We start from the raw sequence: 57,671 nt of genomic DNA, 5'->3' as shown, positions 1-57,671 counted from the left end.
ATTTTGTGACCACGGGAAACATTGCGCGAAACCACCGAATACACTCAATGAATCCCGAAAATATTACTATGATAGCCAAGTAAACATCTTGATGATTAAAATCAATAATTTGATTAATTTGAAATTATTCCATGTTCGTCAAATTTTATTCAGATTACAGGCAAGCCAACTTCCTGCAAAATTCGTACCCCTGCCGAGGTGCGTTCGACCGGCAAGATCGTTGGCAATCCAACTGCTCATTGTGGCTTCACGCCAATGGTCAGGCAGCCAAATATCCGCCCCATGCGCCGTGTTGCGCCGAATTGCCGGAATTCTTATACTGTCCAATGTACGGGCTATTGGGAATTCGAGGCTTCAGGCCCCTGAAACAGACGGGTCCGAATGGGTCGATGATGAGTTAAATCTACGCTCGGCTTGGCGGGAGTGCGATTTGGGCGAAGGAATTACAACAACGCAGCATGTCGACAGCGCGAAGAAATAGCATGTCCTTTCTGCTGTTCCTTCGTGGATTCGCCATTGCCATGATCGTATTCGCGATAGCGAATTACGCGATCACGCAATCGGTGTGGACCACAGTCGTCAACACCGTCATCTGCGCCGTGCTGATCCAGGTCGGTTATTTTGTGGCGGTGCTGTTCATGGTCTGGCGCCATGGTGCCTCGGGAAAGCATGCCGGCAACGCTTCCAGCGACGAGCCGGCCCTGACGGAAGGCGGCAAGCCGAAAGGCAAGGCCTCGCCCTTGTCCGGCGTCGGGCGCTCGCGCCTGCCCTGATCGCCGGCGCTGCCCCGGTATCCTCGCCCCCCGTCATCAAATCGCCTTGTGAGACTGTGAATGGGCATGCGCCAGCCGTCACCTCGGCCGGCGGGCTGGGGGCGTGTGAAGGCTGCGGAGACGCGGCCGATCTTGAATGCTGCAAGCAGGAGCCCGACATGGCAACTTCCACCGTCTGCGTCATCATCGCCGCCAGAAACGCCCAGACGACGATCGCGCGCGCGGTCACTTCCGCCTTGCGCGAGATGCGTGTCAGCGAGGTCGTCGTGGTGGATGACGGCTCGGGCGACGCCACGGCCGAAGCATCTCTCGCCGCTGATGACGGCAGCGGGCGTCTCCACATCATCCGGCTCGACCACAACCAGGGCCCGGCCCATGCCAGGAACCGGGCTATCGCCGATTCACGCGCCCCGCTCATCGCCATACTGGATGCCGATGACTTCTTTTTGCCTGGCCGCTTCGACACCATGCTCGACGGACAGGACTGGGACTTCGTCGCGGACAATATCGTCTTCATCGACGAGCGCAGCGCATCTCACACCGAGCCGCAGGTGCCTCGCTTCGAGGCCGCGCCACGCTTCCTCGATATCGAGAGCTTCGTCGATGGCAATATTTCCCGGCGCGGCGCCTCGCGCGGTGAAATCGGTTTCCTCAAACCCGTGATGCGGCGCGCCTTCCTCGACCTGCATGGCCTGCGTTATCAGGAGGGCCTGCGCCTTGGTGAGGATTACGACCTCTATGCGCGGGCGCTGCTCAACGGGGCGCGTTACAAAATCGTGCATGGGTGCGGCTATGGCGCGGTGGTACGCGCCGATTCGCTGAGCGGCCGCCACCGCACGGAAGATCTGAAACGCCTCTATGAAGCCGACCGCGACATGCTGGCTTCGGCAACCGTTCCGGATGCCGCGCGCGCGGCGCTGATGCGCCATGAACGCCATGTGCGCGGCCGCTACGAACTGCGTCATTTCCTCGACCGCAAGGCCGGGAGCGGCCTGCTACGCGCCAGCCTCGGCGCGTTGACACGCCCCTCCACCCTGCCGGCAATCGTCGGCGGCGTGGCCGCCGACAAGCTGGAGGCGTTCCGGGGCAAACAGGGCGAGCGGGCCGCATCAGGCCCGATGCCTCATCGCTACCTGCTTCCAGCGCGCATTGTGGCTCAGAAATAGTCTCTGTGTATGTCCGCGAGCACTTCGCGAAACTGGTCCTTTTTCCCGGCAAGCACCTGGTCGGCGCTAAGCTGCGGTTCGGCCTTGCGCGCCTGTCGCAGCGCCAGGATGGACGGGGCGGCCATCAGCTTCTTGGCCGCGGAACGCAGCGCCGAGACAGGCTCTTCCGGCCGTTCCATGAGCATGGTTTCCGATGTGCCCGGCCCACAAGGGGCTTCGGGCGCGTGTACGCGCCCCTTGAAGCTGATGCCCCAGAAGCGGGCGCCTTTCGTAATCGCCTCGGCACGCGAGGAAATCGGAACCAGTCTCGGCTCGTAGCGAACGCCGAGCGATGCCGCCCAGTCCTGCCACTTGAAACTGTTGATGCTCTGCGAGGTCGTCACCGCGACCCAGGGCACGCGGAACGCATCGGCCAGGATGGCGGCATGCATCGATTCGGCCACCACCAGTTCGGCTTGCGCGATTTTGCCGATCACGCTTTTCGCCTCACCGCAGGGGTCAACATAGGACAGGCCGGCTTCCCGGCACACCATCGGCCAGATACCGCCGACCGTCGATTCCCAATGCGGCACGAAGATCGCGCCGCCGTTTTTCGGCAGATTCCGGAATTCCGGCATTTCGGCCACCATCACGGCCGGGTCCACGATGCCGAGCCGTTCGGCCAGCCCAATCTTGCGCGCCGTCAACGGTCCGCGCACGGCGCGTACGTCCCATTCCTCGGCATCGGCAAGATTTGGCGCGCTGCCATAGCCGAAGCCACTGCCGACGACGAGTTTCTTTACGCGCGGAGGCAACAGTGCCTCGTTGAGCACGGTGCCGACCCCCACCAGAAGGGTTTCAGGGTGGACGTCGCGCAGGCCGGGCAGCAGAAAATCCCAGAGCCACAGGTTGAGGTCGTCGCCGAAATTGCCGTGCGCGGATTCCCAGTAGAAGGGATGCATGACGTTCCTCCTCCTATTTGGCGATCTTGCCGACGGCGAGTTGAACGGCGCTGCGCAATATCTTCGGATCGCGCCACGCCCATTGCGCAAGCTGCTTCAGTTGCGGCGCCTTATGCGCCTTCACCAGCCGCGCCTGCCCCCAGAGCGCCTGGTTGCGCGCGGTCTGCTTGTAGGACTCGATCGAGGCCCTGTCCTCGGCGCGGTGGGGGAAACGGCTTTCCAGATGATCCAGCGCCACCCAGGTGTTGAACTGCTGCTTCAGGAACAGCGGCGAATCACTGTCCATGCCGTGGAATATGTTGATGCCCTCGCCACGCACGGCGCCGTTTTCTTCTGACAGCACGGTTCGGGTGGCGTTGCGCACACAATCGTAGAAGAAAAGCACGTCTTCGGCCGCGAGCCTGAGGGCCGCCTCGAAGCGGATGTTGCGCACCAGCTTCGTGCCGATGACCATGCAGGACAGGTGCAGAAAGCTCCAGTTTCTTAGCATAGTGCCGGCAAGATCGGGAAGCTCGACGATGGGTGGATCGTCGCTTAGGCGCACCATGTCTGTGGTGCCCGCGAGGTCGGCGACGCCGAAGTGATAGTAGAATTCCTCGCCACCTCCGATCGAAGCCCAGTAACAGTCCGCATCAAAAAGTGACATGGCCGCCACGGCGTTCTTCAGATGGTCGGGCATCCACTCGTCGTCGGAATCGAGGAAGGCGGCATAGGGGTTATCCGCCGGCACATGGTCCAACCCCATGTTGCGTGCCCCACCGGGGCCGGCATTCGGTTGTTTTATAACGGTAATTCGCGCTCGCTCTTCCAGGGAAAATTCCTGCAGGTCGTTGTCGGCAGGCAATGGCGAGGCGTCGTCGACGACGATCACATCGAAATCCGGATGGGTTTGCGCAAGGACGGATCGCAGCGCGCGGGCCAGGATTCCGGGCTCTCGCTGGTAGTAGGGAATGATGACAGTGCACTTCGTCATTTTTTCGCGCCTTCAGGAGTCTAGGTGACCGCTCGGGTCCCGGTGAATTCCGGTCGGTGCCCCCCGCAGGGCTCGCTGACGAACTGAGTCCGATCTCGAAAGGAACGGCGCTCGTCCATGCCAACGACAGTTAACCTGAGAACCGTGACAAACAGCGTCGGCTGGAGCGTGCTTTCCAAGACCAGCACATTCGGGCTGAAATTTGTCACCGTCCCGATCCTTGCGCGCATCCTCAGCCCGCAGGAGTTCGGAGTGGTCGCCGTCGCCCAGACGGTGGTGATGTTCCTCACCATGATCGGCAGCGCCGGGCTTTCGGCTTCGCTCATCCTCGAACGGGAGGAGGACGCCGAGACGGTGCATTCCGTCTTCTGGGTCAATCTCGTGGTCGCGGCGGCGATGGCTGCCTGTATCTACATCTGGGCCTTGCCCTTCGCCGGGTGGCTTGGCGCACAGGAGGCCGCCTATCTGCTCAAGGTGATGGCCCTGCTGGTGCCACTGCAATTGTGCGGCGATGTCGCCTATTCCTTGTTGGCGCGGCGCATGGAATTCCGGAAGGACGCCGGCTGGAGTGTCTTTTCCGAATCGGTCGGAGCGATAACGGCCGTCGGTCTCGCCTTGCTCGGTTTCGGCGTATGGTCTCTCGTGGCACAGCTATTCGTGTCGGCGATCGTGCGGCTGGGCGGACTCTTCCACGCCACCGGCTACCGGCCGAGATTAGTCTTGTCTCTGGCCAAGGTTGGCGCGCTCACCCGCTACAGCCTCGGCATCATGGGCTCGGAAATCTTCAACTTCATCACCTTCCAGTCGCCGCTGGTGGTGGTGTCACGGCATCTGGGGCTTGCCGATGCCGGCGCCTATTCGGCTGCCAACCGCTTTTCCAGCATCCCCAATCAGGTGCTGCTGGCGGGGCTGATGGGCGTGCTGTTCCCGGTCTTCAGCCATATGAACGACGATCCGCGCCGCCGCACCGACGCCCTGATGCTGAGCACGCAGGTCACGACCGTGGCGCTGGCACCGATGATGTTCGGCCTCTGGGCGGTGGCGGAACCGGGAATGTTCCTGATCTTTGGCCCGCAATGGGTCCACGCCTGGCCCGTGCTCGGCCTGCTCGCCGTCTCGAAAGGCATCATGTCGCCCTGCAGCACCTATATCCCCTTCCTCAAAGGGGCGGGCCGATCCGACGTGCTGTGGTGGGTGGCGATGCTGCGCGCCGCACTCGTCTATGGCCTTGTCAGCTACGGCGCCGTCACCGGCGGCCTCCATGCCGCCATGATATGGCTGTGCGTGGCCAATGCGATCACGCTGGTCTTCTATTCATGGGCTGTCTTCCGCACCAGCGGCACGGCATTCCTTTCCAGCTTCTATGTGACGACGCGCCCAATGGTTGCCTCCATCATCATGGCTGTCGCGGTGCGCTACATGCTCGAGCATGTGAAGGCCGACCTGCCGGGCGGCCTTTGGTGGAACGCGCTGTCGCAGGCGGCGGTGGGCGCCGCCGCAGGCGCGGTCATTTACGGCCTGCTGCTTGTCCTGACCGAACGCGAGCTCCTCAGGAAACTGTTCGAACTCATGCAGCAGCGAAACGCGATGCCCGCAAGCGAAAACCGACAGGAAACCTGATCGAAAGGAACTGCATGTCCAACATCCTCGTCGCCGGCGGCGCCGGTTACATCGGTTCGCATACCTGCCTGGACCTTGCCGAACGCGGCTTCACGCCGGTCGTCTATGACAATCTCTCCAACGGCCATGCCGAGTTCGTCCAATGGGGACCGCTCGAACACGGCGACATACGCGACCGGGAACGGCTGGCCGCAGTGCTGAAGGCCTACCGGCCCGCGGCGATCGTGCATTTTGCAGCCCTCATAGAAGTGGGCGAATCGGTGCGGGCGCCCGCTGCCTTCTTCGACAACAATGTGGCGGGAACGCTGAGCCTGCTGCTGGCGGCACGGGAGGCCGGTGTCGACAAGCTCGTCTTTTCGTCCACCTGCGCGACCTATGGCCAGCCTCGGAGCCTGCCCATGGACGAGACGCATCCGCAGGACCCGATCAATCCCTATGGGCGCAGCAAGCTCATCGTCGAGCAGATGTTGGCGGACCTCGACCGCCATCAGGGGTTCCGCTCGGTGGTGCTGCGCTACTTCAATGCCGCCGGCGCGGACCCGGAAGGGCGCATCGGCGAGCGGCATACGCCCGAAACGCATGCTGTTCCGCTGGCGATCGAGGCAGCACTCGGCCAGCGCGCCGGGTTCAGCATATTCGGGACCGATTACGACACGCGTGACGGCACCTGCATCCGCGACTTCGTCCATGTTGCGGACCTGGCCGACGCGCATGGGCGGGCGGTGGAATATCTGCTCGATGGCGGCGAAAGCACGGCACTGAATCTCGGCACCGGGCATGGCACGACCGTGCAGGAGCTGCTGGCCACGGTCCAACGCATTTCCGGACGACCATTCGCGATGCGTTATGAGGCGCGCAGGCCCGGCGACGCGCCGGCGCTGGTCGCCGAAAACGCCAGGGCCGGCGCCGTGCTCGGATGGAAGCCTCACCACGATCTCGATTCGATCGTACGCACAGCATGGAACTGGCACGCGCAAACCGGCACCGCAGCTGCCGCGGCGGAATAGAGGCGATCAAGGAGGGGACTTTGTCATGGCATGGTTCAAAATCCGCACAGCCGGGCCGTTCCGGGTCCGGAGCAAGCAACGGGACGACGAGACCGATGTGCAGCGCATCGCCAAATTATGCGGCTTTCTTGATGATTTCCGCACCGCCATCACGCGCGAGCGCGACGGGCTGCGTGCGCGTCATGAAAGCACGATGGAGCGCGCGGCCTTCTCCCAGCAGTCACTCGAAAACGACCGCCCGGACCCGGCCATGTCATTGATCGTGGATGAACTGACGGATGCGATGATGCGCTATGAAGCGCGTCTCCGAACTCTGGAGCGGCAACTGGCTTTCGTGACCGAAATGCGCGACTGGGCGGATCGGTTTCCCCTTGAAAACGGGGCAATCTGCGATTGCAGGCAAACTGCCGGCAGCGAACACATTAACCCGCGCTCATAAAAAGTTATCGGGCCTTCCCCGGAAATCCGGCTGCGTGCCACATTACCATCCCCCTACCCGTCCTATGTGCGTTGCAACATTCGCTCGAAATTGAAGCTGGCCCCTGACGGGTCTGCACAGAAAGTAGGACGGTCTCGATGTTGAAAATCCAGGTGCAGAACTCCGCACTCTACCTTTTGTCAGGCGCGCTGGCCCTGTCAGCGGCGATATTGCCGGCACAGGCGCAAAATGCGGGACAGGCATCCGGCAAGTCCTTCGTGGATGATTTCGATAAACTCGACAGGCAGCGCTGGTACATTTCCGACGGCTGGTCGAACGGCGACCATCAGAACTGCACATGGTCGGCCAAGCAGGTGAGCGTCGAGGACGGCAAGCTGAAACTCGGCTTCGCCAAGCAGGACTACAAGGAGCGCAATCATGTCTGCGGCGAGGTGCAGACGAAGGAGCGCTACGGCTACGGCACCTTCGAGGTGCGCATGAAGGCGGTGGCCGGTTCCGGTCTCAACACCGGCTTCTTCAGCTATATCGGTCCCGTGGACAAACAGCCTCACGACGAGATCGATTTCGAAGTGCTCGGCAAGGACCCTTCGAAGGTGCAGGTCAACCAGTATGTCAACGCCAAGAGCGTCGGCAGTGCCAAGCTGGCAGAGGTGCCCGGCGGCGCGGACAAGGATTTCCACGACTACGCCTTTGTGTGGGAGAAGGACCGGATCGCATGGTATGTTGACGGGGTTCTCGTCGATGAGGCCACCGATCCCGACAAGCTGCCCAGCCACGCCTCCAAGATATTTCTGAGCCTGTGGGGCAGCGACACGCTGACCTCGTGGATGGGCGCCTTCGAAGATCCGGGCGCGCCCGTCACCGCCGAGGTGGAACGCGTTTCCTATACCGCCCCGGACGATCCTTGCCAGTTCCCCGAATCCATCGTCTGCAAACTGAAACAGGGTACGCAATGAAGACCGTCACCTGTCTGCATACGCTGAAGGGCCGACGAATCTATCGTCGGTGAACAATGCCATGCTGCATGTTTTGTACCTGGTCCATGATCTTTGCGACCCGGCGGTGGGTCGACGCGTCTCCATGTTGCAGGCTGGCGGCGCGCGGGTCACGCTGGCTGGATTCCGGCGGCGCGAAACCGTGCCGGGTTTCGACGGCATCGTGCCGATCGATCTTGGCGTGACGGAAAACCGCGCCTTCGGTCAACGCCTGCTTGCGGTGGCGAAGGCGGCGCTGACGCTCGGCACGAAACTGAAGAGCATCGACCGCCCCGACATTGTCATCGGCCGCAATCTCGAAATGCTGGCGCTCGCCAACAGGGCGCGCGCCATGTTCGGCGCCGACATCCCGATCGTCTATGAATGCCTGGATATTCACCGCCTGCTGCTGGGGCCGGGTGGGGTTGCAAGGTCGATGCGGGGTGCAGAGAGATTTTTCGGTCGCAACGCCGCGCTTCTCCTGACCAGTTCGCCAGCCTTCGTCCGCGATTATTTTGAAGCCTATGGCCAGTCGCACGCACCGGTGCTCCTGCTCCAGAACAAGATGCTGCAGCTTTCCGGCGCTGACGCCGCATTCCACCCGACGCCGTCGCCCCCGGAAGGCGAACCGTGGCGCATTGGATGGTTTGGCGCGCTGCGCTGCACCAAGTCGCTGAAACTGCTGGCTGAATTCACACGCGCCATGGACGGCCGTTTCGAGGTGGTGTTGCGCGGCAGGCCCGCCCATGTCGAATTCGACGATTTCGACGGGTTCGTCGGGTCCGAGCCGCATATGCGCTTCGAGGGTGCTTATCGGAACCCGCAGGATCTGCCCGCCATCTATGGCGAGGTGCATTTTTCCTGGGCCATCGACTTCTTCGAAGAGGGCATGAATTCGAACTGGCTGCTGCCCAACCGACTCTATGAAGGCTGCCGCTTCGGCGCGGTGCCGCTGGCAATGAAGGGCACCGAAACCGCCCGCTTCCTCGCCGAGCGTCGTATCGGCCTGCTGCTCGATGAACCGCGAGCGGACAGGCTCACCGCCCTGCTTGCCGTCATCAGCCCGCAAGAGTTTGAAGCGATGCGCGAGGCGATTGCCGCGCAGGATAATCACACCTGGGTCTGCGGCCTTGCCGAGTGTCGTGGGCTGGTCGAGCGCCTCGGCCATATTGCAGGCGGCGGATACCGGGACGTGCTGGTGGAGGTCGCGGCATGAGTGAAGAAATTCTCGAAAGGCCCGAAAGCCGGATAAAACCCGCAGCCGCAGCCAGTTGCATGATCGTGATCCCCTGCCTCAACGAGGTCAATCACATTGGCGATCTGATCGACCAGCTTCTTGAGCCCGCAGAGCGGCTCGGCATGAAGATCGTGGTGGCCGACGGCGGCAGCACCGACGGCACGCGCGCGACGGTGCGCGAGATCGCTTCGGCGCAACCGCGTGTCGTGTTGCTCGACAATGAGCGCCGGCTGCAAAGCGCCGCCATCAATCTCGCCGTGGCCGCATTCGGCCATGAGGTCGACTATTTCATCCGTATCGATGCCCATGGGGGCTATCCGGACAGCTATTGTGAGTTGCTTCTGGAGGAGGCGCGCGAGACAGCGGCGGATTCGGTCGTCGTTTCGATGGCCACAATTGGCTTCGGGCCGTTCCAGAAGGCAACGGCCATGGCACAGAACTCGAAGCTCGGCAACGGCGGCTCGCCTCACCGCGAAGGCGCGCCGGGTCACTGGACCGACCACGGACATCACGCCCTGATGCGCGTGGAAGCCTTCCGCGCCGTAGGCGGATATGACGAAAGCTTCAGCCACAATGAGGATGCGGAACTCGACCACCGGCTCGCCACCGCCGGCTATCGCATCTGGATGACCGACAAGACATTCATGACCTATTATCCGCGCGCGACGCCGCGCGCGCTGTTCCGGCAGTATCTCGGCTATGGCCGGGGCCGCGCGAAAAACATCCTCAAGCATGGCACGCAGCTCAAGCCCCGGCAGGCCATCCCGCTGCTCGTGCTTCCGGCGGTGGCCGGCATGGCGCTGGCGGTTCTGAGCCCGACAGCTCTCATCCCAGCCCTTCTGTGGGCAGCGGCCTGTATCGGCTACGGCGCCTGGCTGGCAGTGAGCCAGCGTGATCGTCACGGACCGCTGGCCGGCATATCGGCCATGACCATGCATCTGGCATGGTCCACCGGTTTCTGGCTGGAATATGCGAAGGCCTGGCGTCAACAGCACTGGAAACAGCGCGGAGTGGAGGCGTCATGAGTACTCCGCCCGAAAGTTCCCCGACGCTGATCGATATCTGCATATGCACGTATCGTCGGCCGTATCTGGAGCAGACGCTGCGCTCGCTCGCCGCGCTCGACCTGCCGGACGGATTGGCAGTGGGCGTCATCGTCGCCGACAACGATATACGGCCGAGCGCGCGCGAGTTGGTCCTGGCCCTGTCCCGGGAACTGCCATTCGAGCTGAAGTATATTCATTGCCCGGCCTCCAACATCTCGCTTGCCCGCAATGCCTGCCTCGATGCAGCGGGCGGCGATTTCCTGGCCTTCGTCGATGACGATTCAACCGTCTCACCGCAGTGGCTGGCCGAACTGGTCGAAACGGCGAGGAATACCGGTGCGGATGCGGTGCTGGGGCCGGTGCGGGCGGTCTATTCGGCTTCCGCGCCCGTGTGGATGCGCCGGGGCGATTTCCACTCCACGGAACCTGTCTGGGTCAATGGCGAAATCCGCACCGGCTACAGCGGCAATGTGCTGCTCCGGCGTGCATCGCCCCATGTCCAGGGTCGACGCTTTGATCTGGCGCTTGGACGCACCGGCGGCGAGGACACCGACTATTTTTCACAGCTTCATCGTTCAGGCGGCAAAATCGCCTATGCCCGCGATGCCGTCGTGGACGAGCCCGTCACGACAGAACGGGCATGCTTTTCATGGCTGGCGAAGCGACGCTTCCGCTCGGGCCAGACCCACGGCCGGCTGCTGGCCCAAAAGCATCTCCGGCTGACGCAGGCCGGATTGGCGGCTGCGAAGGCGCTGTTCAGTTTTGGCGTAGCGCTCGTCTTTGCCCCGGCACCCCATCGACGCAATCGGCAGGCCCTGCGAGGCCTGATGCATGTCGGCGTGGTCAGCACCCTGCTCGGCCTGCGCGAAATCCGTCTCTATGGCGATAAACCGACAAAGGAGCAGAGCCATGCAACCTGATGTCAGCTTCATCGTCGCCGCTTACAATGCCGAAGAATGCATCGCACGGGCTATCGAAAGCGCACTTGCCCAGCGCGAGGTGACCGTGGAAGTGGTGGTGGTTGACGACTGCTCGCGCGACCGCACGGTCGAGATCGCCCGCGCCTTTCCGCCGGAGCAGGTCAAGGTGATCGCGCTCGATGAAAATCGCGGCCCAGGCGGTGCGCGCAATGCAGGTATCGATGCCGCCACCGGACGCTGGGTTGCAATCCTCGATTCGGACGATACCGTCCATCCCGACCGGTTGCGACGCCTGATCGACCGCGCCAAGGCGGCGAATGCGCAGATCGTTATCGACAATCTCGAAGTGGTGGAGGATAGCGCGGGCGATCCGCAAGCCATGTTCGACGCGGATTTCCTCAAAGCTCGTGCCGAACTTGATCTCGCCAACTTTATCGCCGGCAACATCATGTTCGAGGAAGGGTTCTCTCTCGGTTATGTGAAGCCGCTTTTTGAGCGCGCCTTCATCCAGCGCGAGGGCTTGCGCTACCACGAAGCCCTGCGCATCGGCGAAGACTATCTGCTGCTGGCCTCGGCGCTGGCACGGGGTGCGCACTGCATTGTCGAGCCGCGTGTGGGCTATAGCTACCACATTCGCAGTGGCTCCATATCGCGCATCCTGGAACTGCATCATGTCGAGGCGCTGCTGAAGGCAGATGCCGATTTCGTTCGCGCGCACCACCTCGATCCGCTGGCGAATGCACAGCAGGCGCGGCGCACCCGCAGCCTGCAACAGGCGGCATCCTTCCTGCTTCTGGTCGGCCATTTGAAAGCTGGCGCACCGTTGCGGGCGGCGGGTGCAGCACTGCGCGATCCGGCCGCACTCAAACACCTCAGAATGCCGATCGCAGCGCGGCTGCGCCGTCTGGCATCGTCGCTCCAGGCGCCGGGTGCGGCTGCGCGGATCAGATAACAGACACATTTTGAATCGGCGGGGACCCCGATCTCAAACAGGGAAGAAGCGATGAGAAAAGTCAGAAAAGCGGTGATTCCGGTCGCAGGACTCGGAACGCGATTTCTCCCGGCGACGAAAGCCATGCCCAAGGAGATGCTCACCGTAGTCGACCGTCCGGTCGTGCAATATGCGGTCGATGAGGCGCTGGAGGCAGGCATCGAGCACATCGTGTTCGTCACCGGGCGCAACAAGCATGTCATCGAGGACTATTTCGACATCCAGCCCGAACTGCTGGATACGCTCACCCGCACGGGCAAGCACGAGCAGCTTGCCTCGCTCAACCGGCTTCAGCCACGGCCGGGCGCGATCAGCTTCACCCGCCAGCAGGCGCCGCATGGGCTTGGCCACGCTGTGTGGTGCGCACGCGACATCGTCGGCGACGAGCCCCTCGCGCTGCTCTTGCCCGACATGGTTTCCTACGGCGAAAAGGGGTGTTTGTCGCGCGTGATGGACCTTTACGAACGAACCGGCGGCAATGTGATCGCCGTCGAACAATGCGACCCCAGGGAGACGGGCAGCTACGGGATCGTCGGCAAGGGCGCCAAGGCAGGTTCCGGCTTCGCCATCACCGAAATGGTAGAGAAGCCCGCGCCGGAAGCCGCACCGTCCAACTATTACATCAACGGTCGCTACGTGCTGCAGCCGGATATCTTCGACATTCTGGGCACTCAGAAACGCGGTGCCGGCAACGAGATCCAGCTTACCGACGCGATGGTGCGGCTTTCAGCCAGTCAACAATTCTTCGCCTCCCCTTTCGACGGACGCATGTTCGACTGCGGCTCCAAGGACGGGTTCATCGCGGCCAACGTCGCCTTCGCGCTGGCCCGCGAAGACATGCGCGACATGGTGTTCGGACCGATCCAGGAGATGGTCGTTTCCCACAGGCGTCACTCTCAGGCGGCCTGACGTAAAGGCAAAAGGGATCGGCTGCCGCACGCCGCAGCCGATTCCTCGTAATGAAGCGGTATTGGCAGGCAAGTTCATGAACCACGGAAGTTTCCCATTGAAGAACCGAAGTGTGATGCCCGCCACAAGTGCGGACGACTTCATCGATCTCGACATGCTGTTGGCCGCCGCGCGCCGCCAACTCAGGCTGGTCGGTCTTTTCGCGCTGCTGGGCCTGATGCTTGGCGCGCTCTATCTCGTCTTCACGCCGTCACTCTACACGGCCTCCACGCGTATCTTGCTCGATGACAGCCTGACCAAATTCGCTGAGGACAAGCAGACGCCACCCGCCGGACCGCAGGCCGATGCGATGGTGCTGAGCGAGGTCGAAATCCTGAAATCCAGCCGGCTTGCCCGCTCGGTGGTGATGGATCAAAAGCTTCAGGACAATGACGCCTTCCTCAACCCGCCGCGCTCGCCGCTCGCCTGGTTCAAGGCCACGGTCAAATCAGTCGCCGGATTATCCTCGCCGGTGTCGTCGAATGAAAATGCCAGGATCGGGAAGGCTGTCGGGCTGCTCCAGTCCCGGCTCAGGGCCGAGCGTGTGGGGCGCAGCCTGGTCATCGAGCTTTCCTTCGAGGATCACGATCCCAGGCTGGCGGGCGCGATCACGCGCGCCTATGCGGACGCCTATCTCTCCGATCACCTCAACGCCAATTTCGACGCCACCCAGCGCGCCACGGTGTGGCTGCAGGGACGTCTGGACGACCTACGCAGCAGCTCGCAGGAAGCTGCCCTTGCCGTCGAGCAGTTTCGGGCCAGGACGGGTCTTACGGCGGCGCGGGGCGAGCTGATGTCGGAGCAGCAACTTTCCGACCTGAACAGCCAGGTCATTCTCGCCCAGGCCGATACGGCCAACGCATTCGCCCGCTACAATCAGTTCAAGGCCATTGTCGACAACGGCCCGGACAACGCCGTCAAGAACGCCACGATCCCGGCGGAGAAGGGTACCAGCGGCAACAACACCAATGCCATCAACGAGATGAAATCGCGCTATTTGAGCATTTCCAAGCGCGAGCAGGACATTTCGAGCCGCTTCGGCGAGGATCACGCGCAGGCCGTGGCGCTGCGCCGCGAGGAGGCCGACCTGACCCGGCAGATCTTCGCCGAGCTCCAACGCCTGACGGAAAGCTATCGCAACGAATATCAGGTGGCCAAGTCACGCGAGGATTCATTGCGGACGAATGTCCGGGAGCTGTCGGGCAAGAACTCGATGACCGGCAAGGACCAGGTCGAACTGCGCAATCTTGAGCAGAAGTCGCAGGCCCTGGCCACGCTCTATCAGGCGTTCCTCGCACGCTATGAGGAGGCGGCCCAGCAGCGTTCGTTCCCGATCGCACAGGCGCGGGTCATCTCGCAGGCGGATGATCCGACGACCGCATCCAGTCCGCGCAAGTCCATGGTGCTGGGGCTGTCGCTCGTGCTCGGCCTCTTTGCCGGCGTAGCCGGTGGGGCAGTGCAGGAATTTCGCGAGCGCTTCTTCCGCACCGGCGACGACGTGCGCGATTCCCTCGACCTAAATTTCCTGGGCTATCTGCCGCGAGTCGGGAACAGGCTTGTCGAAACCGCAGGAAAGGCCGCCACGAATGGAGAGAAAGCACGCCAGCCGGGCCCCGAAACGGTCACGCCGCGCATGCTTCGCGTGGCGATCAACGCGCCCAGTTCGTCCTTTGCCGAGACACTGCGCAACGTCAAGCTGGCCGCCGATGTCGTTCTGCACCACAGCCCATGCAAGGTGATCGGCTTCGTCTCGGTATTGCCCAGGGAAGGCAAGACGACGGTGGCAGCGAATTTCGCCGGCCTCCTTGCTGCCAATGGCGCAAGGACGCTGCTGATCGATGCAGACTTGCGCAACCCCGGTCTGAGCCGCAGCCTTCCGCTGCCGGAAAAAGGGTTGGTGGAAGCGATCGTCGGTGATGTGCGCTGGCAGAATGTTTGCCTCACCGACCGCAAGACCAGGCTAACCATCCTGCCCACGGTGGGACGCAGGCGTCTGTCGCATACCAGTGAGCTGATTTCGGGGCCGGCCATGGCCAGCCTCATCGAGGAGATGCGCGCCTCCTTCGACTATATCGTGGTGGACCTGCCGCCGCTGGGGCCGGTGGTCGATGCCAAGGCGTTCGCGCCACTGGCCGACGGCTTCGTGATGGTGGCCGAATGGGGCGCCACACCGCGCGTTCTGGTGCGCTCCATATTGCAAACCGAACGACAGATCGCAGCCCGGACGCTCGGCATCGTGCTCAACAAGACCGACATGAAGAAGCTCGCGCGTTACGGGCAACTTGGCGGCGCCGAGCAATATCTCGATCGCTACGGCTCCTACTATGTCGAGGAGGTTTCACCGGGAGCCAAGACCGGCCGGATGGAGAAAGCATGATCTGGGCAAGAAGAACTCCGGGTGCGGAACTTTCAATTGGTCAGGTATCGGCCCTTGTCACGCCATATGCGCAGCGCCGAGAGCTTTCCACTGAAGACCGCACCGGTGTCGAGATTGACCCGCATGCCTTCGCGCTTCGCTTCCTCGATGGGCGTATGTCCATGTATGACATAGTGGTTGAGCAGACGAGCGTTTTCAAAAAAATCCGACCGGATGCAGACCAGATCGTGATCGGTCTGTTTGGCCAGCGCCACGCCGGGGCGGATGCCCGCATGCACGAAGACATATCTGTCCGCCTCGATCAGGACCGGCAGGGACCGCAGGAAGTCGCGATGGGCAGCAGGAATGGCATCGCGGATGGCGTCATCGACCTCTCTTGCGTTTCGGTGGAGGTCGCGCAGGCGATTGTGGTCGATGCCGTAGGAAAACAGTGTCGGCTCCGCGCCCATGGCAAGCCATGACTGTAGGCTGGCGCGGCCTTCCAGATAGTCCAGCATGGCGACTTCGTGGTTGCCGGCCAGGCAGATGCGCTCGAAGCCGACCAGTGCCGGTGCAATCAGATGGTCGAGGACCTGTGCTGACGACGGGCCGCGGTCGACATAATCGCCAAGCATCACGATCAGCTTGCGGTCGGGCAGAGTGCGGGCATCTTCCTCGATATGCTGTTCGAGTGCCTGGAGTTCGTCGAGGCAGCCATGCACATCCCCGATCGCATAGATGGCAATCTCGCTCGGGTCGAGCCGCAAGCGGCGGCGCGGATTCCGGATGCCGCTTCTACCCAATCCGAAAAGGCGTGCGACCGTTTTCATCGCGTTCCGGCATTCCCGTGCTGGGCGAATATCAAACGGGGCTGCATGCGCTGTGTCTGCAACAGGTGGCTGTTCCCATGGTTCTCACGCGCACTGCCTGCGGCAGCGGCGCCGCTTCGCGTCCTTCGCTCCGGCTTCTGAAAGAGGCCGTGCCGACAAAAGTCGGGATACCGGGACCAGCCCAATTCTTCAAGGAGATTGGACTTGAAGACCAGTAGCGCCCCTCCCCCTTCGTCGCACCGCGTCCCACCGGATGTGTCGGAACGCGTGAGCATCGCGCGTTTCCTCTGCATCTTCCTCATGATGTTCGTCCACGTCCAGCCGGGAATAGCCGAGAACGTCTATGATCGCGATGCCGGGGCATTCGACATCGTCTATTTCATCTTCTCGCGGTTGCTCGGCCTCAGTTCCGTTTCGCTGCTCAGCATCGTCTCCGGCTATTTCGTCGTCGCCAGCCTGCGGAAGGCAGGTGCCTGGCGGCTGGTCAAGTCCAAGGCGCGCACGCTGGTCGTGCCGCTGGTCGCCTGGAACCTGTTGATGCTGGCGCTGCTGGCCGTCTACGGCCTGATCAGCGGCAACTGGCACGATATGCCGGAATTTTCCATGATGGGCATGGCCAATGCGCTCTTTGCGCTCACGACATGGCCGCTCGACGTGCCGCTTTGGTTCCTGCGGGATCTTTTCGTTTGCTGCGTGTTTTCGCCCGCGCTCTATGCCGGGTTGAAGCGTGTCCCGGTCATCACGATGCTCGGACTTGTGGCCTTCATGGTGTTTGGCGACGATCTCCTCATCATGCAGCGGCCGCAGCTTCTGTTGTTCTTCGGCCTTGGCATGTGGCTGCGCATCGCCGAACCGGATACCCGGACCATCGACCGCATGGCTGGCGCGCTGACGGTGGGGCTTGCGATCATGGTCGCCATTTTCCTGACGATCCGCATCGAACGAATCCTCCTCAGCGAAATGAACCCGACTCTGCGGCTTACGCTCGACACCCTGCTGCGCGTGACCATGGCCGGTGGTTTCTGGTTTCTGACCGGCGCGATACGGCATTCCGCACTCGCCAGGCTGTGCCGGAGGCTGGAACCCTACGCCTTCTTCCTGTTCTGCAGCCACGCCATCCTGTTCAATTTCGGCGGGATCATCTTCCGGCGGTTTTTCGGCAATTACGGATCGGACCTGTTTGCGATCACCTTCTTCTCGCTGCCGGTTATTGCCGTCGTCTGTGCTGTCCTCGGCCTGCGTATCATCGCCGGATCGCGGGTGCTGCTGTTCCTTTTCAACGCCGGCCACGGTCTGCCGCAACCGGCGCAAGCTGAATGGAAACAGACCCCGGCCACGAGGCAACTGGCCGTCAGCAGGACCCCGGAAGGGCGTTGATCGAGGACCGGTGGCCCGATCCATTTACGGCCTCACCGCTGTGTAGGTTCTCCAGTGGGGAAAACGCCTGTCCTGAAGCTCAGGGATGGTTTCCAGCGCCATTTGGCGCGGCGCCAAGACGATGGGCGGCGATGCGCTCGCGCAACCACTTTGCTGCCGGGCCACCCGGCCGTTGCTTATGCCAGACCATTTCCAGCGCGACGGGCCAATCCGCATTGTCGAACTGCAGGGCTGGCGTCACCAGATCCGCGACAACGGGCGAGTTGGCGATGATGTGATCCGGCACCAGAGCCCAGCCGATCCCCCGCTTGACCATCTGCAGGATCACCCAGTGGCTTTCCACCCACCAGACCTCGGCAGCCGTGCGCAAGCGCTGCTTGCCCGCACCTTCGCTGCGAACGGCGACCATCAATTGCCGATGCCGCTTGAGTTCCTCCCACTCCACGACGGTTCTTGCAAGAGGGTGATCCTTGCCGCACACCAGTTTCAGCGGCACCCAGCCGAGCGTGTGAAACGCAATTGCGCCCGGCAATGCCTCCTGCTGCCACATGACCCCGAGATCGGCCTTTCCGTCCAGAACGAGCTGGCTGACATCTTCCATCATCGGAAACAACAGCTCCAGTTCAACATGGGGGAAGCTTTGTGCGAACTCGGCGAACAGCGCCGCGAGCGCCCGCTCAGGATAAAGTTCGTCGATTGCAACGACGAGACGCTTCTCTACATGCGCCTCGAAGCTCGCAGCGACGCCAATCAGATGGGTGCGGCGATCAAGGATCACCTTCGCCTCCGGAAGCAGCCGTTCGCCGGCGGCGGTCAGGACAGGATTGCGACCCTCCCGGCTGAACAGCAGCACACCGAGATCCTCCTCCAGATTGGAAACCTGCGTGCTTATCGCCGATTGAGCCTTGCGAAGCACACGGCCGGCCGCCGAAAAAGACCCGTGTGTCGCCGCAGCGACAAAGGCCTCCAGTTGCTCCAGGGATACCGCCATCTATATCGAAACCAGATAGTATGTAACTTTATTATGCTGTATTTGGAGATATAAGGAGCGCAAGTCAACGAGAACAAGAAACGTCCTATCATGCGCAGCTTCCCCGACCGTGTCCGGCACGCTCTGATGTTCGAGATCATCGGTCTGGCGATCATCACGCCGGCGGCCGCCTATTTATATGACAAGCCAATCCTGCAGATGGGGGTGGTGAGCATCGGCTCCGCCACAATCGCAACGATCTGGACTTTCGTGTTCAACCTTGGTTTCGACCACGCCATGCGCCGGATGCTCGGCCACACCGCCAAGAGCTTCAGAATGCGCCTGGCTCACACCGTTCTGTTTGAACTCGGCTTGCTGATCCTGCTGTTGCCGCCGATAGCCTGGTACCTGAACATGACGCTGATCGATACCTTGATACTCGATCTGGGGATCGTTGCGTTCTATCTGGTCTACAATTTCGCCTTCAACGTCGCCTACGATCGCGTGTTCCCGGTGCCAACGGCCCGCCACGTCAAAGTCATGCCCTGACGCTTGCGTCCGTCCAGGTTGCAGGGCCACTCGCGCTTCGGCGCATCCGGCTTCATCCCCGTTTGCTGACTGTCACGACAGACCAGACCACGAGCGTGACCACGTAAAGCGCAACGCCACCAAGCGGCATGATGAAAATAGCCGCGGCCAGTTGGCAGGAGCCATCCTGGCATGTTCCGAGATAACCGGCGTCGGCAAGCGCCATGCCGACCGCCATCGCCACGGCAAGGCAGCCGAAAAGAATGACCGCGATCAGAACCGCGCGGCAAAACGAGATCGCCAGATATCGCGCGTCCAGCTGATTGCTCCTCAACCTCCGGTTTCTGCCTTCTTCTAACATCCCTCGCGAACTGGCGCGTTGACACATGACGACAAGCCGTCATCAAACGTCAGTGGAAGCGCTGTAATCGCCCTTTCCATGTGGCATCGGCTTCATGCTGGGCGACATCGGGGCCGGGGGCAAAGTGGGCCGCTTGGCGGCATATACCTAAGCTCGTTTGCCGTACCAGTCGAAAATATCCTCGGCGGTCGTGAACCAGACACCGTCATGTCCCAGGATATGATCGAGTGCCTGTTCGAAATACTTCATTCGATGCGGCGCGCCCATAATGTAAGGATGAATGCTCATCGACATGACGCGGGGCTGCAGTTCGCCTTCGGCATAAAGCCGGTCGAACTGGTCGGTCACACGATCCAGCCAGGCGGATGATTCATGCTGATGCGCCACCATGAGTGGAAGATCACCCATCTCGACGGAATAGGGGATCGAAACCATGTCTCCATGGCTCGTCCTCATCCGCACCGGATGATCGTCCAGCGGCCAGTCGACCGTGAACCTGAAGCCCGCGGCCGCCAGCTGATTCAGCGTTTCCGGCGTCTCGTGGAGTCCGGGACCGAGCCATCCCTTGGGCGCCACGCCCGAGTAGCCCTGGATCACCTCAAATGTCCGGCGAATCTCAGCTGCCGGATCCTCGAGCAAGTGCACCGGCTTCTGGTGATAGCCATGCCCCATGAAGTTCCAGCCTGCATCGCGGATGGCCCGCGCTACCGGCTCATAATGCGATTCTATCACCTCGCCATTTATGGCCGCCGATGCCCTCACCTTCCGTGCGTTGAGACTGTCGAGCAGCCGCCAGAAGCCAACCCGCATGCCATACTCGTGCCAAGACCAGTTAGGCACGTCCGGCACGACCGAGGCTCCGCCAGGAGCACCGAAATATTGTCGCGGCACCGGCTTGTCAAAGGCCCACGCCTCGACATTGACGATCAGATAGACGGCCACCCTTGCATTAGCAGGCAGGGTGAACCGAGGGCGTGCCGGGAGCGGATCGAAACCGAATATTTCCTTTGGATGGAGCATGGTATTCCTGTGTGTTGATAGCTGGTTCACTTCATGATCGACGGCAGGATCGTGACGATCCACGGATTGAACAGGATCAGTGCGATCACCAGACCATTGATGGCCAGATAGGGGAGCGATGCCCTGTAGATGGAACCGATGCTCGTCCCGTCCGGCGCGACCCCCTTCATGACGAAAAGGAGCATGCCGAAAGGAGGCGTCATCAAGCTCATTTCCAGATTGATCAACATCATGACCGCGAACCAGACGCCATCGGCATCAATCAGCTTCAGCAATGGCACGAAAATCGGGAGAGTGATCAACATGATAGCGATCTGCTCCATGAAGCACCCGAGCACCAGTACGACCAGCATCATCAGACCGATCAGCATAAGCGGTTGGAGCGACAGAGTACTGACGAAGCCGACCAGCTCACGGCCACCACCCGAATAGGCGAGGATCTGGCTAAAGCCAATCGCCATGGCCATGATCAGCAGCATCATGCCGGTGATCCGCACGGTACCCATGCCCGCGTCGATGAGCTTTCTCGTCGAGAGACCACCATAGCAAAAGGCCATGATGAGCGATGACACGCAGCCCAGCGCGGCGGCTTCAGTAGGCGTTGCAATGCCCATGAATATGACCCCGACCACGCTGAATACCACCACCGACAGTGGCAATATGTAGATGACGAGCTCCCGCAAAGCCTCCTTGAGGTTGAAGTCCGAGCTTTCTTCGCGCGGCGCCAGCGCCGGGTTGAGCCAGCACGAGATCACGATAAATGCCCCATAGCAACACGCAAGCAGCAGGCCCGGCAGGATCAGGGCAATCAGCAATGCCCCGATCGAAATATGTGCGATCGTTGCGTAGAACACGGCGAGCGTGCTGGGCGGCACCAGCATCGCCAGGCCGCCACTCGCGATGATGGGGCCCATCGACATGCCGTCTGCGTAGCCTTTGCGCTTCATCTCGGGAAGCAACATCTTGCCCAGCATTGCCGTGTTGGCGAGCGTGGAGCCACTAAGCGCGGAGAAGGCGGTACCGCTAGCTACTGACAACAGGCTAAGGCGCCCGGGAACGCGACCAAACCATTTGTCGATGGCGCTCAACGCCTTGTTGGCGATGTTCGACTGCCAGAGCAATTCTCCCATCAGCACAAACAGTGCGATCGGCAGCAAGGTGAAGTTGGTCACCCCTGAGTCGATTGAAAGGACGAAAGACTGGAGTGGCGCCCCCCACCCCTGCAAAAAGATGATGGACACGATTGTGACGGTTGCAAATGCGAATGCGATCGGCATGCCGATCACGAGCAGCCCGACCAGTCCCCCAAAAATCAGCGAAAGAATTGCGATGCCGCTCATTTGGAGACTCCCTTGCGTGCGGATTGAGCGGAAAGACGCAGATATTCGATCGCGGCCAGACCAAAGCCGAAGGGAATTGCGATGCGGGAGATCCACAACGAGTACTGAACCAGCCCATCATTGGTCAGGTTACGGGAGTACGCATCCACAGTGCTGAGGCCACCCCACCAGGTGATGAGAAGGCAGATCGCCGCAACGGCCATGTTGGTGCAGACATCGAGGCGCGCGGCATTGGCGGGCGATAGGTTGTTGACCAGTACGTCCACGCAAATGTGACCGCGTTCGCGCGCCAGCCAAGGCAAAGCCAGCATCGTCACATACAGGAGCAGCAATTCCGTCACCTCGAAGACCCACATTAGCGACTCACCGAAGAATCTCAGGATAACGTCAAGACTGACCGCCAATGCACAGAACGCTATCAGTATGGCTGACACGCCACCGCAGATGTCTAAAAAAGTATTGTAGGCGCGATTCATTATCGAACTCCAACACACCTGGTGTTCATTTGGATCACATTTTTTCATTACTATTCAATCCAATCACATGGATTGATCTACGCTTTCGAGAATCCAATTAAGGAGAGATCCGTAATGGAATCTGCTCTGACCGCCCGCCAGCATGGCGAACCCAGATCATGCACGCGCGATCCCGCGCACCGCGCGCGCCGGTAAAGCGGTTGCAGGCTAGTTGCCCGCAACCTCAAGACGCTCAACCAAGCCAGGATTGGCGTCGATCAGGGTCTTGTTTTGGGCGAGGAAATCGTTCCAGCCAGCCTCGTAGGCAGTTTTGAGGAAAAGGGCCTCATCCTCGGGCGAGAAGCGGATGAAATTGAGGCCTTCTTTGCGCAGGTGTTCATTTTCGTCCTGCAAAAGCGCGCCTATTTTTTCTTCTACCTTGCTCTCGAACTCGACCGAAATCTTTTGGAGTTCTTCTTTCACATCGTCGGGAAGCCCATCATAGACAGACTTGTTCATCAGCAGCGCGGTATCGAGCGAATAGAAGGGAGTATCCAGAACATATTTGGTCTGCTCCTGGAGACCGAGCTCGCGAATACCGGTTTCAGGCCAGCCATATCCCTGCACGACGCCGCGCTCCAGCGCCGTGTAGAGTTCGTTCGGCGCGACGTTTACCGGCGTCCCCCCCAAGGCGCGCACCAGCGGCAGGTAGACAGGTGAAACACGGATCGATTTGCCGGAGAAATCCGGATTTTCAATCGGAGTTTTGAAGTAAAGACGGTATTTCTTCCCCCCTGCCGTGTTGGCGAGGTACTCCACGCCGGCTTGGGCGTGCAATTCGCGCATGATGTCGGCGTAGCCTGACTTGCGCAGATCGGTCGGAGACTTGCTCGTGAACATGACAGCGGCCGCAGCCGGAACTTCGCTGCGATAGTAGGCAGCGGCTGTCAGCACCATGTCGACCACGCCATTCTTCATGGCATCAAACTGGTTACCGGGATCTGCGATCTCCGGTCCTCCCAGATACCGAACCTCCACCTTGCCAGCCAGGCGCTCGTTGACCATGTCGCGGAACATCAGCAGGGCCTGGCTCATGTCGTATTCGACCTGCCAAGGGGTGATTGCCCGCAGCACGACCGGCTCCGCCCGCGCTGCAGAAAATGGCAACGCCGCCAGGGCGAAGCCGGCAAAAAGCAATGACTTAAGTTTCATTTTGCTCTCCCATCAAGTTGAAACTTTACATGATATTTCAGTTTTCCTGCAATCCTTTTCGACACCGCCCGAAGCTGGCCTGGCCACACGCCCGGACACTCAGCTCCTGAAGCTTTGCGGATCGCGGCTTCCGGCATCGTGGTCCGGAAAGCCAAAATGCTGTATTGCCCTCACGTCTCCCGAGGCGGAACTGCCTCCCGCCCAGACGCGCCGGTTAAACGGCGGCAGCCCGCTTGAACTCAACCAGAACGTTGGAATAAACGCTTTGTCCGACATTCTCCAGCTCGTGCGGAATGCCGGGCTCGCGCCACATCACCTCGCCGGGCGTTTCCTTGGTTTCTCTCGAGCGGCCGTCGCTGAAGCGCATGACGTTGTCGCCCAGGGTAAGCGGCACGATCAGATAGGGCAGATCATGCTGATGCCAGGACTGAACATGTCCCGGTTCAAGGCACAGGCGCCAGACCCGAACGAACTCATTTTCGAAAATGACCTCGTCACCGATCGGGCCAAGTGTAGTATTTTCGGGCATATGGGTGTCGCCCATGGTCCTCACCTCTTTTTGAGACGTTCAAGCAATCGCCTCGGATTGCCGTCGAAATAGTTGCGCAGCCGCTGGTCGGAAAAGTCGGCAAGCTGTTCGTGCGGCTCGACAAGCCCCATCGGAAAGGGCCAGTCGGAACCGAACAAGACGTTTTCTTCGCCGAAAGTCTCTTCGGCATGCCCTGCGGCCGCCTGGCTATGGCATATGCAGTCGACATGGATCCGGCCCAGCAATTCGGCCGGAGACACCCGGCTCGTGTCGACACCCGGACGAGCGGTCGCGAAACCGCGCTCGAACCGCCCTGCCACCATCGGCAGCAGGCCACCGCCATGCGCGAAGCACGGTGTGAGGCGCCGGTAGCGCTCGAGAACGCCTCCGAAGACCAGATGAGCCAAGGCAACAGTGCTCTCGTAGGGATTGCCGAGCAGATTTGTCAGATAGAAGGATTTGAGGCGGCCGTCGCAGCATTCGCCCGGATGGAAGAAGACGAAGGCTTCGGCTGCGTCCAATACCGCCCAGAGCCGTTCGAACTCGGCGTCGGCGAGCGTACGGCTGTCACCCGTCCCCGCCGGCATGGCAAAAAGCGCATGGCCACGGCCGATCCAATCCCCGGCGATCGCTGCCGCCTGGTCGGGACACTCCGTAGGCAAGTGCATCAAAGCGCTGAGGCGTCCCGCGGACGCCTTCGCGATATTGTCCAGACCTTCATTGAGATAGTCCGCCCAGCCGCGTGCCTCTTCGGCGCGAAGGTGCTGCCGATAGAGAGGTGGCGGCACCGATACGAACGCATGCTTGACATTGTTCTCATCCATCCAGCGCATCAGCGCCTCCGGTTGGAAGAGCTGCTTCATGCCCACGGCGTGGCCATCCACCGTCATGACCCGGTTTTCCGAATCCCAGGCTACTCCCGCCAGGCCAACAAGACGATCGGGCACGACTGGCGCGAGATGGGCATGGACGTCCAGACGAATGGCTGGGAGAGGCGCGCTCATGACGTGCGCCCCAGAATTCGCCTGTAGACCTCCTCGATCGCGCCGGGCACGATTGGCAAGATCGCGGCAACATGGTCGTCGGGACGTAGCAGCACAACGGTGTCGTCGGTGCATCCGAGCCGCATTTGCACCTTGCTGCCGATGTCCAGAAGGGCCTGATCGCGCAAACCCGAATCCAGCGGTGCGTCCCAGCGCGACACGAAGTAAGAGCGCAGTCCAGGCAGATCCGACGCGGCAATTTGCGGCCGGCGGCGAACGTCCGTGAAATAGAGCGCCACGAAACTATCATCGCAAAGGTCGTGCAGATGGACTCTCCTGCCCTGGCCGTCGAACAGCGGCATGTCGGGCGTCCTGTCACCCACGCGAATTGGCTCCTGCTGCGTCTTGACGATCGACCAGTTGCCGCCGCCATCGGGGTCGATCCTCACGCCCAGCATCGAGCGCGTCATGGCGTTTGCCCAGTCGGAGCCGGACATCGCTCGGGAACCTTCCTTGACCCCGTCCATCAGCTTGCGCGCCGCTTCCGCCATCTCGCCCGATCCGTGGGCGGCCAGCGGTCGCTGCTCGCGCTCATAGCCGTCCAGCAAACTGTCATCCGCCCAGCCGCGCAACACCCAGGCAAGCCGCCAAGGCAGATTCAGCGCATCGAGAACTCCCGTATTGAGACCCAGCGCCCACATCGGCGTGATCAGGTGAGCGGCATCACCCATGAGGAACACGCGGTCGTTGCGCCATTTGGAGGCGATCCTATGGTGGACCCGGTAGGTGACGGTATTGATGACTTCGAGCGAATTGACCTCGCCGATGAAATGCCGAACCTTGGCCTCCAATTCCGCCGGCGTGGCCTCGTCGGCACCCGGCGCCAGCGGGAAAAGGAAACGCCAGCAATGGGGCTGGCGCACCAGGATCATCCACTCCGCGGGATCGGCAAAATACGCCAGATAGGGATAATCGCGAGGGTTCGACGCATCGAGGTCAACTTTGATATCGACCAGCATATAGCGCACATCGAGCGACATGCCTTCGACTTCGATACCCAGTTGCGTGCGAACCGTGCTGCGTCCGCCGTCGCATGCGATCAGGTAGGAGCCTTCGGCTTCCTTAACGCCCGACTGGGTGTCAAAGCGGGCGACGACGCCCTCGGTCGTCTGCTCGAAGGAAAGCAGTCTGTGCCCCAGATTGACACAGCTGCCGGGAAGGTCCGCCAGGCCACCAGCCAGAATGGGTTCGAGATGGTGCTGCGGGATGTTGAGCACGAACGGGAAACGCGTTTCCTCGAACAGCATTTCAGTCTTCACCGAGGCCTTGCGGGCATTCGTCGCCCGTTCGATTTCCCCGATCTCGTCGAGGCGCAACGCTCGTGACAGCACCTGCTCGTCCACGCCGTAGCGACGGAACGCCTCCACCGTGCGGGTCAGGATCGTTCCTGCCTTGGTATCGCTTGAAAATTCGCCGTCCTCTTCGAACAACCTGAATTCGATACCGTAGAATTTCAGCGCAAGCGCCGTCATAAGCCCGACCGGGCCCGCGCCGACGATTAGAACCGGCTTCATGAAGGTTTACTCCTAGATCTCGTCTCGCGAAAAGGCCATGTCGCGGCTCAGCACCGAGGCCGTCATCGTGGCAGCATCGGAGAGCAGGAACATCAACGGCCCAACGACGTCTTCCGGGCGGCCCACACCGAGCGTGGACTTCCAGCCGGCGTCATCGCTTCCGGCATTTGCAGCGCGATACTGCGGCGTGTCGATCACGCCAGGCGCGATGAGGTTGACGCGCACGCGGTGTCTGGCGACTTCCTTCGCCGCACTCTTCACCCACGCGGCCAGCGCGGCCTTGGTCGAGGCGTAGGCCGAAGCCTCGGGCCAACCCTGGTGGGCCAGCCCCGATGAAAATGCCACGACCGAACCCTTGCGGCGAGCGATCATGGAGCCCACTACCGCCTGATAGCACCACATGACGCCGTTGAGATTGACCGCGATCACCTTCTCCCACTCGCGGGGATCCATCGCAGCTATGGTCGTGCGGGGCTGGATCGCCGCCGCACAGACCAGGCCATCCACCGCACCGATGGAGGTTTCGATCTCCGCAAAGCAGGTCATGACGGCGTCGCGATCACTCACGTCAAGGTGCCGTATCGCGACATTCGGCGCCTCGGCCTGCAGGCTCGCCAGCGCCGCCTCGTCCATGTCGCATACAACGACGCTGGCACCCGCCTGCGAGGCAGCAAGCGCCAGGGCACGTCCGATGCCGTTGGCTCCTCCGGTTATCACGACGACGTCGCCGCCAGCATCGAACCGAGCTTTCATCCTGCCTGCTCCATAGATGGTATGTCAGTGTCGCCATGCAGGTCGGCCGCCACGACCTTGTTGCGCAATTCGCCGAGCCCCGTTGCCGACACGACCATCTGGTCGCCGGGCTTCAGGAAGACCTGCGGCTCCCTGGCATTGCCGATACCCGCGGGCGTGCCGGTAAGAAGAACGTCGCCTGGCTCCAGGGTCATGCCAAAGGAAAGCTCCGCTATCAGCTCGGCGATCGGAAAAGCCATCTGCTTCAAAAGGGCGCTCTGCATGACCTCGCCATTGAGGGTCATTTCCAGGCGAATCTCGGCTAGGTCCAACTCATCGGGGGATACGATCCAGGGACCGATAGGCATTGTGCCATCGATGCTCTTTCCCTTAAGCCATTGCCCCCCGTGGCGGCGCTGAAGGTCGCGCTGCGAAACGTCGTTGGCGAGGAAGTAGCCGAAGACGCAATCAAGCGCTTCAGCGGTGGAGACACTGCGGCAACGCTTGCCGATAACCAGGGCGACTTCGGCCTCATAGTCCCATTTGGCCGAAATATGCCGGTCGAGCCCGATCTCATCATAAGGACCGATTGCGGTAGACGGCGCCTTGGTGAAGAAGGTCGGCGCTTTTGGTCGATCGACGTCCTGACCTTCGCGCTTGCCGCGACTTTCTTCGAAATGGTCCCAGTAGTTCCACCCCGTGCAAAGCACGTCGCGACCGAAGCGCTGGATTGGAGCCATGAGGCGGACCGACGACAATGGCACGGATTGAAGGTCTGGATCAGAAGCGATCTGCCCGATCCGGGCCCATCCTGCCGCAATGAGGGCGACCATGTCGCCCTCATGCTCCGGCAGCAGCCGGATGTCATCGCCATCCACCAGCCCTACGCGGGGCGACCCCGATATATTGACCGTGGCAAGGCGCATGTCGATCAGCCCTCCGGCAGAACAGCGATGGCGCTGATCTCGATCAGGTATTCCGGCGAGACCATTTTCGCCACTTCGACCATCGTCGAGGCAGGAACGGGCGCCTTGAAATACTCTGCACGCACCTTGTGGATAGCAGGGAAGTGCTCGATGTTACGCACATAGACATCGACCCGCATGATGTCCTCAAGAGAACCACCTGCCGCCTCCATGGCCGCCTTGAGATTCTCGCAGACCTGCCGCGTCTGCACTTCGACGTCACCGATACCGGCGATCGAGCCATCGGCGGCACGCGCAGTCATACCAGAGACGAAAACCAGCTTGCCCTTGGCTTCGATGGCCGTTGCCTGGGCGAAATGGCCATTGGGCTTGGCGAGCTTATCGCTGGTGATTTGCTGTTTCATTGTACTGTCCCTTTCGTAATGGTGGATTGAAGATCCAGATCGAGCGACCGCCCGACTTGAATAAGATTGCTCAGCGTCGCAGGAGCCAACCGGCAGTGCCCATCCATCCGCATACGCGCGTCAAACGCGAGCTCGCCGGGGGCGAAGACGCGATCAGTGCCGGGCGCGCGACGGGAGGCAGCCACTCGAGCCAACTCCGCTTCAACCCGCTCGCCAAATCTGCCGGACGGCACGAAGTGATCGACATGGATGGCAAGGAAGAAGTTCGAACAGCGATAAGGCTTGGCGACATCGCCATAGAGCGGGGAAACCTCCGGACCAATCGCGCCGTCGGAAAGCCCGCCGCAAAGCAGGTCAACCATGAAGGCCAGGCCAAACCCCTTCGGTCCGGCGGCCGGCAACAACATGCCCTCAATGGCAGCACTCGGATTGGTGGTCGGCAGCCCCTGCCGATCAACGGCCCAGCCGTGGGGAATAGCCTCCCCTGCGGCTGCGGCATTGCGGATCTTGCCCATGGCGACCGCGCTCAACGCCATATCGACCTCGGCAGGGAACCCCCCCACGCTGGGCGCAGCGATTGCCACAGGATTGTTACCCGTAAGAGGCTCCGCGCCTCCCGGCGCAGGCATCAGCGGGCGGGTGTTGGACATGACGATGCCCACACAGCCCTCGTCCGCCAACATCCTTGCATAGCGCCCGGCCGCGCCGAAGTGAAAGGCATTTCGAACACTGACGGCTGCAAGGCCATTCATCTTCGCGCGCGCCGCAGCGAGGGAAACCGCTTGCCGCGCAGTGAGCTGACCCAGCACATCCTGCGCATCGATGACGATGGAGCCGGCGCGATCAGACACCACTATACCGGCAGAGGCTTTCGAGACTGAGCCGGCGCGGATACGATCAACATACATCGGCACCAGGGCGACGCCGTGCGAGGCGACGCCATCGACATCGGCGGCGACCAAATCCTCGGCCACCAGCGCCGCATCGCCCGCGCTCAATCCCACGGCCCTGAAAACGTCAGCGACCGCCTCGACAAGGGCGGGGGCGAGAATTCGATCGCCAGCCATCAGCGGGCGTCCTCGTCATTGTCGTACCAGGAAGGTCGCTCCGGATAGTGCGGACCGTCATAGATCTCGACGACGATCGTGTCTTCATGAGCGAGCGTCGGTCCGTGAACATTGCCCTTCGGATTGCAGTAGAAAGATCCGGGCCGCAGCGTGACCCCGGTGCTTGTGTATTCGTAGTGCCCTTGCAGGCAGTACATGAACTGGTTCGACGCATGCAGATGCGGCGTCGGAATGCTGGCCCCTTTGTCGAAGCGGATCAAGGCGATCGACGCACCTGTCGCCTCGTCGCGCCATAACATCTTCTCATGGACGCCAGCCAGCGATTTGGCACGCCAGGGCATTTCGGCCGTATGGATCAGGATTTCTTCCAGGGAAGGCAGCATCTGAAGCGGCCCTCCAGCACTCTTGTCGATCATGTAAACACCCAGTATCACAATATGTGCTACATGATATTTCAGTAAAAATATAATGCAAGCGTTTTATGCCGAGATGCGGACCCGCGCCGTCACATCATCGAATGAAAGGGGCTTTCGCCGGCCTTGCGTGGAGGCACGATTGCCGGCAGACGACGCCGTTTCCCAGAGGCCGAAAACCTGAAGTGGTTTTCGGAGGACGGCATATCGGTCTAACTAATTGATTTTTCTTTGTGTATACGAAAAACGAGTCCGGTCGGCTGCAGCATTCCTTATTGTCCGCGCAGCACGCCTGGCGAGGCCCGATGCAACTTGTCCAATCTGTCACGCAGTGACTTGATATGGTCGCTCATCCGGCTCGCCGCCTGTTCCGGGTCGCCGGCGATGACCGCCTCGGCTATCTCGAGATGTTGGTTGTTGGTCGCCCGGACATTGATGGTCTGCCACATATTGAGATACCAGAAACGTATCGACCGCTCGTGCAGCATTCGGGCAAAGTCGCTCATCACCTCATTGCCTGAAAGCTGGGCCACCTTGCGATGGAAGACGCGGTCGTTCACGGTGAACGAGGAAATGTCGGGGGGAGTTTCGTCCGGGTCGGTCGCCGTCGCAGCCGCCCTGAGATCGTTCAACATCCCGGCTTCGATCTCTCCTGCCGCCACCCGGTTTGCGGCAGCGCGGGCAAGCTCCGGTTCGACCGTCAGCCGCGAATCGAGAATCTTCATGATTTCGAGGAAATTGTCGGGCTGGACTATGATCCCCTTGCGCGGCATGACTTCGACCAAGCCTTCTATGTGCAGTCGTTGCAATGCCTGGTGCACCGGGGTCCGCCCGAGATCGAGCTGCGAGCAGATCGCCGCTTCGTTCAGATACTGGCCGGGCAGGAAATGCAGAGTAATGATCTTTTCCTTGATCCGCTCATAGGCCTGCGTGACCAGCGACTGCGATTTGGCCGCCGGCTTCTCTTCACTCGCGGGCATGGCCTTCTTGCCTTTCCCCTTTTGATCTTTCGTGGTTCTCATGATTGCGATAGGGCCCCTATGGCTATGCTAGGCGTGCAGTCGAGTGCGGCGATGATTCAACGGCGCCCATTACTCTAGCGTGAAATTCCCCAGACAAAAATCCCTCTTGAAATATCAACTTATGTTGGCATGCGTGAGCGGATAATGTCGAACACCCAGAACGGTCTCGTATGTCTGGCACCTCGCCGATATGCGGCGCACCGGCCAGCGACCGGCAAGACATGCGGCAGCCAAGTGGCTTCACCTAGCGTCACGCATATGCAGCAAAATCAATTCGATAGACTATGATGCCGAAAGCTGTGAAGCAGCTTTCGGCATCATAGTCTAAATGGGAGCGCATGGGCCGGTGGAAAATGCCGGATCCCGCCAACCCTTGCCAAACTTCCAAGTCCAAATGCCCGCTTAATGGCCGGCAGGACGCACCGGCAGCCAGCGCGCAAGTCCGATTTCGACAAGCTCGACCACCGCATACACGCCCAGACCAAGGAAGGACAGGGCAAAGAGCGAGGCAAAGGCCAACGACGAATTGAGCTGCGAGGTAGCACTCAGGAGAAGATAGCCGAGACCGTTGCTCGAACCCATAAATTCGCCGATGACAGCCCCGATGACGGCCAGCGTGATCGCGACCTTGGCGCCCGTCAGCACGAAGGGCAACGCGGCCGGAAACTGCACCTTGTAGAAAACCTGCCACGGCGATGCCTTGAGGCTGCGCGCGAGTTCGATCAGGTCTCGAGGCGTCGAGCGCAATCCCGCGGCGGTGTCGATGATGATGGGAAAGAACGCGACCAGCCACACTATGGCAAGCTTCGATTCTATTCCCGTACCGAGCCAGACCAGAACGATGGGCGCCAACGCCACTTTCGGGACGGACTGCAGTGCGACCAGCAGAGGATAGAACATCAGGTTGAGCGGGCGCGAGTTGGCGATGGCGATCGCAAATGGAATGCCGACCAGCATCGCGAGCGCGAAGCCCAGCGCTGTTTCCTGCAGCGTCACCCAGCCTTCACGGGCCAGCAATCCCAAATTCCCCGCAAAGGCGGCGGCTACCTGGTCCGGCGACGGAAGTACGGCCTCCGGAATATCGAATATCCGGCAGGACACAGTCCAGACAGCGATAAGGACGGCGATGCCGGCGGTCGGATAACCAATGCGGGAAAGCGTTTCGTAGAGCGGCATTCTCAATCCTCCTGGGGCGAGCCGACAAGCAGGCCGAGCGCTTCGCTGGCGCGGCGCTCAGCCTCGGTGAATTCCGGTGTGAAACGACAGGCCTGCGTGCGAGGCCCCCGGATCTCAATCCTGAACTCCTCACTCACCCGCGCAGGCCGCCGCGAAAACACGACCACCTTGTCGGACAGATAGATCGCCTCTGAAATCGAGTGCGTGACGAACAGCACCGACGCGCCTGTCTCGGCCTTGATCTTGAGCAGGAGGTCGTTCATGTCGAGACGCGTGAATTCATCAAGGGCGCCGAAAGGTTCATCCATGAGCAGCAGCTTGGGCTTGTGGATCAGTGCGCGGCAGAGTGAAACGCGCTGCTGCATGCCGCCTGAAAGCTCATGCGGCCGCGCATTGGCGAAAGCATGCAGCCCGGTCAGGTCGAGAAGCTGTTCCGCCCGCTGCTGGGCGGCAGCGTCGCGCTTCCCAAGGATTTCCATGGGGAAAAGAACATTCTGCAGCACCGAACGCCACGGCATCAGGCTGGGCGTCTGGAAGACGAAACCGTAATCGGAATAAGGGCCAGCGACCTCGCGGCCCCCGACCCTGACCGAACCGGTCGTGCGTGACAGCAGACCGGAAACGATCTTGAGCAAGGTGGTCTTTCCGCAGCCGCTCGGGCCGAGGAGCGCAACGAACTCATTCTCCTCGAAGGTCAGGCAGGCCTCGTCCAGAGCGACCACCTGGTTCGCGCCGCTCCCGAATACCTTGCGCACGTTCGATATCTCGACGAAGGCCATTCAATTCCTTTCCGGTAGCTAACGCCCGGCCGAGGGCCGGCCACGCGATCAGCAATCTGCACGATCATCTTGTATGTCTCGTGAAATATCTTATGATGCCTCTGTCGTCAACGGGACCGGCGGGCCGTCGCCGAGGTCGCGCAAACTCGCTAATGGAGAACTGGATGTTTCGGAAATTCGTCGGCGTGATCGCCGCCCTCTCATGCCTTGCAGCCGCACCGGCGGCCCGTGCGGAAACCGACGTGAAGTTCATGCTCGACTTCATCAGCCTGGGGCGCCACGCGCCGTGGTATGTCGCGCTCGAAAAGGGCTACTTCAAGGAAGAGGGGCTCAATGTCGAGATCATGCCCTCCAAGGGCACGGCGGACGCGATACGCGGCGTTGTCACCGGCATTTCCGAGATGGGACTGATCGACGTGCCGAGCCTGGTCGCTGCCGGCAAGGCGGGTGCGAACGTCAAGATCGTCGCCGGCGCCTATGTCGAGGCGCCATATTGCGTTTACACGTTGAACCCCGGTGCCAACGTGACCGAGCCGGCTCAGCTTGAGGGCCTGCGGTTCGGCTCAAGCTCTGCGTCCTTCCTGCCGCAGATCTGGCGCGCATTCATGGGCATGAATGGGCTCGACGGCTCCAAGCTGGAGATCGTCAATGTCGACGCCGCCGCTCGGGTGCCGATGCTCGCGGCCGGCAAGGTCGACGGGGTCGATCAGTTCCTGATGAGCGCGCCCGCCATCCGCCGCGCGGCTCTGGGCAGGGAACCGGTCTGCCTGTTCGCTGCCGATTATGGCCTCGACCTCTATTCCAATTCGATCGGCGTGCGGAAGGATTTCCTCGATGAGCAGCCGGAGGTCGTTCGTGGCTTCGTGCGTGCCGCGCTGCGCGGCTGGCAATACACGCTGTCGCACCGTGACGAAGCCACCGAGATCATGGTCAAGTACGCGCCGGCCCTCGATCCGGCCATCGTGCGCGAGGAGATCGACCTGATCGAACGCATCGCGGTCAATGCCGACGTCAAGGCAAACGGTCTTGGCCATATCCTGCCGGAAAAAATGGCCAAAACCTTTGACTTTATCAATTCCAATGTCGAAGTCAGCGGCGGCAAGCTTGAATCGGATCAGACCTATGTCCCCGGCTTCCTGCCCAAGGAGCCGATCTTGCCTTGACATGACCCGCAATCCGAGGCCGCAAATGACCCGCGACGCTCGGGTTTTCGCCAGGGAGGTTTGGGATGGTTCGGCCAAACCTCTCCTGCGCAAGGTGGTTCCCTTCGAGCAGCCTGCCCGGCTACGGCACCCGCGAGAGGGGCCTGCAAGGGCGCGGATCACAGCTGATGAAACGATGAGCACGACCGTTCGCGGCGCGCCCTTCCGCGTCGTCCGGCGTCATCCCAACTTCATTCTGGTCTCTCCCATGACGTGACTTGGACCTTGCATTCGCACGGCCTCCCGCCAATGCTCCCGAAACCGCTTTTCTAAAAGCGGTTTCGGGAGCAACAGGAGGAGGATATGCAGCAGTTCGAACTGAGACGGCTTTCCCTCGCCGCCGGCCTGACGCTCAGCATAGTGCTGACTCAGAATGTCTTTGCGGCATCGCCAGCGCCGGCGGAGGGGCAGAACGGCATGGTTGTGACGGCGCAACATCTTGCGTCGCAAGTGGGCGTCGATGTGCTGAAAAGCGGCGGCAACGCGGTAGATGCCGCTGTTGCGGTGGGCTATGCACTGGCCGTCGTCTACCCCACTGCGGGCAATCTGGGCGGTGGCGGGTTCATGACGATTCGGCTCAAGGACGGTACGACGACATTCCTGGATTTCCGCGAGCGGGCACCACTGGCGTCGACCAAGACCATGTATCTCGATGCCAATGGCAATCCGGTGCCGGGCGCTTCGACCGAGGGTTATCTGGCGGTCGGGGTGCCGGGATCGGTCGCTGGCATGGAAATGGCGCGCGAGAAATACGGCACCAAGCCCCGCGAAGACCTGCTTGCGCCGGCAATCAGGCTGGCGAGCGAAGGGTTCGTGCTTGAGCCGGGCGATATCGCCTCGTTCGCCGACGGCAACGATATGCTGGCGCAGGACCCGGCGGCGGCGAAGATCTTCCTCAAGGATGGTAAGCCGCTGGAACTTGGCGCGACGCTGGTGCAAACCGATCTGGCCAAGTCGTTGACAGCGATTTCGCGGGGCGGCGCAGATGCCTTCTATAAAGGCGAGACCGCCGACCTGATCGTGAAGGCGAGCACCGCCAATGGCGGCATCCTGGCGAAGGAGGATTTCGAACAGTACAAGGTGCGCGAACTGGAGCCGGTGAAATGCAGCTACCGGGGCTATGACATCGTGTCTTCGCCGCCGCCTTCTTCAGGCGGCCTGGTGATCTGCGAAATCCTCAATGTGCTGGAAGGCTATCCGATCTCCTATCTCGGCTACGGTTCGGCGGAGACAGTGCGGTTGATGGTGGAGGCGATGCGCCACGCTTTTGTCGACCGCAACACCGCGCTCGGCGATCCGGATTTTGTAGACAATCCGGTCGGGAAGCTAACCAGCAAGGCCTATGCGGAGGAAATCCGCGCGCGCATCGATCCTTATCGTGCCGGCGTAAGCGAGGAGCTGAAGCCGGCGGGGTTCGGGGAATCGACCGAGACGACCCACTATTCGATCATCGACAAGGATGGCAACGCCGTGGCCGTGACCTATACGCTGAACGGGTCGTTCGGTATCGGCAAGGTGGCTGAAGGTAGCGGCATTCTGCTCAACAACGAGATGGACGACTTCACCATGAAGCCCGGTGTGCCGAACCTCTATGGACTGGTGCAGGGCGAAGCCAATGCGATCGAGCCGCGCAAGTCGCCGCTGTCGTCGATGAGCCCGACCATCGTATCGAAGGACGGCCAGCCGTTCATGGTGATCGGCAGCCCCGGCGGCTCGCGCATCATCACCATCACGCTGGAGGCAATCATGAACGTGGTGGACCATGGCATGGACCTGCAAGAGGCGATCGATGCGCCGCGCATCCACCACCAATGGCTGCCGGACCGGGTGGTGATGGAGCCGCATGCGCTGTCGCCCGACACACTCAGGCTCCTCACTGGCATGGGCTATAAGGTTGGCATTGACCCGGACTGGTCGATCTGGGGCGAAGCCGCGGGCATCCTTGTCGGCGGCAAGAACCTGAAACAAATCGAAGCCGGAGATGGGGCGCGGTATTACGGCGCGATCGATAGCCGGGCGACCGCGGGAGCAGCTATCGGTTATTGAAAAACGGCCGAAAATCAGAGGCGGCTCACGGGCCGCCTCTCACATCTCAATTCGTCGAAGTGGCGAGCGCCGCCCCCACCCGCCCGGTTCAAGGTTATGGTAAGGACTATCTGAAACGTTTGCGGCATCTGTGTTTTCTGGTTCTATGTGATGCAGCCTCCGTGTCGTCCGGGCGCTCTGTTTGCACTGGCTATCTCGTCCTTGCTAATCGTTTCGGCGGTTTTTCTCGTGACGTTCCCAGCGCTGGCACAGGAAGCGCCGATCAATGCCCGAACTGTCAAGGTCGGTGTCTATGTCAGCCCACCCTTCGTCGAAAAGGAAGGCGATGGCTACAGCGGCATGGCCATCGACCTATGGAACAAGACCGCAACCGATCTGAAGCTGACGTCGGATTTCCATGAGTTCCGGAACTACACCGATCTCACCCGTGCGGTAACGTCCGGCGCGGTCGATGCGGCAGTCACCAACCTCAGCATTACCGCCGAACGCGCTGCCGCGATGGACTTCACCCACCCATGGTTTGACGCCGGCCTAAGGGTCATGGTCGAAAGGGATGACGGAACCAGTTTTGGCGAAGTCATCGAGAAGCTGAACGATGCCGGCCACCTCCAAACCTACGCATGGATAGCCGCCACTATCCTGGCGGCCACACTATTAATGACCCTGTTCGACCGAACTTTCGATTCAGAATTCCCCAAGAAGTGGCGAGAAGGATTGGCCGAGAGTTTCTATCATGTCATGTCCATCGCGACGTCGGGCAAGAGCGGACGGAAAAATCTGTTCGGATGGGCTGGCCGTATCTGGCAGGGATTGTGGATGGTGTGCGGCGTTGCCGTGATCGCCTATATTACCTCGTCCATCACCAGCGTAATGACGGCGGCAGCTATAACCAACCAGATCAACAGCGTTGCCGATCTCCAGGGTAAAACCGTCGGAGTACAATCCGGCAGCATCGCAGAGGAATTTATGGCCTCCTCGTTTGGCAACACCATGCCGTTCGATCACCTGTCAGACGCTGTGGCCGCACTTGCCAATGGCGAGATTGTCGCAATCGTTGGCGATGCGCCGGTCCTCGAGTATTACGCGTATTCTCGCCCGGAAGCAGCGGTCAAGGTGATCGGCAACACGTTCAGACCCGACAAATACGGGTTCGCGTTCAACGTGGGCAGCAATCTTCGGAAGCCCGTTTCCCTGGCGATCATCGCCTCACACGAGGACGGTTCAACCGAGAAGTTGCGATCCAATTATTTCGGGATGGTCCCTTAAACCAGCCTCAGCGAGTTATCGCCCTCCCGATGAGGTTTTGGCAATTTTCTCAAAGAGCCAGCGCCTCAATTTGGTGACATTTCTAGCCTCCGAAGACCTTGGCGGCGCGCGCCGTCCCGAAGTCGGTAAACCGCCCTCAGACACTGATTTTTGAGGGCCAGAGGAGGTCGATGATGCTTTCCCTTAGGTTCTGTCCATCCTGCGCAGGGCCACGTCCGCGAGCTGCAATTCGCTGCCCATGGTGCCGACGCGACTACGACGTTGCGCGAAGCAAACCGGAGCATCTTTTCGAATCGTTACGCGGAGAAACAGGGTTGGCATCCACCCAACGCACAGACACCGAATAGCGAGCGACACGCTATCCGGCCAGCTACCGGTTTCGTGGACCGAGATAAAGTACACGGGCGAGTTGGATTGATCCGATACCATTCTTTGGACCGCCGGAAGGTGCAGTTTTCCGGCTGCCTCACGATGGCGGACTGGTGGCACCATCGGGATTGATCAACGAGATCGGTACCTTGTGGCCGATCGCGCCATGTGGGCGCACCTCGTTGTAGTATCTGCGCCAATCCTCCAACTTTTCGGGCGCGTCCGCAAGCGTCAGGAACCAGTGGGCATTCAGGCACGCCGCCCGGAAGCGGCCGTTGAAAGCTTCGATGTATGCGTTGTCGGTTGGCTCTCCCGGTCGCGAGAAGTCGAGCGTGACGCCCTTGCTGTAGGCCCACAGATCGAGGTCGCGGGAGACGAATCTGTGCCCTGATCGACCCTGATCGTCTTCGGATAGCCGATCCGAGGACAGCATGATCGACAGAGATCGACGCTGGCGGTCAGCGCCTTCTCGGTGCATTGGATGCCGCCGGTGCGTCATCCTCCCGCGGTCACGGCCCATCGTGTCTCCTGACCCAGCAATACGTCGTGCCAGGCCGACATGGCAGGGACATATCGAGTACTTTCGGATGCCGGATTAGGGCGATGGCACCATAGAGCCGGAATTCTCCAATGCTCAAAAGCCTCCCTCAGAGAAGCCCATTTTTAGGGCATCACTCAAAATGACGTCATTTGACGGCGCTCATCAAAAATTTCTCTCAGAATCTTCGGCGTCCTTTCAAGTGCAGGCACGACCTTACGACAAAATACAACCTATCATCCTTATCCAACTATGAGCCCATTATAAGACTGTTCGTTATTGAATCACAAAATGTCTCCAGTTTGAGATGATTCGCGGAAGAGGAGTGCGCCGGTTGCGTGCTGACCATGTGGAGATGCCAGCTGCCGTTCCCAGCTTCGGTCAATGGGTCGGCAACTCTCGGAAGATGCTACTGAGCTCTGCTGCCAGCCATCGCTGCCTCTTGGCCGCTGCGATGATGGCACTGCTGCCCTCCGCGCAAGCGCTCGCGCAATGCGCCCCGCCGCCACCTGCGGCGGTCAGCATCTCCTCCGGCAGTTGCGCGGATCCGGCTTTCACCGTGCGAGAGAGTACTGGGCCAGCGCCTGTGGTCGAGGTTTCCGCCGTCGGGACCTACAGCGGCACCTCCATAGATTTTACCGCAAACGGCAGTGGCTACGGCATGTACGCTACCGGCAGCGGGAGGATCACCCTGATCGGCACACCATTGGATGGCGCCACGATCAGCACCTACGGCGCGGGCGGCCATGGCCTCAACGCCAACGACGGAGGCCTGATCACCGGTAGCTATACATTCATCTACACGAATGGCGCCGGCGCCTATGGCATCGGGGCGGTTGGAACGGGCAGCAGCGTCACGCTGACCGACAGCGCGGTCAACACGGCGCTTGACAATGCGCATGGCGCCTATGCGGCCAGCGGCGGAATGATCAACCTGACCGGCACCGATGTCACGACCTCGGGCGCGGGCGCCTCAGCCGCCTTTGCGGATGCCCGCGGCTCGATCATCCTCAACAACTTGAACACCTTCAGCTATGGCGACAATGCGCCGGGCGTCGTCGCCTCGGGCGTTGTCAGCAACCTCACCCTGAACAACACCTACGTGACCATCTACGGCAACAGCAGCGCCGGACTGTTTGCCACCGGTGGAGGAACGGCCACCATCAATGGCGGCGCCATCGCGACCGGCGATTATTACGGGGGCACCGTCATCGCCAACTCCCCAGGCATGCTTGCCCGGGGACTTGGCAGCAACATCCAGGTCAACAATGGCGCGAGTTCCGCCACCTACGGCGCGAACAGTCCGGGTGTATGGGCTCACGCCGGGGGCAGGATCGACTTCTCAGGCTACGGCATTTTCACCTATCAACCTAACTCCCCCGGCGCAGTGGCGAGCGGATCGGGCAGCACTGTTACGCTGACCGATACCATAAACCGCACATCCGGCCCTTCCAGCGCCGGTGTGCTTGTCAACAGCGCAGGCACGGTCATAGTGACGGGCAGCGAGGTAACCACAGGATACCGGGTGACCGGGAGCAACCCTCCGGTTCTCCAGTTCCCTAACGCCCAGATAGGCCTGGAAGCTCATGGCGCGGACGTGGTCGGGGCCGGTAGCCGGCTGCAGGCGGAGAACGCCAGGATCACCACGAACGGAGCCGGCGCCATAGGTGTCAGGGTCAGTCAAGGCGCGGCCTCGATCACTGGCGGCACCATCACAACCAATGGCACCGATACCGTTGCTGTCGGCGGCGCCGACGGCGTCCGGGCGACCGGCGCTGGCAGCAGCATCACCCTGTCCGGCACCTCGGTGACCACCACCAACATCAACGCCATAGGTGCGCACGCGATGGCGGGCGGCGCGATCGCGGCGACGGATATGACGGTCGCCACGCAGGGGCAGAACTCCCACGGTGTCCAGGCGCAGGACGCCGGCAGCGCCATCGTTCTCACCCGCGCCGCCATCACCACGGCCGGAGCCGCTGCCACCGGCATCCGGGCCAGCAACACGGGCGGTGCGCAAGTCACCGGCGGTTCGGTTGCCACCACGGGCAATGCCGCGCATGGTATCGCCGCCATCAACGGCGGCACGCTCACCACATCCGGCACCGCGGTCGCGGTGAGCGGCGGCGGAGCGGCGGCGGTCTATCTCGCCGGCAGTGTGCCAGGCACTGTATCGGTCACCGGCGGCAGCCTGAGTGCTACCAACGGCGCGATCGTCCTCGCCCGGGGCGGCACCGGCACCGTCTCGATCAATGGCGGCACCGCGATCACCTCAGCTGTCGTCAACGGCCGGCTCTTGCTGGCGCAGGTGACCGAGGATGCGGTGGGCACGCCGAGCAACCTGAAGCTGAACATTGCCGGCATGCCATCGGTCATCGGCGACATCGTCGTCGATCCCTCGACCCTCACCTACAACCTCGGCAACAGTAATTGGACCGGCAATCTGGTGCTGACCGGCCCAGGCAATACCGCCAGCGCCAACTTGTCCGCATCGCAATGGACGGGCGACCTGCTGGCCGATGCCGGCAACACCGCTAACGTGGCGCTCGCGCAGGGCAGCCTCTGGACCGGCCTGGCGCGGAACGGAACCAATGCCGCGATCGATGCCAGCAGCGCCTGGAACGTCACCGGGGATTCCAACGCAGCCGGCACGATGACCAATGCGGGCCTGATCCAGTTCCTCGCACGGCCGGGAGCCTACAGCACGCTGGCGGTCGGCAGCTACACCGGCAGCGCCGGTAGCCGCATCGGCTTCAACACCTATCTTGGCGCCGACAATTCGCCGAGCAACCTGTTGGTGATCAATGGCGGCCCGGCCAGCGGCACGACCTCCATGCTCGTCAACAATACCGGAGGTCCGGGTGCGCAGACCGTGGCGGATGGCATCCGGCTGGTGCAGGTGACCGACGGTGGCACCACCACGACTGATGCCTTCACGCTTGGCCAGCGCGTCGCTGCCGGCGCCTATGAGTACGAGCTCTTCCGCGGTGGCAGCACGGATCCAAATGACTGGTTCCTGCGATCCCATCTCATCGATACACTGACGAATCCGACGACGCCGAGCGGTCCGGACATACCGCTCTACCGCCCGGAAGTGCCGCTTTATGCGCCGATCCCTGCGGTTGCCCGACAGATAGGCCTTTCAACCCTGGGGACGTTGCATGAGCGTGTCGGAGAGGAGGAGAACCTGCGGGGCCTGCCGGAGCCGCGGGCTTTTGCGAACGGCGTCTGGGGACGGGTGTTTGGGGAGCGGGTAAGCAACCGCTGGAATGGGACGGTAGATGCGAGTGCGACCGGCAACCTGGTCGGATTCCAGACAGGCTTTGATATTCTGCGTCGGACGACGGACAGCGGCCACCGGGACCATGCCGGCGTGTATGTGGCGTATTCGGATTACAACTCGCCTTCGGTGCGTGGCTTCGCCCAGGGAATGCAAAACCTGGAAGTGGGCCGGCTGCTGATGAACGGACCGTCGGTGGGCGCCTATTGGACGCATTTCGGCCCGAGCGGCTGGTATCTCGACGCGGTGTTCCAGGGAAGTTGGTATGACGCGAAGGCAACGTCCCTCTATGGCGCGGGGATCTCGATCAATGCAACAGGATATACAGCGTCGCTTGAGGCAGGCTACCCAATCCACTTCGGGGAGGGTAATGCCTGGCTGATCGAGCCGCAGGCGCAAATCGTCTACCAGAGTGTCTCGGTGGACCGGTCACAAGACCAATATTCGAGTGTGGACTGGAATGCGGATACAGCCTGGACCGGGCGGCTTGGGGCGCGACTGCAATACACAGGGCGCGACGAGCGGGGGGCGCTCTGGCAACCCTACGCCCAGGTCAATCTCTGGCATGTCTTCTCCGGCACTGACAGCGCATTCTTCGGACAATACTCACCCGCCATCGAGACCCGCTTCGGCGACACAGCGCTCGAGGTCGGTGGCGGCATCTCGGCGCGGGTGAAACAGAATATGAGCCTTTACGGCCAGGCCAGCTACCGCTGGTCGCTCGACGGCGGCAGCAGTCGGCAGAACGCAACCGCCGGCACCTTCGGCATCCGCGTCAACTGGTGATTATCGCGTCTATGTAATCTGCCAAGCCCCGACCTCGACAGATGGAAGCCTTCATGCACGACTGCGCTACGGCAATCGAGAGACGGGCAGCACGCTGGATCGGCTCGGGAGCACGCCGCTGTAAGGGGCCGTGAAACGGCCTCCCCAACTGCGAGGCTCAGTAAAGCCCATAGATACGGGCAGCGTTGCCGCCCAGAATCTGCGCGCGTTCCTTCGCGGGACAGCCGGTCAGCAGCGCATCAGTGAGGCTGCACCAGCGTTCATAGCTGGCAGCCAGCGTGCAGACCGGCCAGTCGCTGCCCCATATCAGCCGTTGTGGGCCGAAGGCCTTGAGCACCAGGTCGACGTAGGGGCGAAAGGTGGCTTCGTCGAAACTCGCCCCGGCCTCGGTCACAAGACCGGAAAGCTTGCAGAAGACATTTTCGCCGCGGGCGAGGTCGCGCATGGCTCGCGCCCACTCATCGAACGCGCCAGCGGCGATCCGTGGCTTGGCGCAATGGTCGATCACGACCGCCATTTGCGGATAGCGCCGCGTCAACCCCAGAAGCGAGGGCAGGTGTCTTTCCGTGACCAGCGCATCGAACACCAGTTCGCAATCGATCAACGTGCGGAATGCGGGCGCCAGATCAGGCCGCAGCATCCATTCATCGTTGGGAAGGTCCTGGATCATCGGTCGCAACCCTTTCAGCCGTGGATTGCAGGCAAGGGCCGCGACGCGCTCCGGTGCATTGCCGACTCCAAAGTCGACCCATCCCACGACACCTTCAATGAAGGGATATTCCTCTGCCAGCGAAAGCAGAAAGTCCGTCTCCGCATCGCTTGGCGCGGCCTGCACGGCAATGGTGGCATCGATCTGGTGGGCCACCATGAATGGAGCAAAATCTTCTGGCAAAAAATCCCGGTAGATCGGAGCGAGTTCCGATGTCAGCCAGCCATAATCGCCGCGCGAAAATTTCCAGAAATGCTGATGTGCATCGATCCTGCGCATAGTCAGCCATCCGTCGGCGAAACGACGCCCTTCTTCAGGATGATGTTGCCATAGAGCCGCCGCTCACCCGTCTGCACGACGGCAAAAGCCTGCCGCGCACGGGCATAGAAGTCGAAGCGCTCGACGGCCACGATCTTCGCCACATTGTCCGCCACCGCGTCGATCACCATCTGAAAGCGTTCCACCACAGGCGGTATGCTTTCCGACTCGCCGACAATCTGCATGGTGATGGCCGGGTCATCGACAAAATTATCGAGCGGCATGACGCTCAGCACCGCTTGCAGAACGCATGGCGCATCAATTCCATCGAGACGCACCAGCCTGCTCGCCATCGCCTCTGCGGGGAAATTGGCGTCGGCAATGACAATGTCGTCGCCATGCCCCATGGCGCGCAGAATTTGCAGAAGGTCCGGCGACAAAATCGGATCGATCCCACGCAACATCAGGCTTCCTCCGGTGTGGGCGCATCGCGCCTGATCAACCCCTCACCCTTCAGATCGGACCACAAGGCTGTTGGCAGATCACGCGAGAACAGCGCAATATTGTCCTCCACTTCCTGCGCCGTCGCGGCGCCCGGAATAACGGTTCTGATAGCCGGATGGCCCATCACGAACTGCAAAGCGGCCTCGATCAGCCTGACGCCATGGGCGATGCAAACGGCCTCGATGCGCCGCACACGGTCCATGATATCTGGCAAAGCCGGCGCATAATTGTAGCGTGCGCCCTCAACCGGCCCGGTGGCCAGAATGCCTGAATTATAAGGACCGCCCAGAATGATGCCGACATCGCGCGCAACGCACAGCGGAAGGAAGCTGTCCAGCGCCTCCTGCTCCAGCAGCGTGTAGCGTCCGGCCAGCAAAAACGTGTCGAAATCGCCGAGTTCCAGCAGCCTCTGGCACACCTGCCATTCGTTGACGCCCGCGCCAATGGCCCGGATGCGCCCTTCGGCTTTCAGTTCCTGAAGCGCCCGATAGCCACCCTTGTCGAAAAGTTCGCGCACCCGCGCATCGCTTGCGGCCTGGCTGCCATGGGTGAACACATCGACATCGTGGACGAGCAGGATATCCACCCGCTCCACCTGCAACCGGGCAAGGCTGGCTTCGTGGCTGCGCATCACGCCGTCGTAGCTGTAGTCAAAGATGAAGCGCCGCTGCGGTGTGCCGACGAAGGCGGTTTTCGACACCTCGCCCGGCCCGCAATCTTCCAGCAACCGCCCGACCTTGGTGGACAGCGTGATCGCCTCGCGGCCGAAACGGCGCAGCGCCACGCCGAACCGCTGCTCGGAAAGGCCAAGCCCGTATTGTGGAGCGGTATCGAAATAGCGCATCCCGCCATCGAAGGCCACCTGCATGGTGGCCTGCGCATCGACCTCCCCGATCCTGCGGTAAAGATTGCCCAGCGGCGCGCCGCCAAAGCCCATTCGCGTCAGCATCACCGGTTGCACGGCCCGGGCTCCCAGCGGCACGGACTTGGAAGCTTTCATGCCACCGCCACCGCTTCAGCCGGCTTGCGATGCTGGTAGCGCTCCAGCGAAGCCGGCTTCATCTCGATGGAGAAGCCGGGAGCCTGCGCAGGCATATAGGCTCCGTTGCGAATGATGCAGGGCGTGATGAAATGCTCATGCAGATGGTCGACAAACTCGATCACCCGCCCCTCACGCGTTCCGGCGATGGACACATAGTCGATCATCGAAAGATGCTGCACATATTCGCACAGACCCACGCCCCCTGCATGGGGGCAGACTTTGAGCCCACAGCGCGCCGCCATCAGCATGACTGCGAGGATTTCGTTGACACCGCCCAACCGGCAGGCGTCGATCTGCACAACGTCAATCGCACCGCGCATGATGAACTGTTTGAAGAGAATGCGGTTCTGGCACATCTCCCCGGTCGCGACTTCGATCGGCGCGACAGCTTCACGGATTTTGCGGTGGCCCTCGATATCGTCCGGGCTTGTCGGTTCCTCGATGAACCAAGGCTCGGCAAACGAAAGCTTGCGGACCCAGTCGATGGCCTCATCCACCTCCCATACCTGATTGGCGTCGATCATCAGCCGCACATCGGGACCAATGGTTTCTCGGGCGATGCGCAGGCGACGAACATCATCCTCCAGGTCGCGTCCCACCTTCATCTTGATGTGGCTGAAACCGCCATCGACCGCCTCGCGGCAGAGCCGGCGCAGCTTGTCGTCATCATAGCCAAGCCAGCCGGCAGAGGTGGTGTAGCAGGGATAGCCCTCACGCTCCAGCGTGGCGATGCGCTCCGCTTTTCCCTCTGCCTGCCCGTGCAGAAAATCGAGCGCTTCCTCGGGCGTGATGCAGTCGGTGATGTAGCGGAAATCGATGCAGCGTACGAGTTCCTGGGGGCTCATATCGGCCACCAGGCGCCACACCGGCTTGCCTTCGAGCTTGGCCCAAAGGTCCCACACGGCATTGACGACCGCGCCGGTGGCGAGGTGAATCGCGCCCTTGTCCGGGCCGATCCAGCGCAACTGGCTGTCGGAGGTGACGTGACGCCAGAAGCGGCCCATATCCTCAGCCACCCAGCCCATATCAAGCCCCACCACCAGATGGCGCATCGCTTCGATGGCGGCAACGCAGATTTCGTTGCCGCGCCCGATGGTGAAAGTCAGGCCATGACCTTCCGTGCCGCTGTCCGTTTCGAGAATGACGTAGGCAGCCGAATAGTCAGGATCGGGGTTCATTGCATCCGAACCGTCCCGCTCAAGCGAAGTGGGAAAACGCACATCCAGCGTGCGCATGCCGGTTATGATCGTCATTTTGAACTCACGACAGTCTGTGTTTGCGTACCCAGCCCCTGGATGCCGAGATGCATGACCTGTCCGTGGCGGAGATAGACAGGCGGCTTCTGGCCGAGCCCCACACCGGGCGGCGTGCCCGTTGAAATGACGTCGCCGGGTCGCAGGCTCATGAAGCGGCTGACATAGGCGATCAGTTCCGGCACCCGGAAGATCATGGTTGCGGTAGAGCCGTCCTGATAGCGCTTGCCATCAACCTCCAGCCACATGGACAGGCTGTCGATGTCGCCGGCTTCATCCGGCGTCACCAACCAGGGTCCGGTCGGCCCGAACGTGTCGCAGCCCTTGCCCTTGTCCCATGTGCCACCGCGCTCAAGCTGATATTCGCGCTCCGAAACGTCATTGATGACGCAATAGCCCGCGACATGATCCAGAGCCTGCGCTTCTTCTATATAACGCCCGCCCCTGCCGATCACCACGCCAAGCTCAACCTCCCAGTCTGTCTTTTCGGAACCGCGCGGAATTTCAACATCGTCATCCGGGCCGATAATGGCAGAGGTCCATTTGTTGAAAATGACAGGCTCTGAAGGAATGGGCGCGCCGGTTTCGGCGGCATGATCGGCATAATTCAGGCCGATGCAGATGAATTTGCCAATCGCGCCCACGCAGGCGCCCAGCCGCAGATCTTTTTGCGGCACACCCGCCACCAGCGGCAGGTTTTCCACGTCGAGCGCCTTCAGCCGTGCCAACTCCTCAGGCTCCAGCACCTGCCCGGCAATGTCGGGAACATGCGCGGAAAGATCGCGCACCCTGCCTCGCGCATCGAGAAGGCCGGGTTTTTCCTGGCCTTTCGGGCCATAGCGAAGAAGCTTCATGTCAGATCCTGTTGTGTCCGGGAATACCCCCGGAGTGCCGCTCCGGGGGCAACCACCGATACCGTCAGTCGTAAAGAACAGCCGCGATTTCGGGCGAGTCGATATTGGCCTTGTCGTAGAAGTAGAAACCGGTATCGATCTGCGCCGGCACGGTTTCGCCCTTGGCGGCGGCCACGGCGGCCTTCACGGTCTCGTAACCGATGCCAACCGGGTTCTGGGTGATGGCGCCGGCCATCAGCCCTTCACGGATCGCATCCTTCTGCTGCTTGCCGGAATCGTAGCCGATGATGACGACACCCTTGGCGCCCGCTTCACGCACGCCATTGACGACACCGACAGCCGACCCTTCATTGGTGCCGAAAATGCCCCTGAGATCGGGATTGGCCTGCAGGATCGACTTGGTGATCTCGGTCGACTGCAGATGGTCGCCGCTGCCATACTGCACGGTGACAATCTCGATATCCGGATACTTCTCCTTGATGCGGTTTACGAACCCGTCGCGCCGGTCGATGCCGGTGCGGCTGGTCTGGTCGTGGGCAACCACAGCGACCTTGCCCTTGCCGCCGATGAGTTCGGCCATCTTGTCTGCGGCGAGGCCGGCTGCGGCGATGTTGTCGGTCGAGGCGGTTGCCTTCGGAATGTCGCTGTCGACACCGGAGTCGAAGGCGATGATCGAAATGCCCTCGCTGTCGGCCTTCTTCAGAAGTGGAACCGCCGCCTGACTGTCGAGCGCCGCAAAGCCGATGGCCGCAGGCTTCTTGGCAAGGGCGGCGGCCAGCATGTCGATCTGGCGGTCGACCATGGTTTCGTTGTCAGGGCCTTCAAAGGTCACCTCAACACCCAAATCAGCAGCGGCCTTGTCCGCGCCGGCTTTCACGGCCTGCCAGAACTGATGCTGGAAGCCTTTCGAGATCAGCGGAATATACATCTTGTCCTGCGCCGAAGCGGTCATGCCGCTGGCAATGAGGGATGCAGCGCTTATGGCGCCAAGCAGTGCGCGTCTCGTGAACATGTTTCCTCCTGTGCGGTTCCGTTCACTCTCATTTCAACTTTCTGCATCGGGAACGTTGGCCGCCCCTCTCATTGTTGAGCGAATGTCGTCTTCGGCTCAGCCCATGCGCTGCCTGCGCATCATGTCGGCATAGACGGCAAGGATGATGATCGCGCCGGTGACCACCGTCTGCCATTCCTGAGCCACCGAAAGAATGCGCAGGCCATTGGCGAGCACCGACATGATGAGCGCGCCTATCAGCGTGCCGAGAATGGTGCCGCGCCCGCCCGAAAGCGAAGTGCCGCCAATCACCACGGCAGCGATCGCCTCAAGCTCATAACCAAGACCAAGCGCCGGCTGCGCGGAGTTGAGACGCGAGGCGATCAGCAGGCCGGCAATGCCGCAGATGCCGCCGGCCAGCGCATAGACGGCCATCTTCCATCTGTCGGTATTAACGCCGGACAGGCGCACCGATTCTTCATTGGAGCCAAGCGCGAATGTGTAGCGGCCAAGCACCGTGCGCCCCAGAATGTAGCTTGCCGCCCCGGCCACCAGAAACAGGATCAGAACGCCGTTGGGGATCGGCAGCACCGGAATGACGGACCCGATCAGCGAGCCTAGGGAAATCTCCGTAAAACCCGGCGTATCGTTGAAGTAGATCGGCCTTGTGCCGGAAATCACCAGCGACAGCCCCTTCAGCATCAGCATCATGCCAAGTGTGGCGATGAACGGCGGAATTTTCATCTTGGCAACGAAGGTGCCGGATACCAGACCGCAAAGCGCACCTGCCCCAATCGCGGCGATGATGCCAAGCGGCAGCGGCAATCCCCAATAGGTCAGCACGACACCGGCAATCACGGCGCAGAAAGTCATCAGCGTACCGACGGAAAGATCGATACCGCCGGTGATGATCACCAGAGTGGCGGCGACCGCCAGCACGCCGTTGACCGAGGTCGCCTGCAGGATCGCGATGATGTTCGACGTCTGCATGAAATTGGGCGAAGCGAGACTGAAACCGATCAGCAGAACGATCAGGCTCATGAAGGCGAGTAACTTCTGCTGTGCTCCGCCCGTGAACAGACGTGCCACGCCTCCCCCCTGCCGGCCGGCTTCAATGCTGCTCATGGGCCGCTCCTGTCGGTTGCATGGCGGTTTCGCGCATCGTTGCAAGACGCATGATATCCTCCTGACTGGTCTGCGCTCCGCCCGGCAGGATTCCCGTGAGGCGGCCTTCACACATCACCGCAATGCGGTGGCTGAGGCGCAGCACCTCCGGCAATTCGGAAGAGATGACGATGATCGCGCGCCCCTGCTCCGCCAAACTGTTCAGCAGTTTGTAGATTTCACTCTTCGCGCCGACATCGATGCCGCGCGTCGGCTCGTCGAAGATGAGCACATCGCAATCGCGCAGCAGCCATTTGGCAATCACCACCTTCTGCTGGTTGCCGCCGGAAAGAAGGCGCACTTCCTGCCTGTCTGAAGGGGTGCGGATGGCAAGCTGCCGGATTGCGGATTGCGCCGCATCACGCATGGCCGGTTCGTCCAGTTGTCCCAGCCGACCTGTGAAGCGCGCAAGGCTGGCCATGGCGATATTGGCGCGCACATCCATGCCCACAGCGAGGCCGAAATGCTTCCGGTCCTCCGAGAGATAGCCGATGCCGACCTGAACGGCGTGGGCTGGAGTGCGGATATCGACTTCCCGGCCACCCACGAGTATCGTCCCGGAATCGCGCGGGTCCGCACCGAAGATCGCGCGCGCTACCTCGGTGCGCCCGGCCCCCATCAGGCCGGCAAAACCGAGTATTTCGCCTTTGCGCAGGCTGAAACTGACATCGCGTATTTCGCGCCCGCGCGACAGGCCCCGCACCTCCAGCGCCACCGGCGCATCGGTCAGCTCCGGCACTTCGACAGCACTCTCCGTCAGCGCCCGGCCAACCATCATGGAGATGATGCGCCCCACCGGCGTCGAGGCGGCATCGACCGTGTCCACATATTGGCCGTCGCGCATCACAGTCACCCGGTCGGCAACCCGCTTCAGCTCATCCATCTTGTGCGAGATATAGATGATACCGACACCTTCAGCCTTCAGCCGGCGGATGATGACGAACAACTCCTCGATCTCGGCATTGTTGAGCGCCGCCGTCGGCTCGTCCATGATGAGAACGCGGGAATGGAAGGAGAGCGCCTTGGCGATCTCCACCATTTGCTGGCGGGCAATCGTCAGGCCTCCCACCGGGGTGCGCGGATCGAGCTGCAGGTTCATGGAGGCGAATATGTCGGCCGCCTGCCGGTTCAGCGCCACCTCGTCCAGCCGCCCGAAGGCCAGCCTCGGCTCACGCCCGATGAAGATGTTCTGGGCTGCGGTCAGGTCATTCATCAGGCTCAACTCCTGATGAATAATGCTGATGCCCGCGTCCTGCGCGGCGCGCGGGCTTGTAATATCCACCTGCTGGCCGTCGATGAGCACTTCGCCGCCATCGCGTGAATAAACGCCGGATAGGACTTTCATCAGCGTGGATTTGCCTGCGCCATTCTCGCCCATCAGCGCATGAACCTCGCCCGGCAGCAATTCGAAGCTGACATTGCTGAGCGCATGAACGCCGGGAAACCGCTTTTCTATGCCGCGCATGGAAACGACGGGCAATACGGCATTCGCTGCGGGTTTCGTGGCTGCTGTTCCGGACATCGCCACCCTCCCCGAACCGTCAGATCGTCACGCCGCCGTCAACGAGCATCGCCTGCCCGGTCACGAAGCGGCTTTCGTCAGACAGCAGATAAACCACCATCGGCGCAATATCGCTGACCGTCGCCAGACGCCCCATGGGCTGGCGGGCGGTGAAATCCTTTTCGGCCTGCACCGGATCGGCTGCGGACGCGATGCGGCCGCGCAAGGAGGGCGTGTCGACCGTGCCGGGACACAGCGCGTTGCAACGCACCCCGCGCGTGACGAAATCGGCGGCGACCGCCTTGGTCAGACCTATCACCGCGGCCTTGGTCGTGCCGTAAGCGGCGCGGTTGACGAAGCCTTTGATCGACGAGGCCATCGAAGCCATGTTGAGAATGGAAACGCTGCCCGTTTCGCCAGCCCGTTCCAGCATGGCAGGCAGGAAGGCTTGCGTCATGCGATACATGGAGGTGACGTTGAGGTCCATGCTGAACGCCCAGTCGTCCTCGCTGAGATCGAGAATGGTGCCGTGATGGACAAACCCTGCGCAATTGAAAAGCCCGTCGAGCGGCCCGAGGCGTGCTGCAAGGGCGTCGATTGCCGAACGGTCACGAACATCCAGGCGGTGCGTTTCGATGGCGGAATTTCCGGCGGCGAGCGTAGCCAGACCTTCCCCTGCAATGTCCACCGCAACAACGCTGGCGCCTTCGGCCGCGCAGGCCAACGCACTGGCGCGTCCAATACCCTGAGCCGCCGCGGATATGAGGATCCGCTTTCCGTCCAGTCTCATATAACGATCTCCTCCCGCTTGAGCCGAAGCTCAATAATCGTTTATATGCGAATAGTCTATTCATATATGAAGGCATTGTGCAACATCAAAGTTGACAGCCGCCCGTTTTCTCAATCAATGCATCCGGCCCCGGAGAACGCATGTGAACAGCAAGAAAACCACCGAAGACCGCTATCGCGCGCCAGCCCTTGATAAGGGGCTGGATATTCTGGAACTCCTTTCCAGCCAGCCGCACGGGCTGACGCGCGCCGAAATCGTCAAGGCCATGGGCCGGGGGCCGAGTGAAATCTACCGGATGCTCGAACGGCTGGTGGCGCGTGACTATGTCAGCCGGTCCATTGAAGGTGACCGCTATGCGTTGACCATGAAGCTGTTCATGCTGGGCAGCCAGCATCCGCCGCTGCGGCGCCTCAGCGCCCGCGCCCTGCCCCTGATGGACCAATTCGCCCGAGCCACCCACCAGTCCATACATCTGGTGGCCCCGGAAAGAGGATACGCCATTGTGGTTGCGCAGGCCAGCAGCCCCGCCCATTGGGAATTCCGGCTGCGCACCGGCGCGCAGCTCGATCTGCTGACCACCGGCTCGGGACAGACGCTGCTGGCATTCCAGAGCCCGGACCGTCGCCATGAAACGCTAGCGATCTGGGGCAGCGATGCCCAGCAGCGCCATCTTGCAGAGCTTGAACCCGTTCTGGAAGAGGTGCGCGGCAAGGGCTACCGTATCGGCGACAGCCTTCAGCTTGTCGGTGTACGCGATATTTCAGTCCCGGTTTTCGCCCCGTCGGGAGATGCGCTGGCGGTTCTGACCTGCCCCTATTTCGAGCGCCTCGATGATGCACAGGCAGCAGACGTCAAAACCGCGCTTGCCCACCTTCAGGACGTTTCCGTGAAGCTTTCCATCGCCTGACATCGATTTTTCCGGAAAGACACCACGAGTTTATTCGCGGTGCATCCGACACGGAGCCGGGTACAGGATGGCGCAGCTCTTACGGTCGTTCGCCGCAGCAGCACAGGGCGATCGAAGGCGCCAGCTGGCATCTTCTATCGTGAGGTCTCTAAGGTGCCGTACGATGAAGGATTTCGACGGCGCGCAGCGTCTCTTTCTGGTCAAGACTGGCGAAGCCTAACCGAAATGCTTCAGGGGGCCGTGTCGTATCCAGTTCAAAGCGAATCCCGGGAAGAACCGAAAGGCCAAATTTGGCCGCGTTCGCCGCCCAGGTTTCCGCACTCAACCCGTGTCTGAGCCGCAACCAGATGGCAAGTCCGCCGGCCGGCAGTGTGAACTCCGCCCGGTCCGCGAGTCGTTCCGCAAGCAATTGCGCCAGAAACTCGCGGCGCACCTGATAGACTTTCCGCGCCTTGCGCGCATGCCGTTTGATGGTGCCGTCCTCGATCAGGTTGGCGAGGGCGTGCTCCAGTGGCAGGTCGCCCTGGCGATCCAGCGCCTCGCGCCGATCGGCCATCTGGAGCAGGATCTTCGGTGGCGCGACGGCGTAGCCGACGCGGATGCCTGGCGCGAGCAGTTTGGACAACGATCCGAGATAGATGACAGGCAGGTCGTCCTGGCCCCGTGCCGCAAGCGGAAGAATGGGCCGGCCATCGAAACGATATTCATTATCGTAGTCGTCCTCGATCACCACGAGGCCGTGGCGCCGGGCGATTTCCATCAGGCGCAGCCGTCTGCCTGCCCCCAGCGTCACTGTGGTCGGATATTGATGGTGGGGCGTCACATATACGGCCCGCAATCGTTCGTTTGCGCGCGCAAGGTGTTCAAGCGCGTCCACATCAATGCCCCCGGCATCTACGGGAACGCCTATGACGCTCGCACCGGCCGCGCGGAACGCCGACCAGGCGAGGGGATATCCGGGTCGTTCCACCGCGATGGCGGCTCCTGGCTCCGCGATGGCTGAGGCCGCGAGAAAAAGCGCCATCTGGCTACCCCGAGTCACGAGAATGTCGGTCGCCGAGGAAGGCAGCCCGCGCTCGTCGCGCAGATAGGACGACAACGACTTGCGCAGGATCAGGCTTCCACGGGGGTCGCCATACGCACCCCCCGATGCGAAAGCGGCACTCGACAGCGCACGGCGGAAGGCCTGGGCAAAGGCCGCGGTTGGAACGAGGCGAACATCGGGCGACCCGTCCGACAGACTGAGCATTGGTTTTTGGGCGCCGGTCATCAGGCTCGCATTGCTGACCGATCGCTCCGGTTTGGAGCGCTTGACGATATCGGGGAGATCACTTGCCACGAAGGTCCCGCGAGACGGTTCGGTGGCGAGCCAACCCTGCATAATGAGTTCGTGGTAGGCCGCATCGACTGTATTGCGGTTCAGTCGCAAGCTTCGCGCCAGCGCCCGGGTGCCTGGAAGCGGGTCGCCGGATTTGAGGCGCCCCCGTTCGATCTCCTCGATGATGGTGCGCGCCAGCGCCAGGAAGATCGGCTCCCTGCTATCCGGCCTGACCTCGATCGCCAATGTCGTACCTTTGCCCATCCGGCATGTCTTTCATACGTTGGATGATCCATCCGGCTGGGCCGGATCAACTTCATGGCACGAAGAAGCAAGAAGTACAATTTTGCTGTTGTCGCAGTGTCTTGTCTGCCTACGCGGAAGGCCTCCCCCAGCGTTCCGCCGCAGGATTTCCATCAGGATGGGTTCGATTTTCTCGTCGATCTTGGCCTGCTGCTTATGGCAAAGCTTGGGGGAGCCGTAGAGTATGGTTGCAAACCATATCCGACGAGAGAGGATTGTGCTCTCAATCGATCAATTCTGGTGATCTGCAAGGGCGCTACCGGCTGCTGCCGCCGGTTCAGGTGCCCTGAAGGCGCCGCGACCAATTTTCAACCTGCCGGGTCTCAAGCCGTTTTCGCGCATAGCCGCGCCAGCTGTCCGGCAGGTGTGCGAGCGACGCCATCTCGGCGAGTTCGCCGAGATTCATCGTGTCGACGTAAAGGGTTCGCCACGCCCGGCGAATGGTCCATTCGGGGGACACGCGATCCTCGAGAGCGAGCGCGTCTCCCACTTCGATGAAGCCTTCCTCGATCACCCTGTAATACCAGCCCGTCAGGCCGGTCCTTTGCACCAGCAGCGCCATGTCGGGAACATCGAAGCGTGCATTCAGCTTCCAACATGGCTGGCGACCCTGGCTGACCTGAACGACAGCCTGTCCGATCCTGAATATGTCGCCGATTGCCGCCTCGTTCTCGGTCAGGCCTCGGGTCGACAGGTTCTCTCCGAATGCGCCCGGCCGCACCAGGACATCGCGCGGCCCTATCACATCGATCCAATGTGCATAGTGCTCGAAGGCGTAGTGATGAAGAGCCTTGTCGGGGCCGCCATGATGCTTGCGGTCGCCCTGGGCATCGCCGGTTAGACCTTCGCGACCCAGAAAGATGCGTCCGGTCACCGGGTATTTGTCGATGCCGCTCGGGGCGGCTTTCAAGCCGAGAGGGGCGACTTTTCCAGTCAGGATCTGATCGATGGTTGTCATATCGAGCACCTCGGCGCCCGCTGCCGGCTGAACCATCTGGGCGTGTTGCAATATCCAGTTCCACGATGTTTCGCGAACTGGAGGCCGGACCTGGATTCGAACCAGGCTAAGCGGATTTGCAATCCGCCGCGTAACCGCTCCGCCATCCGGCCTCGTCCCTAGGACACTGGCGCATTTAGCAAAAGCGCTTTCGGTTGTTATCAGCCGGATGGCGGATTTTCGCTAAGCCGGTCCGGATTGGTGCGTCGGCCACATAGACCGGCCCATCACACTGGTCATATCCGGCCCTCCATTCGTGCGGACAACCGCATAGCCTGTGGCGGTTGGCTTGGCGGCCATTATCCAGGGTGCCGCAATAGTGCCACGACTGGGCGCGTCTCCAAGCTGGGCCCAGTCCTCCGTCCCGCGTGTCGCGGCCGGTTTCATTAGGAGAACGGAAATGATCGGCCAGCCCGCGCCTGAACTTGACGTTGCTCAGTGGTTCAATACGCCCGAGCCGCTGACCATTGCGGGACTGAGGGGCAAGATCGTGGTTTTGCATGCATTCCAGATGCTTTGTCCCGGATGTGTGCGATCCGGTCTGCCGCAGGCTCAGAGAATAGCCGCGCTGTTTTCGCCAAAGGAAGTCGCCGTCATCGGCATCCACACGGTCTTCGAGCATCATGAGGCGATGACGCCGGTGTCGCTGGCGGCCTTTATCCATGAGTACCGGCTCGGTTTCCCAATCGCCGTGGACCGGCCCGGCGGAGATGGACCCATCCCGCGCACCATGGCCGCTTACCAGATGCGCGGCACACCAAGCCTCGTCCTTATCGACCGGGACGGAATGATCCGCCGCCACAGTTTCGGCGCCGAGGAGGATCTGCAGGTCGGAGCGGAAATAGCCTTCCTGCTCACGCAAGCCCGCCACCCGGAAGAATAGGCCGCGAAATGGCAGTGCATCTTTTCTGTCCTGGGCGCCGGATATTGCACGCGCATTGAACCGGCCCAGTTGTTTTCGACAACCCGACCCTGTTTTGCCAGTCCTTTTAACGAGTAGCCTTTTAGCTCCCACAGGAGACCCGCCAGTGTTGCCTCGAATATTCCATCTGACCGCTCCTGTCCTGCGTCGTCTCGTAGTAAACGGCCATGTCTGATCCGCTTCTTCCCATCGGCAAGCGTCTCGACCTCGCCTTTGAGTTTGGTAAGGGAGCGTGGCTTTATACGCGCAACGGAGACCGCTATCTCGACTTCGCGTCGGGTATCGCCGTTAACTCACTCGGTCACAGCCACCCGCATCTCGTCAAGACGTTGAAGGCTCAGATCGGTCGGCTCTGGCACACCTCAAATCTTGTCCGGATCCCGGATGGCGAGCGCCTGGCGGGGAGATTGGTCGACGCGACCTTCGCTGACGTCGTCTTCTTCGCCAATTCGGGCGGCGAAGCCAACGAGGCGGCGGTCAAGATGGCGCGCCGGTTCCATGCCGCCGCGGGCGCCCCCGAGCGCTATCGTGTCGTTACCTTCACAGGCGCCTTTCATGGCCGGACATTGGCGATGATCGCGGCCACAGGATATAGTCGCTATCTTGACGGCTTTGGGCCGAAGGTTGACGGTTTCGACCAGGTCGCGCTCGGCGATTGGTCGGCGCTCGACAAAATCATCACGCCGGCCACTGCCGCCCTGATGCTGGAGCCGATCCAGGGTGAAGGCGGGTTGCGGACGGTCGATCCCGAAACCCTTTGCCGGCTCCGCGACATTTGCGATGAACGCGGGTTGCTGCTGATCCTCGACGAGATCCAGTCCGGCGTCGGACGCACCGGCAAATTCCTCGCTCATGAATGGGCTGGCATCGCGCCGGATATCGTGACCCTCGCGAAAGGAATCGGTGGCGGATTTCCCATGGGTGCCTGCCTTGCGACCCGGAGGGCCGCGAGCGGAATGGTGCAGGGAAGCCATGGCACGACCTTCGGCGGCAATCCGCTGGCTATGGCTGCCGGCAATGCGGTGCTCGATATCGTTCTGGACGTCGATTTTCTCAAGCGTGTCGTCAGCATGGGGAAACTGTTTCGCACGCACCTTGATCGGGCCCGATGCAAATATGGCGATTTGATCGCGGAGGTTCGCGGCGTCGGCCTGCTTCAGGGCGTCCAGACGGTTGTCGATGCGCGGAAATTTGTCGATGCGCTTCGGGCACAGCATCTGATGGCCATCTCCGCGCGCGACAATGTCGTGCGGTTTGCGCCGCCCTTGACCGTCCTGCCGCGTGAAATCAATGACGCCGCTCGCCGCATCGAAGCGGCATGCGAATTCTTGCGCGAATGGAAGCTTCAGCCGCAAGGACAGCAGCCGGAGCCCGAGAACGTGCGAACGACCCTGCCTGTGGACGGGCGATCGGAGGATATGGAACCTCTTTCATGAGCATTGGGGCTTCCATCAAGAACGGCCTGGTTCCGATCCACAAGGCCGGCTATCCCTTCATAGCGATCGGGATCGTGGCGATGGCCGGGTTCGCGTTCCTGTCGGCGTCGCTGGCATGGCTAAGTGCTATCGTCACGCTATGGGTC

At 61.4% G+C, this 57,671-nt stretch carries 52 protein-coding genes, 1 tRNA gene and 2 pseudogenes (1 of these 55 only partly in view); 22 read left to right on the top strand and 33 right to left on the bottom strand.

From position 1 onward, the window contains the following. The first annotated feature begins 482 nt into the window (after positions 1-482). Both C7441_RS14015 and C7441_RS14010 read left to right on the top strand, forming a co-directional pair. Positions 483-773, top strand: a complete 291-nt coding sequence (locus C7441_RS14015; protein WP_109613396.1) for an exopolysaccharide production repressor protein — start codon at positions 483-485, stop codon at positions 771-773. Between the two features lie 158 nt (positions 774-931). Next, a complete protein-coding gene (locus C7441_RS14010) occupies positions 932-1,939 on the top strand; it encodes a glycosyltransferase family 2 protein (RefSeq protein ID WP_109613445.1) in 1,008 nt (335 codons plus the stop codon). On the opposite strand, the gene C7441_RS14005 is transcribed toward C7441_RS14010, so the two are convergent. Both C7441_RS14005 and C7441_RS14000 read right to left on the bottom strand, forming a co-directional pair. Then, complete coding sequence (locus C7441_RS14005; protein WP_109613395.1) at positions 1,930-2,880, bottom strand: polysaccharide pyruvyl transferase family protein; 951 nt, start codon at positions 2,878-2,880, stop codon at positions 1,930-1,932. The two genes, C7441_RS14010 and C7441_RS14005, sit on opposite strands and share 10 nt — an antisense overlap. A 13-nt stretch (positions 2,881-2,893) precedes the next feature. Continuing rightward, on the bottom strand, positions 2,894-3,853 hold the full coding sequence (locus tag C7441_RS14000) for a glycosyltransferase family 2 protein (RefSeq protein WP_109613394.1): 960 nt from the start codon (positions 3,851-3,853) through the stop codon (positions 2,894-2,896). A 117-nt stretch (positions 3,854-3,970) separates the two neighbouring features. Here C7441_RS14000 and C7441_RS13995 point away from each other — a divergent pair, with 117 nt between their 5' ends. From C7441_RS13995 to C7441_RS13950, 10 genes are all read left to right on the top strand, one after another. Next, the gene (locus C7441_RS13995; protein ID WP_109613393.1) at positions 3,971-5,473 is read left to right on the top strand and encodes a lipopolysaccharide biosynthesis protein; all 1,503 of its coding nucleotides are present in this window, start codon (positions 3,971-3,973) and stop codon (positions 5,471-5,473) included. A 14-nt stretch (positions 5,474-5,487) separates the two neighbouring features. Then, entirely contained in the window at positions 5,488-6,480 is a 993-nt protein-coding gene (gene galE / locus C7441_RS13990) for a UDP-glucose 4-epimerase GalE (protein ID WP_109613392.1), read from the top strand. 25 nt (positions 6,481-6,505) lie between these two features. Continuing rightward, the gene (locus tag C7441_RS13985; RefSeq protein WP_109613391.1) at positions 6,506-6,919 is read left to right on the top strand and encodes a hypothetical protein; all 414 of its coding nucleotides are present in this window, start codon (positions 6,506-6,508) and stop codon (positions 6,917-6,919) included. A 137-nt stretch (positions 6,920-7,056) separates the two neighbouring features. Then, positions 7,057-7,875 (top strand): endo-1,3-1,4-beta-glycanase ExoK, encoded by an 819-nt coding sequence (gene exoK / locus C7441_RS13980; protein ID WP_109613390.1) that lies wholly within the window; start codon positions 7,057-7,059, stop codon positions 7,873-7,875. A gap of 61 nt (positions 7,876-7,936) precedes the next feature. Beyond that, entirely contained in the window at positions 7,937-9,109 is a 1,173-nt protein-coding gene (locus C7441_RS13975) for a glycosyltransferase (protein ID WP_170125136.1), read from the top strand. 59 nt (positions 9,110-9,168) lie between these two features. Further along, positions 9,169-10,155, top strand: a complete 987-nt coding sequence (locus tag C7441_RS13970) for a glycosyltransferase family 2 protein (protein WP_170125141.1) — start codon at positions 9,169-9,171, stop codon at positions 10,153-10,155. Beyond that, positions 10,152-11,096, top strand: coding sequence for a glycosyltransferase family 2 protein (locus C7441_RS13965; RefSeq protein WP_109613387.1), 945 nt, complete (start codon positions 10,152-10,154; stop codon positions 11,094-11,096). Before C7441_RS13970 ends, C7441_RS13965 begins: the two co-directional genes overlap by 4 nt. After that, positions 11,086-12,048 (top strand): glycosyltransferase family 2 protein, encoded by a 963-nt coding sequence (locus C7441_RS13960; protein WP_109613386.1) that lies wholly within the window; start codon positions 11,086-11,088, stop codon positions 12,046-12,048. Before C7441_RS13965 ends, C7441_RS13960 begins: the two co-directional genes overlap by 11 nt. Before the next feature lie 51 nt (positions 12,049-12,099). Next, complete coding sequence (locus C7441_RS13955; RefSeq protein WP_109613385.1) at positions 12,100-12,996, top strand: UTP--glucose-1-phosphate uridylyltransferase; 897 nt, start codon at positions 12,100-12,102, stop codon at positions 12,994-12,996. Positions 12,997-13,093: 97 nt separating this feature from the next. Continuing rightward, positions 13,094-15,412 (top strand): Wzz/FepE/Etk N-terminal domain-containing protein, encoded by a 2,319-nt coding sequence (locus tag C7441_RS13950; protein ID WP_425326588.1) that lies wholly within the window; start codon positions 13,094-13,096, stop codon positions 15,410-15,412. A gap of 32 nt (positions 15,413-15,444) precedes the next feature. Here the strand turns inward: C7441_RS13950 and C7441_RS13945 are convergent, their stop codons facing one another. Further along, complete coding sequence (locus C7441_RS13945; protein ID WP_109613383.1) at positions 15,445-16,221, bottom strand: metallophosphoesterase; 777 nt, start codon at positions 16,219-16,221, stop codon at positions 15,445-15,447. A gap of 267 nt (positions 16,222-16,488) precedes the next feature. Here C7441_RS13945 and C7441_RS13935 point away from each other — a divergent pair, with 267 nt between their 5' ends. Next, a complete protein-coding gene (locus C7441_RS13935) occupies positions 16,489-17,598 on the top strand; it encodes an acyltransferase family protein (protein ID WP_109613444.1) in 1,110 nt (369 codons plus the stop codon). Between the two features lie 79 nt (positions 17,599-17,677). Here C7441_RS13935 and C7441_RS13930 read toward each other — a convergent pair whose 3' ends face one another. Next, positions 17,678-18,589 carry a LysR family transcriptional regulator gene (locus C7441_RS13930; protein WP_109613381.1) on the bottom strand — a complete coding sequence of 304 codons (912 nt, stop codon included), beginning with the start codon at positions 18,587-18,589 and terminating at the stop codon, positions 17,678-17,680. Between the two features lie 90 nt (positions 18,590-18,679). Here C7441_RS13930 and C7441_RS13925 point away from each other — a divergent pair, with 90 nt between their 5' ends. Beyond that, positions 18,680-19,117 carry a PACE efflux transporter gene (locus C7441_RS13925; protein WP_109613380.1) on the top strand — a complete coding sequence of 146 codons (438 nt, stop codon included), beginning with the start codon at positions 18,680-18,682 and terminating at the stop codon, positions 19,115-19,117. Positions 19,118-19,169: 52 nt separating this feature from the next. On the opposite strand, the gene C7441_RS13920 is transcribed toward C7441_RS13925, so the two are convergent. The 16 genes from C7441_RS13920 to C7441_RS13845 all read right to left on the bottom strand — a co-directional run bounded on the left by C7441_RS13920 (position 19,170) and on the right by C7441_RS13845 (position 33,089). After that, the gene (locus C7441_RS13920; RefSeq protein WP_109613379.1) at positions 19,170-19,430 is read right to left on the bottom strand and encodes a hypothetical protein; all 261 of its coding nucleotides are present in this window, start codon (positions 19,428-19,430) and stop codon (positions 19,170-19,172) included. A gap of 174 nt (positions 19,431-19,604) precedes the next feature. Then, a complete protein-coding gene (locus C7441_RS13915) occupies positions 19,605-20,477 on the bottom strand; it encodes a polysaccharide deacetylase family protein (protein WP_109613378.1) in 873 nt (290 codons plus the stop codon). Positions 20,478-20,503: 26 nt separating this feature from the next. Continuing rightward, on the bottom strand, positions 20,504-21,817 hold the full coding sequence (locus tag C7441_RS13910) for a TRAP transporter large permease (protein ID WP_109613377.1): 1,314 nt from the start codon (positions 21,815-21,817) through the stop codon (positions 20,504-20,506). Then, complete coding sequence (locus C7441_RS13905) at positions 21,814-22,293, bottom strand: TRAP transporter small permease (protein WP_170125134.1); 480 nt, start codon at positions 22,291-22,293, stop codon at positions 21,814-21,816. Before C7441_RS13905 ends, C7441_RS13910 begins: the two co-directional genes overlap by 4 nt. Positions 22,294-22,500: 207 nt before the next feature. Next, positions 22,501-23,484 (bottom strand): TRAP transporter substrate-binding protein DctP, encoded by a 984-nt coding sequence (gene dctP / locus C7441_RS13900; protein ID WP_109613375.1) that lies wholly within the window; start codon positions 23,482-23,484, stop codon positions 22,501-22,503. A gap of 214 nt (positions 23,485-23,698) precedes the next feature. After that, positions 23,699-24,028 carry a cupin domain-containing protein gene (locus C7441_RS13895; protein ID WP_109613374.1) on the bottom strand — a complete coding sequence of 110 codons (330 nt, stop codon included), beginning with the start codon at positions 24,026-24,028 and terminating at the stop codon, positions 23,699-23,701. 5 nt (positions 24,029-24,033) lie between these two features. Further along, the gene (locus C7441_RS13890; protein WP_244916154.1) at positions 24,034-25,017 is read right to left on the bottom strand and encodes an amidohydrolase family protein; all 984 of its coding nucleotides are present in this window, start codon (positions 25,015-25,017) and stop codon (positions 24,034-24,036) included. Next, complete coding sequence (locus C7441_RS13885; RefSeq protein WP_109613372.1) at positions 25,014-26,570, bottom strand: FAD-dependent monooxygenase; 1,557 nt, start codon at positions 26,568-26,570, stop codon at positions 25,014-25,016. The genes C7441_RS13890 and C7441_RS13885 overlap by 4 nt, the downstream gene beginning before the upstream one ends. Before the next feature lie 12 nt (positions 26,571-26,582). Next, positions 26,583-27,323: an SDR family NAD(P)-dependent oxidoreductase gene (locus C7441_RS13880; protein WP_109613371.1), complete on the bottom strand. Its 741-nt coding sequence runs from the start codon at positions 27,321-27,323 to the stop codon at positions 26,583-26,585. Continuing rightward, positions 27,320-28,228, bottom strand: coding sequence for a fumarylacetoacetate hydrolase family protein (locus C7441_RS13875; RefSeq protein WP_109613370.1), 909 nt, complete (start codon positions 28,226-28,228; stop codon positions 27,320-27,322). Before C7441_RS13875 ends, C7441_RS13880 begins: the two co-directional genes overlap by 4 nt. 5 nt (positions 28,229-28,233) lie before the next feature. Continuing rightward, on the bottom strand, positions 28,234-28,632 hold the full coding sequence (locus tag C7441_RS13870) for a RidA family protein (RefSeq protein ID WP_109613369.1): 399 nt from the start codon (positions 28,630-28,632) through the stop codon (positions 28,234-28,236). After that, positions 28,629-29,699 carry an Ldh family oxidoreductase gene (locus tag C7441_RS13865; protein WP_109613368.1) on the bottom strand — a complete coding sequence of 357 codons (1,071 nt, stop codon included), beginning with the start codon at positions 29,697-29,699 and terminating at the stop codon, positions 28,629-28,631. The genes C7441_RS13870 and C7441_RS13865 overlap by 4 nt, the downstream gene beginning before the upstream one ends. After that, positions 29,699-30,082 carry a cupin domain-containing protein gene (locus C7441_RS13860; protein WP_109613443.1) on the bottom strand — a complete coding sequence of 128 codons (384 nt, stop codon included), beginning with the start codon at positions 30,080-30,082 and terminating at the stop codon, positions 29,699-29,701. Before C7441_RS13860 ends, C7441_RS13865 begins: the two co-directional genes overlap by 1 nt. Positions 30,083-30,384: 302 nt before the next feature. Then, entirely contained in the window at positions 30,385-31,092 is a 708-nt protein-coding gene (locus C7441_RS13855; protein WP_170125132.1) for a GntR family transcriptional regulator, read from the bottom strand. 444 nt (positions 31,093-31,536) lie between these two features. Then, positions 31,537-32,310 (bottom strand): ABC transporter permease, encoded by a 774-nt coding sequence (locus tag C7441_RS13850; protein WP_109613366.1) that lies wholly within the window; start codon positions 32,308-32,310, stop codon positions 31,537-31,539. A gap of 2 nt (positions 32,311-32,312) precedes the next feature. Continuing rightward, the gene (locus tag C7441_RS13845; RefSeq protein WP_109613365.1) at positions 32,313-33,089 is read right to left on the bottom strand and encodes an ABC transporter ATP-binding protein; all 777 of its coding nucleotides are present in this window, start codon (positions 33,087-33,089) and stop codon (positions 32,313-32,315) included. 164 nt (positions 33,090-33,253) lie between these two features. Between C7441_RS13845 and C7441_RS13840 the strand changes: the two genes are divergently transcribed. From C7441_RS13840 to C7441_RS13825, 3 genes are all read left to right on the top strand, one after another. Further along, positions 33,254-34,252, top strand: coding sequence for an ABC transporter substrate-binding protein (locus tag C7441_RS13840; RefSeq protein WP_170125131.1), 999 nt, complete (start codon positions 33,254-33,256; stop codon positions 34,250-34,252). A 342-nt stretch (positions 34,253-34,594) separates the two neighbouring features. Further along, positions 34,595-36,337: a gamma-glutamyltransferase gene (ggt, locus tag C7441_RS13830; protein ID WP_109613362.1), complete on the top strand. Its 1,743-nt coding sequence runs from the start codon at positions 34,595-34,597 to the stop codon at positions 36,335-36,337. Positions 36,338-36,538: 201 nt separating this feature from the next. Further along, the gene (locus tag C7441_RS13825) at positions 36,539-37,603 is read left to right on the top strand and encodes a transporter substrate-binding domain-containing protein (RefSeq protein WP_244916153.1); all 1,065 of its coding nucleotides are present in this window, start codon (positions 36,539-36,541) and stop codon (positions 37,601-37,603) included. 466 nt (positions 37,604-38,069) lie between these two features. Here C7441_RS13825 and C7441_RS13820 read toward each other — a convergent pair. Beyond that, a pseudogene (locus C7441_RS13820) lies at positions 38,070-38,401 on the bottom strand (integrase core domain-containing protein); the annotation flags it as partial. Between the two features lie 563 nt (positions 38,402-38,964). Between C7441_RS13820 and C7441_RS13815 the strand changes: the two are divergent. Beyond that, positions 38,965-42,576, top strand: a complete 3,612-nt coding sequence (locus tag C7441_RS13815; protein ID WP_170125130.1) for an autotransporter outer membrane beta-barrel domain-containing protein — start codon at positions 38,965-38,967, stop codon at positions 42,574-42,576. Between the two features lie 157 nt (positions 42,577-42,733). Here the strand turns inward: C7441_RS13815 and C7441_RS13810 are convergent, their stop codons facing one another. The 9 genes from C7441_RS13810 to C7441_RS13770 form a co-directional block, all read right to left on the bottom strand. Next, positions 42,734-43,564: an amidohydrolase family protein gene (locus C7441_RS13810; protein ID WP_109613359.1), complete on the bottom strand. Its 831-nt coding sequence runs from the start codon at positions 43,562-43,564 to the stop codon at positions 42,734-42,736. 2 nt (positions 43,565-43,566) lie between these two features. Beyond that, positions 43,567-44,007, bottom strand: a complete 441-nt coding sequence (locus tag C7441_RS13805) for an RbsD/FucU family protein (RefSeq protein ID WP_109613358.1) — start codon at positions 44,005-44,007, stop codon at positions 43,567-43,569. Beyond that, positions 44,007-45,047 (bottom strand): aldo/keto reductase, encoded by a 1,041-nt coding sequence (locus C7441_RS13800; protein WP_109613357.1) that lies wholly within the window; start codon positions 45,045-45,047, stop codon positions 44,007-44,009. The genes C7441_RS13805 and C7441_RS13800 overlap by 1 nt, the downstream gene beginning before the upstream one ends. Further along, a complete protein-coding gene (locus C7441_RS13795; RefSeq protein WP_109613356.1) occupies positions 45,044-46,342 on the bottom strand; it encodes an L-fuconate dehydratase in 1,299 nt (432 codons plus the stop codon). The genes C7441_RS13800 and C7441_RS13795 overlap by 4 nt, the downstream gene beginning before the upstream one ends. Further along, a complete protein-coding gene (locus C7441_RS13790; RefSeq protein WP_109613355.1) occupies positions 46,339-47,196 on the bottom strand; it encodes a fumarylacetoacetate hydrolase family protein in 858 nt (285 codons plus the stop codon). The genes C7441_RS13795 and C7441_RS13790 overlap by 4 nt, the downstream gene beginning before the upstream one ends. Positions 47,197-47,260: 64 nt before the next feature. Then, positions 47,261-48,208, bottom strand: a complete 948-nt coding sequence (locus tag C7441_RS13785; RefSeq protein WP_109613354.1) for an ABC transporter substrate-binding protein — start codon at positions 48,206-48,208, stop codon at positions 47,261-47,263. A gap of 96 nt (positions 48,209-48,304) precedes the next feature. After that, entirely contained in the window at positions 48,305-49,312 is a 1,008-nt protein-coding gene (locus tag C7441_RS13780; RefSeq protein ID WP_109613353.1) for an ABC transporter permease, read from the bottom strand. Beyond that, complete coding sequence (locus C7441_RS13775; RefSeq protein WP_210205652.1) at positions 49,299-50,873, bottom strand: sugar ABC transporter ATP-binding protein; 1,575 nt, start codon at positions 50,871-50,873, stop codon at positions 49,299-49,301. Before C7441_RS13775 ends, C7441_RS13780 begins: the two co-directional genes overlap by 14 nt. Positions 50,874-50,892: 19 nt before the next feature. Then, entirely contained in the window at positions 50,893-51,642 is a 750-nt protein-coding gene (locus tag C7441_RS13770) for an SDR family oxidoreductase (RefSeq protein WP_109613351.1), read from the bottom strand. Positions 51,643-51,784: 142 nt separating this feature from the next. Here C7441_RS13770 and C7441_RS13765 point away from each other — a divergent pair, with 142 nt between their 5' ends. After that, positions 51,785-52,549, top strand: coding sequence for an IclR family transcriptional regulator (locus C7441_RS13765; protein WP_109613350.1), 765 nt, complete (start codon positions 51,785-51,787; stop codon positions 52,547-52,549). A 148-nt stretch (positions 52,550-52,697) separates the two neighbouring features. On the opposite strand, the gene pdxR is transcribed toward C7441_RS13765, so the two are convergent. The 3 genes from pdxR to C7441_RS13750 form a co-directional block, all read right to left on the bottom strand. Continuing rightward, positions 52,698-54,131, bottom strand: coding sequence for a MocR-like pyridoxine biosynthesis transcription factor PdxR (pdxR, locus tag C7441_RS13760; RefSeq protein ID WP_109613349.1), 1,434 nt, complete (start codon positions 54,129-54,131; stop codon positions 52,698-52,700). A 316-nt stretch (positions 54,132-54,447) separates the two neighbouring features. After that, the gene (locus tag C7441_RS13755) at positions 54,448-55,128 is read right to left on the bottom strand and encodes an MOSC domain-containing protein (protein ID WP_170125129.1); all 681 of its coding nucleotides are present in this window, start codon (positions 55,126-55,128) and stop codon (positions 54,448-54,450) included. A gap of 78 nt (positions 55,129-55,206) precedes the next feature. Beyond that, positions 55,207-55,280 (bottom strand) — tRNA-Cys (locus C7441_RS13750). A 287-nt stretch (positions 55,281-55,567) separates the two neighbouring features. Between C7441_RS13750 and C7441_RS13745 the strand changes: the two genes are divergently transcribed. The 3 genes and pseudogenes from C7441_RS13745 to C7441_RS13735 form a co-directional block, all read left to right on the top strand. Beyond that, positions 55,568-56,050: a redoxin domain-containing protein gene (locus C7441_RS13745; RefSeq protein ID WP_109613347.1), complete on the top strand. Its 483-nt coding sequence runs from the start codon at positions 55,568-55,570 to the stop codon at positions 56,048-56,050. A gap of 206 nt (positions 56,051-56,256) precedes the next feature. After that, a pseudogene (locus C7441_RS13740) lies at positions 56,257-57,417 on the top strand (acetylornithine transaminase); the annotation flags it as partial. Between the two features lie 104 nt (positions 57,418-57,521). Then, a protein-coding gene (locus tag C7441_RS13735) for a phosphatidylserine decarboxylase (RefSeq protein WP_109613345.1) crosses the window boundary here: on the top strand, positions 57,522-57,671 show its 5' end (the start). The gene runs 549 nt beyond the window's last position; 150 of the gene's 699 nt are visible here — the first part of the coding sequence; its start codon is at positions 57,522-57,524; the stop codon falls past the right edge of the window.

Origin of the sequence: Pseudaminobacter salicylatoxidans (assembly GCF_003148475.1) — a bacterium.
GTDB lineage: Bacteria > Pseudomonadota > Alphaproteobacteria > Rhizobiales > Rhizobiaceae > Pseudaminobacter > Pseudaminobacter salicylatoxidans.
Note: the sequence above shows the minus strand (reverse complement) of the source record. Positions and strands in the feature narration are given on the sequence as shown.

Bases quoted from the DNA above. Each gene is read 5' to 3' on its own strand.
- pdxR (WP_109613349.1), bottom strand. From the start codon at position 54,131: ATGGGCAAAGGTACGACATTGGCGATCGAGGTCAGGCCGGATAGCAGG.
- C7441_RS13970 (WP_170125141.1), top strand. From the start codon at position 9,169: ATGATCGTGATCCCCTGCCTCAACGAGGTCAATCACATTGGCGATCTG.
- C7441_RS13890 (WP_244916154.1), bottom strand. From the start codon at position 25,017: ATGAGCGCGCCTCTCCCAGCCATTCGTCTGGACGTCCATGCCCATCTC.
- C7441_RS13745 (WP_109613347.1), top strand. From the start codon at position 55,568: ATGATCGGCCAGCCCGCGCCTGAACTTGACGTTGCTCAGTGGTTCAAT.
- C7441_RS13790 (WP_109613355.1), bottom strand. From the start codon at position 47,196: ATGAAGCTTCTTCGCTATGGCCCGAAAGGCCAGGAAAAACCCGGCCTT.
- C7441_RS13985 (WP_109613391.1), top strand. From the start codon at position 6,506: ATGGCATGGTTCAAAATCCGCACAGCCGGGCCGTTCCGGGTCCGGAGC.
- C7441_RS13965 (WP_109613387.1), top strand. From the start codon at position 10,152: ATGAGTACTCCGCCCGAAAGTTCCCCGACGCTGATCGATATCTGCATA.
- galE (WP_109613392.1), top strand. From the start codon at position 5,488: ATGTCCAACATCCTCGTCGCCGGCGGCGCCGGTTACATCGGTTCGCAT.
- C7441_RS13805 (WP_109613358.1), bottom strand. From the start codon at position 44,007: ATGTTGCGTGGGATCGATCCGATTTTGTCGCCGGACCTTCTGCAAATT.
- C7441_RS13930 (WP_109613381.1), bottom strand. From the start codon at position 18,589: ATGGCGGTATCCCTGGAGCAACTGGAGGCCTTTGTCGCTGCGGCGACA.
- C7441_RS13880 (WP_109613371.1), bottom strand. From the start codon at position 27,323: ATGAAAGCTCGGTTCGATGCTGGCGGCGACGTCGTCGTGATAACCGGA.
- C7441_RS13850 (WP_109613366.1), bottom strand. From the start codon at position 32,310: ATGCCGCTCTACGAAACGCTTTCCCGCATTGGTTATCCGACCGCCGGC.
- C7441_RS14005 (WP_109613395.1), bottom strand. From the start codon at position 2,880: ATGCATCCCTTCTACTGGGAATCCGCGCACGGCAATTTCGGCGACGAC.
- C7441_RS13855 (WP_170125132.1), bottom strand. From the start codon at position 31,092: ATGCCCGCGAGTGAAGAGAAGCCGGCGGCCAAATCGCAGTCGCTGGTC.
- C7441_RS13845 (WP_109613365.1), bottom strand. From the start codon at position 33,089: ATGGCCTTCGTCGAGATATCGAACGTGCGCAAGGTATTCGGGAGCGGC.
- C7441_RS13770 (WP_109613351.1), bottom strand. From the start codon at position 51,642: ATGAGACTGGACGGAAAGCGGATCCTCATATCCGCGGCGGCTCAGGGT.
- C7441_RS14010 (WP_109613445.1), top strand. From the start codon at position 932: ATGGCAACTTCCACCGTCTGCGTCATCATCGCCGCCAGAAACGCCCAG.
- C7441_RS13915 (WP_109613378.1), bottom strand. From the start codon at position 20,477: ATGCTCCATCCAAAGGAAATATTCGGTTTCGATCCGCTCCCGGCACGC.
- C7441_RS13785 (WP_109613354.1), bottom strand. From the start codon at position 48,208: ATGTTCACGAGACGCGCACTGCTTGGCGCCATAAGCGCTGCATCCCTC.
- C7441_RS13795 (WP_109613356.1), bottom strand. From the start codon at position 46,342: ATGACGATCATAACCGGCATGCGCACGCTGGATGTGCGTTTTCCCACT.
- C7441_RS13810 (WP_109613359.1), bottom strand. From the start codon at position 43,564: ATGCGCAGGATCGATGCACATCAGCATTTCTGGAAATTTTCGCGCGGC.
- dctP (WP_109613375.1), bottom strand. From the start codon at position 23,484: ATGAAACTTAAGTCATTGCTTTTTGCCGGCTTCGCCCTGGCGGCGTTG.
- C7441_RS13945 (WP_109613383.1), bottom strand. From the start codon at position 16,221: ATGAAAACGGTCGCACGCCTTTTCGGATTGGGTAGAAGCGGCATCCGG.
- C7441_RS13860 (WP_109613443.1), bottom strand. From the start codon at position 30,082: ATGCTGCCTTCCCTGGAAGAAATCCTGATCCATACGGCCGAAATGCCC.
- C7441_RS13960 (WP_109613386.1), top strand. From the start codon at position 11,086: ATGCAACCTGATGTCAGCTTCATCGTCGCCGCTTACAATGCCGAAGAA.
- C7441_RS13995 (WP_109613393.1), top strand. From the start codon at position 3,971: ATGCCAACGACAGTTAACCTGAGAACCGTGACAAACAGCGTCGGCTGG.
- C7441_RS13815 (WP_170125130.1), top strand. From the start codon at position 38,965: ATGATGGCACTGCTGCCCTCCGCGCAAGCGCTCGCGCAATGCGCCCCG.
- C7441_RS13975 (WP_170125136.1), top strand. From the start codon at position 7,937: ATGCTGCATGTTTTGTACCTGGTCCATGATCTTTGCGACCCGGCGGTG.
- C7441_RS13865 (WP_109613368.1), bottom strand. From the start codon at position 29,699: ATGGCTGGCGATCGAATTCTCGCCCCCGCCCTTGTCGAGGCGGTCGCT.
- exoK (WP_109613390.1), top strand. From the start codon at position 7,057: ATGTTGAAAATCCAGGTGCAGAACTCCGCACTCTACCTTTTGTCAGGC.
- C7441_RS13800 (WP_109613357.1), bottom strand. From the start codon at position 45,047: ATGAAAGCTTCCAAGTCCGTGCCGCTGGGAGCCCGGGCCGTGCAACCG.
- ggt (WP_109613362.1), top strand. From the start codon at position 34,595: ATGCAGCAGTTCGAACTGAGACGGCTTTCCCTCGCCGCCGGCCTGACG.
- C7441_RS13885 (WP_109613372.1), bottom strand. From the start codon at position 26,570: ATGAAGCCGGTTCTAATCGTCGGCGCGGGCCCGGTCGGGCTTATGACG.
- C7441_RS13910 (WP_109613377.1), bottom strand. From the start codon at position 21,817: ATGAGCGGCATCGCAATTCTTTCGCTGATTTTTGGGGGACTGGTCGGG.
- C7441_RS13895 (WP_109613374.1), bottom strand. From the start codon at position 24,028: ATGGGCGACACCCATATGCCCGAAAATACTACACTTGGCCCGATCGGT.
- C7441_RS13775 (WP_210205652.1), bottom strand. From the start codon at position 50,873: ATGTCCGGAACAGCAGCCACGAAACCCGCAGCGAATGCCGTATTGCCC.
- C7441_RS13955 (WP_109613385.1), top strand. From the start codon at position 12,100: ATGAGAAAAGTCAGAAAAGCGGTGATTCCGGTCGCAGGACTCGGAACG.
- C7441_RS13875 (WP_109613370.1), bottom strand. From the start codon at position 28,228: ATGCGCCTTGCCACGGTCAATATATCGGGGTCGCCCCGCGTAGGGCTG.
- C7441_RS13870 (WP_109613369.1), bottom strand. From the start codon at position 28,632: ATGAAACAGCAAATCACCAGCGATAAGCTCGCCAAGCCCAATGGCCAT.
- C7441_RS13755 (WP_170125129.1), bottom strand. From the start codon at position 55,128: ATGACAACCATCGATCAGATCCTGACTGGAAAAGTCGCCCCTCTCGGC.
- C7441_RS14000 (WP_109613394.1), bottom strand. From the start codon at position 3,853: ATGACGAAGTGCACTGTCATCATTCCCTACTACCAGCGAGAGCCCGGA.
- C7441_RS13840 (WP_170125131.1), top strand. From the start codon at position 33,254: ATGTTTCGGAAATTCGTCGGCGTGATCGCCGCCCTCTCATGCCTTGCA.
- C7441_RS14015 (WP_109613396.1), top strand. From the start codon at position 483: ATGTCCTTTCTGCTGTTCCTTCGTGGATTCGCCATTGCCATGATCGTA.
- C7441_RS13905 (WP_170125134.1), bottom strand. From the start codon at position 22,293: ATGAATCGCGCCTACAATACTTTTTTAGACATCTGCGGTGGCGTGTCA.
- C7441_RS13925 (WP_109613380.1), top strand. From the start codon at position 18,680: ATGCGCAGCTTCCCCGACCGTGTCCGGCACGCTCTGATGTTCGAGATC.
- C7441_RS13780 (WP_109613353.1), bottom strand. From the start codon at position 49,312: ATGAGCAGCATTGAAGCCGGCCGGCAGGGGGGAGGCGTGGCACGTCTG.